Genomic DNA, 57,671 nt, shown 5'->3' on the forward strand with positions numbered 1-57,671 from the left:
GATCGGCGCGACGCCGCACCCCGATCATCGTGGCCATTGCGGCGTTGGTCGTCGTGGCACTGGGCATCGGCGCGTTCATGATGCTCCGAGGTCAGTCCTCCGGGCCGACCGACCAGTTGGTCAGCGTGCCGATCATTCAGGCCGAGCAGGCCGATGACGCCGTCGCCCAGCTGGAGAAGGCCGGCTTCACCGTGAAGGTCAAGCAGGAGCACAATGCGCTCGACAAGGGCCGGTACGTCGGCCTGTACCGCGTGGAATCGGGCGAGCGGCTGGCCAAGGGCTCCACGGTGACCATCATCGAATCGCTCGGACCAGTGATCGCGGAATCCTCGTCTCCTTCGGCGTCGTCCTCCGCTTCCGCCTCGGCTTCGGCTTCGGCGAATTCCGGCGCGACCGACGAACAGTCGTCAAGCGGCACCAATACCGACAACGGCATGTCCGCGGGCGAGAGTGCCGGCGGCACGAACAGCGGCAGCTCGAACGGCAGCAGCGGCAGCTCGTCGTGGAACGCGGCCAACGATTCCTCCGTGCCGCCGTCGTCCACCTACACCACGTTCACCGATACGGCCAACGGCCTCAGCATCGCACTGCCCAGTAATTTCAGGCAGATCGCCTCCTCGGATGACTCCGCCCAAGCCCACCAGACCCAGTACATCGGATCCGGCATCGAGGTGACCGTCTGGGGCAAGTCGAACGCGCAGGGACTGTCGGCTCGTGAGGAGCTGGGCGTGCGCAAGGCAGCGGCCGGCGTGCCGATCGCCTACGAGCTGGTGGCGTCGCCGTCGCTGTACGTGAGCTACGAGAAGGGCGGCTACATCTATTACGAGCGCGAGGTGCTGAACAACGGCAGGATCGTCGGCGTGCAGCTCAGGTATCCGACGAGCAACCGCGGCACCGGCGACCCCCTGACCTCCACCATTCCGCCGACCCTGAAGAATCTGGTTGACGACGCCCCGGCCATGCAGTGACCATGGCGGAGTCGTGTCCGCGGCTGAGTCGTGTCCGCGGCTGAGCCTGTGCTGAACCACGGCAGGGCTCGGCCACGGGAACGGGCGGATGGGTGCCGGGGATGGGCGGATGGGTGATGATCGACACACTCAAGGCCATTCGGCCACGGAGCCAGCAAGCTGGCTCCTATCTTACGGTCGCTCACCACCCATCCGCCCATCCCGCTTTGCATACCGCCAAGGGAGATTCAACAGGCTTCCCCCAAAGAGCGAAGCCAAAAAACGACTCACCTGAGTCCACGCATACAATCCCACAGTGAGACAACCACGTTCCCGTCCCACGCCTCCCGGCCGATTTCAGCTCATAGACCTCTCAAAACGCACCTATCTCCATTCTGCGGGCACTTTTGAGGGATATGCAGACACCTAACTGCGTTCTGCGGGCACTTGGCGAAGTAGAGAAGATGCGGGATCGTTGAAATTCCAATGGCGTTGGCGCGGATTATCCAGCGGCGGCGGGTCTGAGGGGCCCTCAGAATGGAGATAGGTGTCTGCAAGGTCCTCAAATCGACCCGCAGAATGGAGATAGGTCCCAAATCATCGTTATTCGGGATCGCCACGACGGCCGCCTTCCCCTCCGAGGGGAAGGCGCAAGGTCTACCTACCATCCGTGGTTGCCACCTGGGCCCACGGCTGCGATCGCCACCGGGGCCTGCCGGCTACGGCGAAAACCTACTATTGGCCCCTACCGGCGACCGTGGGCGATCTGCGAGGCGACGAACAGCACGATCAGCCAGATCACGCCGGCGACCACGGCCACGCGGTAGCTCGGCGAGAAGCACATGAGCACCACCACGAGTGCCAAAAACGCCAGCACCACCCACGGGGTCACCTTGGCAAACGGTAGCTTGAAGTGGATCGCGTCGAGCGCCTGCTGCCCGGAAAGCCCGGCCAGCGAGGAATCGGCCGGGGATTCGCCGGCGAAGGCCACGCGACGGAACTTCATCTCGGTGATCATGATCATGGTCCAGTTGATGATGCCGGCGATGGTGGCGATCGACATCAGGTAGTTGAACGCGAACTCGGGCCACACGAACACCACCACCACGGCGATCGCGGTGATCACGGCGGAGGTGAGCACGCCGGCCACCGGCACGCCGCGGCTGTCGAGCTTGCCGAGGTACGCGGGCGCGTTGCCCTGCTTGGCCAGCGAGTACAGCATGCGGGAGTTGGCGTACAGGCCGGAGTTGTACACGCTCATCACGGCGGTGAGGCACACGAAGTTGAGGATGCCGGCGGCCGCGTGCACGCCGACGGAGTCGAAGATCTGCACGAACGGGCTGGTCTTGCCGTCGATGGTGTTCCACGGCACGACGGCCATGATCACGCCGAGCGCTCCGATGTAGAACACGAGGATTCGCCAGATGATGTCGTTGGTGGCCCGCGGAATCGTGCGCTGCGGGTCTTCGGTCTCGCCGGCGGTGATGCCGATGAGTTCGGTGCCGCCGAAGCTGAACATCACGACGACGAGCGCCATGAGCAGGCCGGTCCACGAGCCGTCGCCGGCGTGGCTCATCAGACCGTTGGGCAGGAATCCGCCGCCGACCGTGAACCAGTTGGCGAAGCTCGCCCGCACGCCGGACGCGGTGGGCAGGTTGAGCACCAGCACCGCGAGACCGCCGAGGATCATGGCGATCACGGCCACGATCTTGATGATTGCGAACCAGAATTCAAATTCGCCGAACTTGCTCACGCCCAGCAGGTTGCCAGCGCAGATCACGACGAGGAACACCGCGGCCGAGACCCAGGTGGGGATGTTCGGGAACCAGTAGTTGACGAAGCTGCCCACCACGGCGAGCTCCACCATGGAGACGAGGATGTAGTTGAACCAGTAGTTCCAGCCGCTGATGAAGCCGGCACGCTTCGACCAGTAGCGGGTGGCGTAGTAGCTGAACGCGCCGGCCTTCGGGTCCTCCACCGACATTTCGCTCAGCGCGCGCACGATCATGAAGATCGCCAGACCGCCCACCAGATAGGCGAGCAGAATGGACGGACCGGCCAGTGCGATCGATTCGCTGGAGCCGTAGAACAGGCCGGTGCCGATTGCGCCGCCGAGGGCGATCAGCTGGATGTGACGGTTCTTCAGTTGCTTGCGCAGCGTCGCGGGCACCGGCACATCGTCGGTCTCGCGCGGCTTCGCGGACGTTTTCTCAGCCATAGGGATCCCTTCTCTCTCAGTTGGCAACCGTGTACGAGCGTAGCCGTATGGCTTGTCAGGCTGCGTCTCCGGTCCCCGAACCCCGTCCCCGCCGCACCACGTTCACCAGTCTCCGCCACACCCCAACCCGATATTTGACACTATAAAATATTGGTGGTAGAAAATATACCGAGATCGATGAACACATCGGATTCTCGGAAGGAACCCAAGGGACTTTCCGGGGATTCCCGCAGATTCTCGGAAAGGGGCCGTCATGGGATATGCCGAGGACGCGGTCGACGAGATGTTCGAGCTGGCCGTACGCAGTCGCGGCAAGAGCATCGACTCGGTGAACCGCGGCGCAAAGGGCGAACTGCCGGCATTGCACATGCTGGCCGTGTCCAGCACCCCGCTGACCCCGGGCCGTATGTCCGATACGCTCGGCGTGAGTCCGGGACGCGTGTCCGCGATTCTGGACCGTCTGGAGAAAAAGGGCATGGTCGTCCGCGAAACCGATCCGTCCAACCGCCGCAACGTGCTGGTGAGCATCACTGACAAGGGGCGGGAGGTCGACCACCAGTCGTTCACCGAGATCCACAACCGATTCGTCCGCGTCTTCGAGCGCATGGGCGAGGAGCACACCCGTCAGTTCCTCGACCGATGCCGGGAATTCGCCGGCTACATGCGCGACGAAGGTCTCCCCGAGCCGCCGGAAGGACCGCCCTGCGCGATCTGACGGCCTGACGCCACAGCCCCGGTATGGCCGGGGTTTATTGATGACCAATCTTGAACACCGTAAACAATAATTACTAGAAAACAAACACAAGGAACACAAGGAAACACAGGGGGATATACCGTGATCACCATCTGTAAATACCTCTCCAAAGCCGAATGGGGGCAGCTGTTCGTCGGCCTGCTGCTCACCGTGGCGCAGATCTGGTTCAATCTGGAACTGCCCGACTACATGGCCGACATCACCCGCCTCGTCGAAACCCCCGGCAGCGAAATGCACGACGTGTGGGTGGCCGGCGGCAAGATGCTCGCCGTCTCCCTCGGCGCCGTGGCCTGCATGGCGCTCACCGGCCTGATCACCGCCCGCGTCGGCGCCTCGTTCAGCCAGCGTCTGCGCTCCCTGGAGTTCGCCCGCGTCGAATCGTTCGGCCCGGCCGAAATGAACCGCTTCTCCACGGCCAGCCTGATCACCCGATCCACGAACGACATCACCCAGATCCAGATGTTCGTGACGATGGGTCTGATGCTGCTCGTCCAGTCGCCGATCATGGCCGTGTGGGCCGTGGCCAAAATCGCCGGCAAGGGCTTCGAATGGACGATGGCCACCGGCGTGGCCGTGGTGATCCTGCTGGCCGCCATCGCCATCCTCATGGCGCTGGTCATGCCGAAGTTCAAGGCCATGCAGACCCTCACCGACAACATCAACCGCGTGGCCCGCGAGAACCTGACCGGCCTGCGCGTGGTGCGCGCCTACAACGCCGAGGACTATCAGGAGGCGAAGTTCGATCGCGCCAACGACGATCTCACCAGTACGCAGCTGTTCACCAACCGTGCGATGAGCGTGATGATGCCGCTGATGAACACCGTGATGAACGGTCTGATGCTCGCCGTGTACTGGATCGGCGCCTACCTGATCGACGCGGCCGGAATGGCCGACAAGCTCACGCTGTTCTCGAACATGGTGGTGTTTTCCAGCTACTCCGTGCAGGTGATCATGAGCTTCCTGATGATGAGCATGGTGTTCGTGCTGTGGCCGCGCGCCGACGTCTCCGCCAAACGCGTGCTCGAGGTGCTGAACACCGAGCCGACCGTGACCGACGGCGAACGCACTTCCGGCGAGCGCGACGCCGAGGGTCGCGAGCTGCGTGGCGAGGTGGAGTTCCGCGACGTGAGCTTTACCTACCCGGATTCGCGTGAACCGATGCTGGAGCATGTGAGCTTCAAGGCGGAGCCGGGTCAGACGGTGGCGTTCATCGGTTCGACGGGCTCCGGCAAGTCGACGCTGGTGAATCTGGTCCCGCGCTTCTACGACGTGACCGAGGGTCAGGTGCTCGTGGACGGCGTGGACGTGCGCGACTACACGCTGACCGCGCTGAGGGATCGGATCGGGTATGTGCCGCAGAAGTCCGTGATGTTCAAGGGCACGGTGGCGAGCAACGTGGCGTACGGCGACAGTAGCGGTAGCGGCGACAGTGCGGCCATTACCTCCTCTTCCGGTAACAACGTAACCGAATCCGGTAAGGAAATTGCGCGATCGACGGGCAATGGCGTTACCGCGGATAGTGTGGAGACCGCCATCGACGTGGCGCAGGCCAGCGAATTCGTCGACAAGATGCCGCGCGGCATTGACTCGGACATCGCGCAGGGCGGATCGAACGTCTCCGGCGGTCAGAAGCAGCGACTGTCGATCGCCCGCGCGGTATGGCGTCACCCGGAGATCATGGTGTTCGACGACTCGTTCTCTGCGCTCGACTTCCGCACCGACCGGGAGGTGCGGGACGCGCTGGCCCGCGAATGCGCCGATTCGACGAAGCTGATCGTGGCGCAGAGGATCGGCACGATCATGCACGCCGACCAGATCATCGTGCTCGACGACGGGCATGTGGTCGGTCAGGGCACGCACCGCGAGCTGCTGGAGACCTGCGAGGTCTACCGTCAGATCGCCGAAAGCCAGCTCAGCGAATCCGAGCTCGCCGCATAAGAAACTCGATGCCGTGCGGGGGCTGGGCCGGCGTGCGGCCCGCGATACACTCAAGGCCGTTCGGCCCCGGAGCTGGGCAAGCCGGCTCCTAGCCTACGATCGCGAACCACACGCCGGCCCATCCCAGCCAGTCGTCGGCCACGAGAATCAGAGACCACGACGACCGACTGAAGAACGCTTCGCTCATCACCTCATCCGACCGTCTACGACGGCCACCTTCCCCTCAAGGGGAAGGCACAAGGAAAGGATTTTTACCATGCCAGGACCTATGGGACCACGCCGGGCCGCGGAGAAGCCGCAGGACTTCGGCAAGATCATGGGCAAACTCGTCCGCTTCTGCAAGCGGTATCTCCCCGCGATGATCATCGCGCTGATTCTCGGCGCGGCCGGCACGGTCTGCCAGATCATCGGACCGGACAAACTCAAGGACGTCACCAACGAGATCACCAAGGGGCTGCCCGCCATGGTACAGGGCCGTCCGATCGCCGGATCGATCGACCTCGACGCCGTCACCCATATCTGCGTGACGCTGGTGGCGTTGTACGTGGGCTACGCGCTGCTCACCTACGTGCAGAGCTGGATCATGGCCACGGTCACCCAGCGCACGGCCCAGCGTCTGCGCGACGAGATCTCGAAGAAGATCAACCGTCTGCCGCTCAAGTACTTCGACAAGACCAGCTACGGCGACGTGCTCAGCCGCATCACCAACGACGTGGACGCGATCGGCCAGACGCTGGGCCAGTCCCTCGGCTCGCTGATCACCTCGATCACCCTGTTCGTCGGTTCGCTGATCATGATGTTTACCAACAATGTGGTAATGACGTTTACCGCGATCGGTGTCAGCGTTATCGGATTGATCATCATGATGGTGATCATGAAGGCCTCGCAGAAGTACTTCACGCTCCAGCAGCTCGCACTCGGCGAGGTCAACGGCCATGTGGAGGAGATGTACTCCGGCCATACGATCGTCAAGGCGTACTCCGGCGAGGCCGACTCCATCCGCCAGTTCGAGAAGCACAATGATCGCCTCTACGTCTCCGGCTGGAAGTCGCAGTTCCTTTCCGGCCTGATGATGCCGATCATGCAGTTCATCGGCAATCTCGGCTACGTGGCCGTGTGCGTGGTCGGCGCCGCGCTGGCCATGAACGGCACCATCGAATTCGGCGTGATCGTGGCGTTCATGATGTACATCCGCCTGTACACGCAGCCGCTCTCCCAGTTCGCGCAGGCGTTCCAGAACCTGCAGCGCTGCGCCGCCGCCTCCGAGCGCGTGTTCGGCTTCCTCGAGGAGCCGGAGATGAGCGACGAGACCGCGCTGGAAGGCCGCCATATCACCACCGAGGCGGGTGACGGCAACGGTCTGCGCGGCGACGTGGAATTCGACCACGTACGCTTCGGCTACGAACCGGGCAAGCCGGTGATCCACGATTTCAGCGCCACGGTGGAGGCCGGTCAGAAGGTGGCGATCGTCGGCCCGACCGGCGCCGGCAAGACCACGATGGTGAACCTGCTCATGCGGTTCTACGATCTCGACGGCGGCGACATCCGCATCGACGGCGTCTCCACGAAGTCGGTGCCGCGCAGCGAGGTGCACAACCAGTTCGCCATGGTGCTGCAGGATACGTGGACCTTCGAGGGCACGATCCGCGAGAACATCGTCTACGACAAGCAGGGCGTGACCGATGAGCAGGTGCGCGAGGCCTGCCGCGCCGTGGGCCTCGACCGGTTCATCCGCTCGCTGCCCGACGGCTATGACACGGTGCTCAACGACAACACGAGTCTTTCGGCCGGCCAGAAGCAGCTGCTCACCATCGCCCGCGCGATGATCCAGGACGCGCCGATCCTGATTCTCGACGAGGCCACATCGTCGGTCGACACCCGCACCGAGGAGCTGATCCAGAAGGCGATGGACCAGCTGACCGTGGGCCGTACCAGCTTCGTGATCGCCCACCGTCTCTCCACGATCAAGAACGCCGACATGATCCTGGTGATGAAGGACGGCGACATCATCGAACGCGGCACGCATGACGAGCTGCTGGCCGACGGCGGCTTCTACGCCGACCTGTACAACAGCCAGTTCGCCACCTTGGCCGCCTGATCGCGTCTCATCCGTTCGTGCCCCGCGGGCGGCGGCCGTCTGCCGCGGGCAGACCGGGGAAGGTCAGGGACGGGCGCTCGACCACCCCCAGTCTCGCGTCCGCTCGCCAGCCCCCGCCAGCGGGGGCACGGCCCATCAGACCATAGTCGGCGTTGTCGGTCTCCTGCGGCATCCCCGCGGCGGGGGCATGATGCGGGCCATGCGGACGGTCTCGTCTCTCGCCACTTCGCTTAGGACCGCATTGGGCTTCCCCCTTGGGGGAAGCTGGCTGCCGCAGGCAGACTGATGAGGGGCCTTGGACGATGCAAGGCTGATAGATTACGCGGTTATGCGGTCGCGTCGCCTATGACAGACCGGAGTCCGACGCGGACTCCCGCATATCGCCTATGCTGGAGCATGATCGAGCCGGCAACGCAAGACACCGGCAACACAAGTCGGCAGCAAGACGCCGAGCAACACGGCAACGATGCGAGAGGGGACGGATATGGCGCGACTGGCGGGATTCGACATGCCAAGGCTGGGCATGGGCACGATGGCACTGGCCATCGAAGGGCGGCCTGCGGACCGTGCCGAGGCGATCGACACGATCCACGCCGGTCTCGACGCCGGCGTTCGGTATCTCGACACCGCGTGGTCATACTATCTACCCTCCCGCGCCCCGTTCGGCTCGTCCGCCGACTTCGGCTACGGCGAACAGCTGGTCGCAGAGGCCCTGCGGACGTGGGACGGTCCGCGCGACGAAGTCCTGATCGCCACCAAAACCGGGTTCTGGCGGTCCTGCGACATCGCCGACACCGCGGTCCTCCCCCGATATCGGGTCGTCCCCTCCCCCTTCCGCAACTCACAGTCCAATACGTCACGGCCCGGCACCACACAGTCCAGCCCGTCACAGTCCGGCAAATCCAAATCCCACCCCCACTTCCGCCCGCTGTCCAACGACGACGATGTCCGTCCGGTCTTCCAGGCCGAGGGCAGCCGGTACGGCTGGGTGCCCGACGGCCGCCCGTCCACCATCGCCCGCCAGGCCCGCGAATCGGCCCGCCGTCTCGGCGTGGACACGCTCGACCTGATCTATTCGCACGGCCCGGATCCGCAGATCCCCTACGAGGATCAGATGGCCGCGTTCCGGAAGCTGGTCGACGAGGGCGTCACCCGATACGTCGGCGTCTCCCGGGTCAATACCGAGCAGATCGACATCGCCCGCGACGTACTGGGCGATTCGCTGGTGGCCGTGCAGAACCAGTTCTCCCCCTCCTACCCCGATCCCGAAAACACGATGGCGCACTGCCGGGATCTGGGACTGGCGTTCGTCTGCTGGAGTCCGCTGGGTGGGTTTCTCGATCCGGTCAATCAGCGGGCGTACGACCGGTTCCGCGACGTGGCCGCCGAACGCGACTGCTCGTACCAGCGGGTCACGCTCGCCTGGGAACTGACCCGATACGAGGGTCTGTTCACCATCCCGAGCGCCCGGAATCCGCATGAGATCGAGGATTCATTCGCCGCGACCTCCTTGCGGCTGACCGACGGCGAACTGCGGTATCTGAACATGGAGTCGAACACGATTCGGTAAGATTCAGCCAGTTTCCAACCCGTGTTAGGACTGGGGCATACAGTTAGAACCATGAGTGACATGATGCATGCATGGCGGGTACAAGGGCAGCCCGGTCCTATCGAGAACGAGCCGTTGGAGTGGGTCGAAACGCCGATCCCCCGGCCCAAACCGGGCGAGGCGCTGATCCGCGTGCTGGCGTGCGGCGTGTGTCGTACCGATCTGCATGTCTCCGAGGGTGATCTGCCGGTGCATCTGCGGCATGTGACGCCGGGTCACGAGATCGTCGGCGAGATCGTGGCATTGGGCGGCGAGGGTTCCGGCTCCACCTCCGAGTCTTACGGTTCCGCCGGCTATGGCTCGGGCGCGTCCGGCAGCCGATTCCCCGGATCCGGTCACCATTCCTCCGGCAGCTCCTACAACGCCTTCGGCGAGCCCGACTCGGCCGACCGGTTCCGCATCGGCGAGCGCGTGGGCGTGGCCTGGCTGCGGCACACCTGCGGATACTGCGAGTTCTGCCGCGCGGGCAAGGAGAACCTGTGCCCGAATTCGCGGTACACCGGCTGGGACGAGAACGGCGGCTACGCCGAGTACGCGGTGGCGCCCGTCGATTACCTGTATTCGCTGGAGGGTCTGCTGCCGCCGTCGCAGTCACGGCCGTCGCGTCGTCATTCGAATGCCGCGTCGTCGATCGGTCCGCGCTACACGGTCGAGACGGTGGCGCCGCTGCTGTGCGCGGGCATCATCGGATATCGCGCGCTGCGTCGCACCGGTCTGCTTGACGGGGTGAGCGCCCATGAGATCACGGCCCGGTCGACCACGCTGAGCGTGCCGTCACTGCCGAAGTCGATCGACGTGCCGCAGCTGAGGCGCGGCGGGGCCGGTAATGGGTCTGCCGGGGCGGGATCCGGGTCGGATCTTGGGGCGGGTTCCGGTGCGAACGCCCGTCACGGACGTCATGGCGGTTCCGGCGGTTTCGGTGGTCTCGGCGGCGGCACCGACCATCTTGGCTACTCCGGCTACCCTTCCGATATTTCCACGCCGACGCATATCAGCACGTCCCCGGCCGCGCAGCATATCGCCTCGAATCTGGGGCATACGCCGGTTCTGGGCCTGTACGGTTTCGGCGGTTCGGCGCATATCACCGCGCAGGTGGCGTTGGCGCTGGGCATGCGCGTGCATGTGCTCACCCGCGGCGAGGAGGCTCGCAATCTGGCGATCGAACTGGGTTGCGCGTCGGCGGCCGGCGCGTACGACATGCCTCCGGAGCCGTTGGATGCGGCGATCATCTTCGCTCCCGTGGGTGAGATCATTCCGCCGGCGCTGGAGGCGCTGCGTCCGGGCGGCGTGCTGTCGCTGGCCGGCATCCACATGAGCGACGTGCCCGCGTTGAACTACGAGCGTCATCTGTTCCACGAGAAGGAGATCCGCTCGGTGGAGTCGAACACCCGTGAGGATGGCCGTGAGTTCCTAGCGTTCGCCGCCGCGCATTTCATCGCGATCGACGCCCACCCGTATCCGCTCGCCGAGGCCCAGCGCGCCCTGCAGGATCTCAAGGCCGGCCGCTTCGCCGGCGCCGCCGTTCTGGTGAACAAGTAGTCGGGATCTGGTCCGGGGTCGGGATCTGGTCCGAGGTCGGGATTTGGTTCGGGGTCGGGATTCCCGGACCCCGTTAGTCTCCGGTTCTTGGCAAAAGCAAGCTTGAAGAAGCCATTTTCGGGCTCTTCAAGCTTGCTTTTGCCAAAGATGGTACGGAGAGGCCCCTACTTCACCTTCTTGATGAAGCTCACCAGCACGATGCCCAGCACTGCCAGTCCGGCAGCCAGCGGGAACACCGCATGGTAACCGACCGCGTTGATCACGATCGAAGCGAAGATCGGGCCGAACACCTGACCGCCGTTATTGGCGATGTTGAGCAGGCCGAGATCCTTGGCCGCGGTCTTCGGGTCAGGCAGCACCTCGATGTTCAGCGCCTGATCGACCGAGTTGAACATACCCATACCGATGCCGACCACCACCGCGTAGACCAGCATGATGAACGCCTGCGAGGTGAACATCGGCACCAGAGAGCCAATGGTGATCAGAATACCGGCGATGATCACCGGCAGCTTGCGTCGGCCGATCTTGTCAGAGACCGGGCCTGCGAAGAAGCACATCACGATGGCGGTGGCCATCATGATCATCGAGATCATCGTCACATAGCCCTGCAGCTTGCCGCCGCTGAGCTTGATGTAATCGGTGAGAATGTACAGCTGGTATCCGGAGATGGCGAACGACGAGGTGATGATGCACATCTTGCCGATCATGGCGAGGTAGAAGTCGCGGGCGCCCTTGGTCGGGAAGGCGAAGTTGTCGGAGAAGGTCTGCATGGTGATCTTCTCGACCGGCATGTCCTTGGTGGACTTCTCACGCAGGAACAGGGCGGCCACCGGACCGGAGAACAGCACCATCACGGCCATGACGATGAAGCCGGTGTCGGGTACGGGCAGGAACAGCGAGGCGAAGGCCTGACCGCCGTACTGGCCGATGCAGGTGCCGAGTGCGTAGACGCCGGACATCGTGCCACGGTATTTCGGTGCGGTACGGTCGGCGATCACCGCAATCAGCGGAGCGACGATCATGTTCAGGAAGATCATGTACACGGAGTCGGCCAGCACCACATGCCAGACCTCGGTGCAGTGGGCCCATGCCAGAATGCACAGGCACGAGCCGATCGATCCGGCGATGATCCAGGGAGTACGACGGCCCCAACGGGAACGGGTACGGTCGGAGAGTGCGCCTTCGACGATGTTCGCGATGGTGGAGACGATCATGGCCACCGTGCTCATCAGAGCAATGGCACTGGTTTTCTGGTCAGGGGCGATCTCGGCGACCTGCTGCGGCACCAGCACGCCCACCAGTCCCAGATACGATCCCAGCCACAGCAACACACCGATCGCCAGTGCGATGGCGGTGGGAATCGGGATCTTCTTCTGCTGTTCATCGGTCGGCGTGGTCCACGCCATGGCCTTATCGACGATCTCACTCATGGTATCGATACCTCTTTGTCTCGATGTCTTATCATTCGCACGATATGACCGCCCGACCGTTCCATACGGCCGGGCGAATCAGTCGGATCAGTGCAGTTCCTTTAGCAGAGTCACGCCCCAAGGGCCAAGTTCCGCCTCATCCACCGGGCCATCGGCATCGGCGAGTACCGGCACGCAAGATACCGGCAGCTTGATGCGGACGGGATCCCAGTTCCAGTTGAACAGGAAGTGGATGCGCTCACCCTTGCCGTTCACGGCGGAGGAATGAGACACCGTGGGATGCCCGGAGACCCATCCGGCTTCGGGACCAAGCACATAGTCATAGACCGATGCGGCGAGCGCGGCATTCGGCACGGTACCGACGATGGTGACACGTCCCTTGCCGGATGGCGCTGTGGTGACCAGCGGGAACTTGCCATAATGCGGATGATCGGCGGTTACGAGAGTCTCCGCCCCGGCAGGAATCAGGCAATCGATCCAGTCGGTCGCGGTGGCACCGTCCCGCAGCGGCATGGCTTCGGTGGCCACGGCCGGTACGTCATGACGCAGGTTGCAGAACTCCTGATACGAGGCTTCGGCATCGTCGGCCAGACGTGAAGGCTTGACATCGAGACGCGGACGGGCCAGCAGATCGGCGTAGGCGGAACGCGGGCCGAGGATCAGATGACCGCCGGCGGCAACATAGTCGCGCAGCCAGGCCAGCATCTCATCGGAGGTCACGTAGGCTCCGACGACCAGCAATACTGGGTTGTCCGCGACGAATTCGGCAGCCGGCTGCAGCACCTCGCGGGTGTCAGGGTCGATGATCTGCTCGTCCTGGACCAAACGCATCTGACGGCCGGAGACGTAGGCCCCTTTATAGAAGGCAGTCAGCGTATCGTCGTACGCCTGCGGGTTGCGGTCCTTGTGGGGATCGGTGTCGCCGCCCGGAGAGATATGCGGTTCGTAGGCCAGCGCCCACCGTGATTCCACCGAGTACAGGACAGTGATGTCGGCATCCGGGGTGAGGCCCACCACGGTGTCGCCCGCCTTTTCCAGATCACGACCCAGATCGGCGACCTGTTCGAAGACACGGCCGGGCTTGCGATCATGCGGCAGAATGCCGCCCCAATAGGTTTCGGTGCCGTAGTGCAGCTGCTGCCAGTGCCAGTATTCGATCATCTCGGCACCGCGGGAGATGAACTGCCACGCCGACTGCTTCCACTGGCCGTCATATCCGGGACGGTTGTCCGCGGAACCGCCGATCGGTCCGCCGTTGTTTTCCAGCACGAAGTACGGCTGCTGCTTGAGGGAGTAGGTGCGATCGCCCATCAACGCCAGCGACCAGGGACCGGCCGGATGCCAGGAATGTTCGGGCATATCGGGATCAGGCAGTCGCAGACCGTCCTGCATTTCGAAGTAGGGGTCACTGCCCGCGATATCGAGCGCACGGGATGCCGTCACCTCGTTGGTGGCGTCACGGCCGAGGGCATGATTGACGGTAATGAACTGGCTCTTGGGGCACAGACTGGTGATGAGTTCGCGCTGCCAGCCGAGCAATTCATCGGTGAGTTCGGCCTGATACCGCCGCCATTCGATGTCGTACTGCGGCTGGGCGTTGCCCTCCGGCTTCCACAAATCATCCCAAGTGCTCAGCTCATGCGACCAATACACCAGTCCCCACGCCTTGTTGAGCTTCTCCACGGTGCCGTAGCGATGGCGCAGCCAATCCTTGAACCCTTCGAAGGCGTCATGCGAATAGTTGAGCCAGAGTCCCGGTTCGTTGTGCAGCTGCCAGCCGATGACGGCGGGATGGTCGGCGTAGCGTTCCACCATCTTGCGGATCACTCGTTCCGCATAGAAGCGGAAGACCGGATGACTCAAGCTATGCTCCTCACGTCCACCGAAGAACCGCTTGTTGCCGTTTGCGTCCGTGAGGGCCACTTCCGGATACTTGCGCACCAGCCACTGAGGAATGGCGAAGGTGGGCACACCGATGATGACGCTGATGCCGGTTTCCTGAGCCTTATCGAGCACGGGCTGGAGCCAGTCAAGCTCGAAATGCCCATCCTCCGGCTCCCAGTGCGACCAGCTGCCTTCACCCACGCGAATCACGTTCATGTGGGCTTCCTTCAGCAAACGGAAGTCTTCTTCGAGATTGTCGGTCGGCTGGTATTCCTCGTAGAACGCCGGACCAAACAGAATGGACTTCGGTTTGAATGATCGATCGGCCATGGTGTATTCCTTCCCCGATATTGCACTCCACAATCCAAAATGTGTACGTTCACATTTTGATTTGTCAATACCGAGAGAAAAACGCCGTCACAAGGACGAAAAAACGGTGCAAACACAACGATGTGAGCGCGACACACCGATCTTTCCGATCTAATGTGAACGTACACAATTTGATGGCAGCGAAGGGTATGACTGCCGCAGCCAAGACTGGAAAACCATGGGCGGCGAGCCCGCCGCATACTCACGCCAACACCATCGTCGACGGGCGCGGCCGCCTCACACCTCACGATGATCACGCTGCAATCACGGCATCATCAAATCGCGCCAGCATCACTCGCCAGCATCAACCGCACGCCGCGTCGACGACTCGCGAATCACCAGCCTCGGATGAGTCAGAACGGAATGAGAGCCCTCGCCATTCAGCACGGCAACCGCCTGTCGCACGGCGATCCTTCCCAATTCCTCGAAATCCTGATCCACCGTGGTGAGTGAGGGAATCGTATACTCCCCCACCGCGATATTGTCGTATCCAGCCACCCTCACATCCTCAGGAACGCGAATCCCATGCTCATGCAGCGCCCGGATCAACCCCAATGCCATCTGATCATTACCGGCGAAAACCGCGGAAGGCAGATCCTGCGCAATCAGGTTCCCGGCCCGATACCCCGACTCCTCGCTCCAGTCGCCGCGATACAGATGTCCGGCGATCAGAGCGAAATCAGCCTGAGCCTCACGCCACCCCGTCAATCTGGCATCCGCCGAATACCATCCTTCCGGCCCGGCGATATGGTCAATACGCGTTGCGCCCTCGTCGCGCAAGTGTCGCATCATCGCACGGACCCCTTCAGGCTGATCGATATCCACCGTGCTGACTCCGGGAATGCTCGATTCCGTACACCCGATATCGATGATCGGCAGATCCACGCTGACCCGTACGGCCGGCTCCACCCACGATTCCGCCGCGCAGATGAAGATCAGCGCCACATCATTAGCCAGCAACCGATCGATCGCCTCATTGACGGCCGATTCGCTACGTCCCGAGAGCAACGACAGCTTGGTCGAATATCCGGCATCGGCGGCCGCGCGCTCGATCGACCACAGAATCTCGGTGGGACCATACTGCGAGGCGGAGGGTACAAGAATACCCAACGTACTCGGCACGCCACTCTTCAGTACACGCGCGTTCTCGTTACGGCGATACCCGGTCTTGGCGATGGCGTCCTCCACCGCCCGACGGGTCTTCTCCCGCACTTTCTCAGGATTGTTGAGCACACGGGAAACGGTCTGATGAGATACTCCCGCCATCCGCGCCACGTCAATCATCGACACCGATCGACGACGTGCAGAATGACTTATGGGGTTTCCGGCAGACACAGACTTCCTCCTTGCCTTACCCGTCCCAGTGTACCCGGGCAGACTCTTCCGCAGAACCGTTTTGCAAGGACAATCCTTGGCCAACCCGTTTACTATTCCTTGGCCAACCCGATCACCAAAATCATAAGTTGGCCAACCCGATCACGAACCCCGTTCCTTGGCCCAACCGTTCACGAGGACCCCGAAAACACCCTCCAGATGAACGGTTTGGCCAAGTATGGGGAAAAGGATCCTACTTACTCAGACCCTACCTACTCAGGGCCTGCTTAAGGTCTCGGTCCTCGAGCTTCTGCCGCCACTGGCAGAAGCCGCCGAACACGACCAGCCACACGAGGCCGGCGATGGCGGGGCCGCGGGTGTCGGTGGAGATGAACAGCGTGCAGTACACGAACACGAAGAACGCAATGGCCAGCGTGTTGGTGATCCTCCACGCGGGCATCACGTAGCCGTCGGCGATGAAGTCGGCCGAGACGCGGTAGCGGCGGTGCGCGATCATGGTCAGCGTGTAGATGAAGATGATCACGGCCGACGAGGCGGACGAGAACAGCACGAAGGCGCTGGAGACCTGCGGGAACGCGTTGATGATCGGCGAGAGCACGATCATGCAGGCGGAGACGATGATCGCCTTGGCCGGCACATGGTTCTTCGAGACCACGCCGAGACGCTGCATGGCGGGCGACGGCGACTCCTTGGCCAGCTGGTACAGGTGGCGGCCGGCCGAGTAGAGCAGCGAGTTCAGGGCCGACGAGGCGGCGGTGATCACCACGAAGAACACGAGCGCGGCGGCCCAGTCGAGGCCGGCGTACTTGAACACCATGATGAACGGCGAGGCGAACGAGCCGTCGGCGTTCGGCTGGAAGTTGCGCCACGGCACGATCACCATGATCGCGACCAGCGCGCCCACGTAGAAGATCAGCACGCGCAGGATGATCTCGTTGATGGCCTTGGGCAGCACCTTGCGCGGATTCTCGGTTTCGGAGACGGTCACGCCGATGAACTCGATCATCTGGTAGGCGTAGAACACCATCTGGAAGCTCATCAGCAGCGCGAGCCAGCCGTTCGGCGCAAGCGAGAACCCGTCGGTGATGTTCGTCAGGCTCACGGAACCGGCGGGACTGATGTGGTCGGCGCCGGTGATCTGCACGGCCGGGTAGTGGTAGCCGATCACCAGCATGACCACGGCGGTGGCGATCATGCCGCAGATCAGCGTGATCTTGATCATCGAGAACCAGAATTCGGCCTCACCGAACACCTTGACGGCGATCAGGTTGATCCCGGACAGCGCGACGAGGAAGCACAGTTCGATCAGCCATTTCCAATGACTGAGATCGATGCCGAACGTATCGAAGAACGTGACGAAGTAGGTGGACACGGCCGTGATCTCGCTCATGCCGATCAGGATCAGCACGATCCAGTACGTCCAGCCGGCGAAATGCCCCCAGCCGCGACCCAGATAACGGGTGATGAAGTTGATGAACGTGTGCTGGCTCGGGTCGCGGTACATCATTTCGCCGATGCCGCGCATCAGCAGGAACATGATGATGCCCACGATGATGTACACGAAGACGATGCTCGGGCCGGTGAGCGAGATCGATTTGCCGGAACCCAGGAACAGACCGGTTCCGATCGTGCCGCCGATGGCGATGAACTGTACGTGACGGTTCTTCAGTCCACGGTTCATCTGGTTGTCGGCATCAAGCTCTTCGACTTTTTGCATACACGTCCTCACTCCCGCCGCGTCCGATCGCTGATATGATTCGGCGATCAGACGCGACTGTGCACGACGGAGCGCCACAACTTATGCGGCAATTGCACTAGCCTACAAAACCTACAGGAATTTCGTGTAACGACCGCCGATGCCGTCTCACATCGCAGTCATTGCAGGGCCGATCAGGCGAGATCTTCGCCCGGCCACCCTCAGTCGGCGCCGCCGACAGCTCCCGCCAGCGGGAGCACAGGACCCTTGCCTTCCCCTCGGAGGGGAAGGTGGCCGACGCAGTCGGACGGATGAGGTGACACGAACGAAGCCACGGCCACGCCCGGTACTCCTCCGGCCCACTCCCCTCCGAGCACTCCGAGTACTACTCCTGCGGGATGGCGCGGTCGGCGATCAAGCGGCGGTACCAGTGGTAGCTGTCCTTCGGGATGCGCTCGAGCGTCTCGTAGTCGGTGTAGACGATGCCGAAGCGCTTGGTGTAGCCGAACGCCCACTCGAAATTGTCGAGCATGGACCACACGAAGTAGACGCGCAGGTCCACGCCGTCGTCGATGGCCCGCAGCGCGGCCTCGAAGTGCCGACGCAGGTAGTCGATGCGCTTGGGGTCGTGCACGGCCTTGGTGCCGTCGGGGTTCACGGTCACATGGTCGCCGCCGGCCGCCGCGGTGCCGTTTTCGGTGACCATCAGCGGGATCTCCGGGTAGTCGTTGTGGACGTGCATGAGCAGGTCGTACAGACCCTTCGGGTCGATGTTCCAGCCCATGTCGGTGTGGTCGCCGGGCGTGGGCAGCCAGTCGACGTCGCTGGCGCCGGGTGCGGTGGAGGCGGCCGTGGACTGCGGGAACTGCGGACGGTCGCTCATGGCCAGCAGCGAGGTGCAGTAGTAGTTGATGCCGAGCACGTCGAGCGGCTGGCGGATCTGCTCCAGATCGCCGTCCTTCACGAACGACCAGTCGCAGATGCCGCGGGTGATGGCGAACAGCTCGTTCGGGTAGTAGCCGCGCAGCATCGGGTCGAGCCACACGCGGTTGCCGATCAGGTCGAGACGGTGGACGGCGTCGGCGTCGCCGCGGTTGAACTGCAGGTTCAGCGTGACGGACAGCTGCGAAGCGTCCCCGACTTCGGCCCGCACGGCCTGCGCCATGAGACCATGCGCCAGATTGAGGTGGTGGACGGCCGGGAACGCGCCGGGTCCGAGGCCCAGTCCAGGGGCGTGTTCGGTGCCGGCGTAGCCCAGGTACGCGGAGCACCACGGCTCGTTGAGGGTGGTGTAGGTTTCCACGCGGTCGCCGAGACGCTTCGCCACCGCGCCCGCGTAGTCGGCGAGACGGTAGGCGGTTTCGCGGTTGAGCCAGCCGCCCTTGTCTTCCAGATACTGCGGCAGATCCCAGTGGTACAGCGTGACGGTGGGGGTGATGCCCTTGGCGAGCAGCGCGTCGACCACGCGCTCGTAGTAGTCGAGTCCCTCCTCGTTGACCGGACCGCCGTCGGTCGGCATGACGCGCGGCATGGCCACGGAGAGACGGTAGGAGTCCACGCCGAGATCGGCGAGCAGATCGACGTCCTCCTGCCAGCGATGGTAGGAGTCGCAGGCCACGTCGCCGGTGTCACCGTTCACGGTCTTGCCGGGCGTGTGGCTGAACGTATCCCAGATCGAGGGGGTGCGACCGCCTTCGGTAGCCCCGCCTTCGATCTGGTATGAGGCGGTGGCGGTGCCGAAGCGGAATCCTTCGGGGAACGTGGTGGATGCCATGATCGTGATGCTCCTTTACCGGTGACGGAGGGCTGGGTGTCGTATGGCGGCCCTCGGGGGACGGAGCCATAGGTGTGAGAGGCGCGCAGCTCCGTCGACACACGCCCCTCGGCTTTTTCAACCTATCATCGTTCCGGCCTGATCATCCGCTCTCCCACCAATGATTTCGACGATTATCGACAATCGCCGGTCTGATCAACCGGCCAAATCAACCGGTCTGATCAACCGGCTACCGGACCGACCGGATCAATCAACCAGACCGACCAGACCGACCGACCAGACCGACCGACCAGACCGACCGACGGCTCAGGACCGCTTCCCGGCCTTCACCGCCTTGCCGTGGGTACGCAGCGGAAGCAGTCCGGCGATCACCACGATCACCAGACCGATGCCGAGCGTGATCAGCAGCGGGCCGGTGGCGGTGTTCCACCATCCGTCGCCGTTGTACAGCACGGCGCGAATCCCCTCGCCGATATAGCGCTGCGGCACCCAGCCGTACACCCAGTCACGCCAGAAACCGGGCAGCAGTTCGAAGGGGAACAGACCGGCGGTCATGCCCAGTCCGAATGTCAGCACGCCGGTCAGCACGCCGAGCGGCACGGAGATGTTGAGCAGACCGAACAGCACGGCCATGATGGCGAAGCTGGCCAGCCACAGGAACATGACGGCCGACCAATCCAGCCAGCCCGCGCCGGTCACCGCACGCACGCAGTCGGCGCCAAGCGCGACCAGCAGCGAATAAACCAGCGCCGAGCCCATCTGCATGGCAAGTGTCTTCCACCGCTGGGCCTTATCGTCGTAGGACTTCGGACCAAGTACGGCCACGGCGATGATCGAGACGACCATCGACATCATGAAGGTGGGCATGATCAGCACGTTCAGTCCCATCATCGTGGCGGTGGGCAGGGCATTGGACTTCACATGCGAGGTGTCACCCTCGTTGATCACCTTGGTCTCCACGGTCGCGCCGGTTTTGCCCAGAACGGTGGGCAGACTGGATTTGAGCAGATTGGCCACCAGCGGGCTCTTGCCGTTGTCGATGGTCACGGTGATGGTCGGGGCGTCGGCCGCGTCGGCCGAATCGGATTCGGAGGACTGACCCGACTGGGCGGACTGACCCGACTGCATGGACTGGGCGGCGGCCTTCTGCACCGCCGACTGCACGGCCTGCTGCACGTATTGCTTGGCGTACTGCTGCGCGAACTGCTGGGCCGCGGCACCGGTCAGTCCCTTGGCCTGCACCTGAGCCATCGCCGCCTGCTGGGCCTGCGCCTGAGCCTCGGTCTGCGCCTTAACCATCACCTGGGCCAAGGCGGTCGATTCGGCGATCTTCTCCTTCATGGCCGTCTGCTGCTTGGCCACCTGCTTGGCGGTGAAGTCCTCGGGAATGACGATCGCGGCATAGTAGTCGTGATCGGCGAGCCCTCGGTCGAGCTCGCTCTGCGATTTCACCTCGTGCCAGACCATCGGCGAATCGGCGTCGGCATCGGCGTCATCGCCCGAATCGTCGGCAGTGTCGGTACCGTCAGAGGGTGCCTCCCCCGACGTGAGCTTCTCCACCATCGTGTCGCCGACGTTCATCGCCTTGCCCTGCACGGTCGCGCCTTCGTCCAGCGAGAGCACCGCCACGGGCAGTTCCCGCACGCTGGCGTTCATCATCGGGTAGAACATCAAGGCCATCAGGCATGAAACACCGACGATGACGGCCAACGGCATACACAGCGTCCTGATGATTGCAGTCTTCGATCGCATGATCGCTCTCCTTCGTTCCGTTCCGAAGAACCTCTTCGGATCTCATGCAATCGACACTTTATGCAACATGACGTTTAATAAAAATCCCCTTTATTGGATATAGTGTTGAATAAACAACCACCTAGCCAGCCGCCATCTGCCACAGGAAAGGACACCATGCCGCGCCCGAAACTCAATGACCGGTCCGCACCGGAGAAAATGCAGCAGGCCTTCTGGACCCTGCTGGAGACCAAGCAGTACGACCGCATCACCGTCAACGACATCGCCCGGACCAGCGGCATCAACCGCGGATCGTTCTACTACCATTACGGCAACATCGCCGAACTGGCCGAGGACGCCATCGCCGCGATCTACGAATCACCCGAAGTGCTGGACTTCATCACCTGGATCATCCACCGGTCAGAGGATGACATCGCCTCGCTGCGGCTCACCCGACTGCTCGACATGCCACAATTCCGCTCCTCGATCCAGCGCATTGCGCTCGTTCTCGGCCCGCACGGTTCGCCGGCGCTGACCCGCCAGTTCAAGGACTACGTCATCGGCATGTGGATGACCGTGTTCGGCATCGACGCCGACGTGCTGGACGTCTCCCAGCAGCTGACCGTGGAGTTCATCGCCAGCGGCATCACCGGCATCTTCGGCCGGATCAGCGAAGTCGCCTTCGAGGGAGACCTCGACGCCCTCAACCGACTGCCGATCCCGGGCATCGTCGTGCAACTGCTGGCCTCGCTACGCGAAACGGCTCCGGCCGATCCCCCGAAACCGCAGTCGGGAGACGCCGAAGCCGCATAACCGCCAAGCGCAGCCGAGCCAGCCGTTCGGCACGCCCCTACGCCGCCGCCTACTCGGCCAGCGCCTTCCTCAAAAAGTCCCGCTGGAACAGCAGCAGGTTCTCGGCCACGGTCTCGTCGTTGGTCATATGCGTAATGCCGGTGAGCGGCAACACGGTGTGCTCACGGCCGGCGGCCAACAACGCGGAACTCAGCCGCAGCGTGTTCGCCACGGTCACGTTGTCGTCGGCGAATCCGTGGATCAGCAGCAGCGGCCGGCGTAGGTTCGCCGCGTCGTCGATCAGACTGTTCCGCCGGTAGACCACCGGATTGAGCCCCAGATACCGTTCGGTGTAATGCGTGTCGTACAGCGTCCAGTCGGTGGGCGGCGCGCCCGCGCAGGCCGCCTGGAACGTTTCGGAGGCACGCAGTACGGCCAGCGCGGACAGGAATCCGCCATACGACCAGCCGATCATGGCCACATGGTCGAGATCGGGCTGCGGCACCGTCCGGTTCGCCGCGTCGATGACGTCGGCGTCCACGTCCGCGCCGCCCGCCACGTCCGCGAATCCCTCGTCGTCGGCTGCCAGCGCGTCGCGGAAGTCGGCGACCACGAGATCGCGCATCACGCCCGGCAGCGCCTCCACGGCGTCGACCTGATCCTGCAGCGACACCTCGGCGAACCGTTCGAAGATCTCATGATCCCACCGCAGTCCCCGGGCGCCGGTGCCGCGACCGTCCGCGGCCACCACGATGAAGCCCTGATCGGCCCACCACTGCGCGTCCCAGTACATCGACCGGCTGAACATCACCTCGCGATGCATCGGTCCGCCATACGGCTTCATCAGCACCGGCAGGGTCCGCGCATTCGCATACGGACTGTCCGCGCTCGGCAGGGTGATGGCCGCGTGCAGACCGCGCTCCCCCAGCCGCACGAACTTCACGTTCGGCACGAATCCCGGCACCTGAGCACGATTGTCGATCGTCGCGCGGAATCGGCGGGCATCGCAGGTGCCATCGGGGCCATTCGCGACCGTGTGGATCATCACGCTGCGATCCGAGGTCATCGTGCGGCCGAACAGCACCAGACCGTCACCGCCGCGCGAAGCCGACCAGACGCCCGGCTCCGGGTTCAGCACGGTCGGCCGGCCATCGTCCGCACCCTCGTTGACGTCATTGCCGTCGGCGCTATCGGCGGCGAAGCTGTTGCCGAATCCGCCGGAAATCCTCGCCCCGCCATGGCCTTCCGCGTTCACCTCCTGCCAGTACGACCCCAGCAGCTCCTGCTCGTCGGCCGGCAGCGGGAAGCTCACCACGTCCACGCCGCGGGCGTCACGGGTCGCGCGGGCCAGCACGTCACGGTCGGTCACGTCAAGGACCTCGAGCACCTGCCATCCGGCCGGGGTGAAGGCATGGCCGTTCACCGCCAGACGCATGGTGTCGGTCTCCTCGTCGGGCATGGCGGTGATCAGCTGGCCGTTCGGGGTCCATGCCGGGCATCCGTGGATCAGATCAAGCCAGAACCGGCTGCCCGTCACCGTCAGCGTGGTGGTCGGCAGCCAACGGTGACGATGCTCCTCGGAGGCCAGTGCGCCGCCATCCGCCTCCAGCGCGAACCCGTCGAGAATACTCTGCTGCGAGGCGTATCCGACGTTCGGATTGCTGCCCTCCTCATCGATGCGCAGCACCTGATCGGCGGTCTGCCGACGGTTCTGCACCAGCAGGATCGGGTCGCCGCCGTGGCTCCAATGCACTTCGGCCAGGTATTCATAGCCGCGGCGATCCCACCACACCTCGGGCAGATCAAGCACGCTCGAATAGGCCATGCTGCCGGCGCGATGCGAGGCCGAACCGATGTCGAACCGGAACAGACGCACGTCGGCGTTGTGGGTGAGCGCCTGCGGATAGTGGCGGGACTGCGCCGGCTTGGTCGGATCGGACGGATCGGAGATATGCCACAGCGGCTCCGGGGATTCGTCGGCGCATTCGATCAGCAGGCTGCGCGAATCCGGGGACCACCAGAAACCCTCGTAGCGGTCCATCTCCTCGCCGGCGGCGAACTCGGCCAGACCGACCGTCATATTCGGCTTGTCGGCGATGCCGCACACCGACCGCTCGTCGTCGGGCCGACCGTTTTCGCCGATCACCACGAGGTTGATCATGCGGCCGGTGGTGTAGGCCACCAGCTTGCCGTCGGGGGAAATACGGGGGTTGAGCACCGGGCGGAACAGTCGTCCGGGATGGCCGCTGAACGTCATGGCGGACACGTATCAGGTGTCGCCGAGCTCGCGGGTGACGGCGTGCAGTTCGCCGTCGCGCACGGGGACGGAGACGGGTGCGGTAGGCGTGGCGGTCCGGGCGGAAGTGTTTTCGGGACCTGCTTCGGCACCGTCGACGGTGTTGTCAGCATCAATGACCGGGTCGTCATCATCGCCGATCTGGGTGAGCCACAGACGACCGCCCACCGTGAACACCACGCGACTGCCGGACTCGTCAACACTATACGACACAATGCCTTCCGCCGATTCGCGGGCACGCTCACGACGGGCCTTCTCCTCGTCGGGCACGCCGGCGCCCGCGGAGTCCACCGACTTCGTTCCGGAGACGGACAGCAGATCACGCGGATCAGCCAGCAGGGTCTCATGATGGTCGCCGGTCGCACCGAACCAGCTCAGCCACAGGCAGGTGACCGCATCCTCCGGGCCGCGGGAGCGCAGGAACAGCGTGCGTGAGCCGTCGCCGATCACCTTCGGGGTGCGGGGGGCACCGAGCGAGAACCGCCGGGTACGTGCCTTTAAACGGGGGTATTGCGCGATCGCCGGATTCGTTGCGTCCGCGGGGTTTGCTGCGTTCGACGAGGCCGTCAGGGTCGTTGCCTTCGCCCGAGACGCTCCGGTCATGCCGGATGATTCATACCGGTCGGACGATTCATACCGGTCGGAAAAGTCCGACGAATCGCACGGTCCAAAGGAGTCAGAGGAGTCATCAGAACCGTATGAGTCGGAATCGGAAGGATCCTCCCGCTCATCGGGACGATCGAAATCTCCGGGTCCGCCGAAACTGACGGTTGGGTCATATCCGGTTTCCTCGTATCCGCGGTATCCGGAATCCGCATATTCGGAGTCCGTATATTCGGAGTCCTGATATCCGCCGTCTCCGTATCCGGTGTTTTCGTATTCGTTGGCTGCGACATTGTTCATCGTGTTTTCGTCCATCTCACGCGCTCCGCAATAGTCGGTTTCATCCCATGCCAAACATACACAATCCAGCATGGAAAACGCGAACGGTCGGCGTGATTTCCCGGACTGGCGAAGCGATCGCCTTGGTGGCCGAACCCGTCACCATGCGTCTCCCCCTGGTGACCGAGCCCGGCCCGCGTGAGCGTGACGGAACATGACCGGTCAGATCATCGGCTCTTGCAATCGCGCAGGGCCAGCAGACGACCGACGTTCTCCGCGGTGCGAGCGAGGTTGGCGGGCCCTTCGGCGAGCGCCTCGGCCAGCGTCATCGCGCTGGGTACGATGCCGAACACCGCGTCGATGCCGAGATCGTACAGCTGATCGATCCCCTCGCCTACGTATCCGGCGAGCGCGATCACCCCGATCCCCGGGTTTCCCGACCTCACGGCCCGCGTCACTCCCATAGGGGTCTTGCCGTACTGGGTCTGGAAATCAATACCCCCTTCGCCGGTGAAGCAGTAGTCGGCGCCGACGGCACGATCGGCCAGCCGGACGGTTTGCGAGACGATCTCGACGCCGGATCGCATGGTCGACTTCGTGAAGGCAAGCAGCCCCGCGCCGAGACCGCCCGCGCCGCCGGCACCCGGCGTATGCGCGACGTCGATGCCCAGATCGCGGCTGATGATCGCCGCGTAATGAGCGAGATTCGCGTCGAGCCGCTCGACCATGTCCGGGGTGGCGCCCTTCTGCGGCCCGAACACCGCGGAGGCACCGGTCGGTCCGACCAGCGGATTGGTCACGTCGGAGGCGATGAGGATCCGGGTTTCGGCGATACGCGGGTCGATGCCGGAGACGTCGATGCGGGCGAGCCGGTCGAGGAATCCGCCGCCGCGCGGGATCGGGTTGCCGGCCGAGTCGAGGAATCGCACGCCCAGTGCCTCGGCCATGCCGGCGCCGCCGTCGTTCGTGGCGGATCCGCCCACGCCAAGAATGATCGTGCGGGCGCCGTCGTCGAGTGCGGCGCGGATCAGCTGACCGGTGCCGTAGGTGGTGGTGACGAGCGGGTTCTTGGTCTCATCGTTCACGAACTGGATGCCGCTGGCCGCGGCCATTTCGATGACCGCGACGGGGGCGGCGGGAGTGGTGTCGGCTTCGGCGGCGTCTCCCGTTACCTTGCCCGAGACCCTGGTCCCACTGGCCGCATCATTCCCCAGCAGACCATATTCCGCAACGGTTTCCCGCTGCAACGGGTCAAGCACGGTCGCCTGACGCAGGGTACCTCCGGTGGCGTCGACCAGCGACTGCACGGTACCTTCGCCACCATCGGCCATCGGCACCATCACATACTCGGCGTCGGGGAACACGCGGCGCAGTCCCTCGCGCATGGCATCGGCGGTCTGCTTGGCAGTCATGCATCCCTTGAACGAATCCGGCGCGATAACGAATTTCATGACAATCTCCTTTGATTTTTCAACGATACGGTTTTCACGGTTTCACGGTTTTCGATGCGGAAATTTCGATGCGGAAATTTCGGAACGGTCAGAATACGGTATAGACCAGCGTGGCCACGATCGTCATCGTCAGACCGACGATCGACTCAAACGGCACGCTTTTCATACGCTCGCCGACCGTCATCTTCATCGCCTGACCGGAAACGTGGAAGTAGTTGCCGTGCGGCAGGTGGTCGATCACCGTGGCGCCGGCCTGCATGGTCACGGCCGCGGCAACCGGCGTCACGCCGAAGTCGAGGATCGACGAACCGAACGAGCTGCTGCCAAGGATCACGCCCGTGGAGGTGGACGCAGTGGCGGCCGCCATGAGGATGCCGGCAAGCGGGGCAAGCAGGGAGCCGGAGACGCCCCACGCCTTGATGAGGTTCACGATCTGCGTGGAAAGATCGGAGTTGGTGATCAATCCGCCGATCGCACCGGCGCCGATCAGGATCAGGACCACGTCGGTCATGCGGGCGAGGCCGGCCTTGGTGTAGTCGAGCAGATGGCGGCCCTGACCCATGACGAACAGGCCGACCACGGCGGCGAACGGCAGGATATACATGGCATCCACCTGGAATTTGGTCAGCAGACCGATGCCCAGCACACTGCCGATCGGATTGACGAGCAGCAGCACGATGGCGATGACCGGGGCGACCAAGGCGCGACCGATCGACGGCAGTTCCCGGGAGGATTCGGCGGGGTCTGCGGTACCGGCGGTATCGGTATCGCCGCCGTTACCAGCCTCGGCGAGAGTCGGCGCCGCACCATGATTGCGCAGCAGCGTGGCCAGCAGCACCGCCATGGCCAGACCGCAGACGGCCGGGATGAAGCTGCCGACCATGACCGCGGACGGCTGGATGCCGAAACCGGAGGCGGCGGCGATGGTATTCGGATTCGGGGAGATGATGTTGCCGGCCTTGCCACCGCCCGACAACGCGACCAGCAATGCCAGCTTGGAGATCCCCAGACGGTTGCCCACCTCGAGGGCGATCGGGGCGACGATCAGCACCGCCACGGGAATGAACACGCCGACCGCGCAGATGATCATCGTGGCGAACGCCAGCGAGAAGATCGCCAGGCTCTCGCCGAATTTTGCGACGATGGTTTTGGCGATACGGTCCGCCGCACCGGATTCCATCATCACACCGGCCAGCACGCCGGCGGCAAGAACGCGCACGATCGTACCGACCACGCTCTGCCCGCCAGCAACCACGACGTTCACGGTCTGCGCGAGCGAGGCGCCGCCGATCAGGCATCCGATCACCGCACCCAGCAGTAGCGCGTACGTGGCATTGAGCTTTTTCAGAATCAGCACGATCGCAACGGCGAGGCCCGCCAATGCGGCCCACCAAGCGATCGAAACACCCTCCACCATGGAACATCTCCTTTGATCTCGTGGTATACGGACCAGTACCATTTGCAGCAACCTTAATCAGACTGGAATCATTGCTGTGGTATCTGATCTAGATAACTCTTATTTTCCGCGGAAAGGTCACTGCTTTCCATATCCCCGGGAACGAAAAAGATCGTTGAGAAGATCATGCAAAATAGTACCGGTAACATTCCAGCCCGGGAAAATCACCTATGCTGGTTTCATGAACATCGATCCTCGCATCGCACAGACCATCGTGGAAAACCTCAAGAACGTCATTCGCCACGACATCAACTTCTTCTCCCCCGATGGTGTCATGATCGCCAGCACCGATCCGACCCGCATCGGTTCCCAGCATGATGCGGCACGACTTGCGGCATGGGAGGAACGAACCATTGCCGTGGATACCGACGACCAGTTCCAAGGAGCCCGGCATGGCATCAACGCCCCCGTGATGCTGGGCGATGACGTGGTGGCGGTGATCGGCATCACCGGGGAGCGGAGCGAGGTGGAGCCGTTCGGCGAAGTGATCCGCAAGATGACCGAAATCCTGATCCGGGAGAACACGGATCAGATCAATCGTTTCGACCGTCGTATGATGGCCGCGAATCTGATCGGCCTACTGAGCGCCAAGGACCATGACCGCGGTCTGGTCGAATATCTGGCGGACACGCTGCACATCGATCTGCAAGCTCCTCATCGCATGGCGATCGGTCGGTGCACGCAGCAGGATGCGGCACATTCCGGACGCGACGATATCTACGATATCCTTATGCGGCATCTGGGAGATCACACGGACACCGTATTCGCGGTGTCCGCACAGGGTTTTCAGCTGTTGATCGGCGAGCGACCCGGCAAGCGGACCGGTCAATCCGGCGATGGTAAGAGCGGCGCGGTCACGACAACCGCGATCACGACGGCCACGTCCGAACGGCGACTCCTCGAAACGCTCGAGGCCGTGCGGCTGGATATCGAGCAGACTCTCGGTCGGCCGATCAGTATCGGCATCGGCGAACAGGCACTGACCACGGACCGATATTGGCACAGTTACGATCAGGCACGCACGACCGTCGATTGGCTGCGATTCACCGACCAATCCTGCGTGGCGGACTATGGTTCGATCGGCATCGGCATCGCCGTATCGGCCATCGATCGCGATGCGGCGCAGGTGTTCGTCAGTCAAGTGTTCGCCGGTCTTACCGACCGCGACATCGAACGCTTCCATACCATATTCGAGACGTATACCCGACACAACGGCAGCATCAATCGGGCGGCCGGCGAACTGTTCATACACAAGAACACGTTGCAGAACCATCTCAATGCCCTCGCCAAACGCACGGGCTACAATCCGCGCGAACTCGCCGATCGCGACACCCTGTCTCTCGCTTTCCTCCTGCGCAGACATCTTGCCTTCTCCGGCCCTGCCCTCTCTGGTCCCACCTTCTCCGCCCCCGCCTCAGGAGCCTCAACACCCCTCACGCGGGCCGCCCGGTCCAAGTGAGTCAAACCATCACACCGTTGCAATTTCAAGGGTTTTACCCTGTCGCTCACACGGGACGGGCGGCCCACGTGAGTGACATCACTCGAAACCCCATACTCCCAAGCAATAATTCCGACGACTACGGTGGATAACCACAAAACCGTCCACAAACACCCCCATGACCAGCGGCAATATCCCCAGTTATCCACATCGTTTCGAAGTAGACAGCGCCCCAAGCCCAATCGCTATACGCTCACGGATATGAGCACCTACCAATATCCCCTGCCACCGACGTCAGCGGACGGCACCATGGTCCGCGACTATCTCGCGAGATCCCTCACCGCTCTGCAATCCGAGGAGCTCCGACGCTGCCAATCGCATCTCCAGCGCAGCATCACCAATCGCCCTCCGATCTATACGGGACTGACCGCGCTAAAACTCTGCTGTATCGAGCTACCGTGGCATCCCGGATTCAGCAACGACGCATTGCAGGTCCTGTATTCCGACCGCAATCAACGCCCGACGCGAAACCATACGCGATACCTGCCTTGGCACATCCCCGATGACGGGCAGACGAAATTCGCCAACATCCACTACACGCAGGACGATACGTCGATCATTTGCACGCATCCAGTGGTCACATGGGCCGTCCTAGCACGAATGCTGAGCCAATCCGAAGTGATCGTACTGGCGGATTCACTCCTACGCGGCACCGCCTGCCCCATATCGATCACCCTTGCCGACCTGCGAACCTTTCTGAAGCAGACGCCCGACTTCGCGGGGAAACGACGGTGTCTCGCCGCCCTGCCCTTTGTCCGGACGATCACCGATTCCCCGATGGAGGCGAGAACCGTACTGGTACTGCTACGGTACGGTCTGCCGAAGCCGCAGTTGCAATGGAAAGTGTACATTCCCGAACTGCACCGGACCGTCACCGTCGACATGGCTTACCCGGAAGCCTGCGTAATCATCGAATATGACGGCGATGCGCACCGAATAGATCGACATCAACACCGTTGGGACGAACGAAAACGTCAGGCACTTCGAGCGATGGGATTCACCGTGATCGTGGTGTTTGCCGACGACGTGACCACCGTCGAGGGGAAAATCGCTTTGGTGCAGAGGGTTGCCCGGGCCTTGGGAATCGTCGAGACGGGAATGCCCCTACCGGAGTACCGTGTGCTGCTCGACGACGAACGGCGCATGGCGCATCGTCTCGAACAACGCCGGTATCGTTTGAGACAACGGGCCAAGGGACGGGCCGTATAGCAAATGGCGCGGGGTGCCGATCGAGATCGATCTCACACACGGGACGGGCGGCCCATGTGATCACCACACGCGGATCCTTGAAATTACGCCATTTTCCATATGGACCTCACATGGGACGGGCGGCCCACGTGAGGAGGTCATTGGCAACGTAAAACCGCCGCTCCGGATGAATCGGGGCGGCGGTTTTGGTTTTTTGTGTGGGTGGTTTCGCTTGAGCCTCGCTTGACCACCCTCAGTCAGTCTGCGACTGACAGCTCCCGCCAGCGGGAGCATGGGCGCTGCAGTTCAGCGAGTAGTGCTCACTGAACTGCTTTTCTGATCAGTGAGCAGAGCTCACTGAACCTGGGCGCGGGCGATCTTGCCGGTGAAGGAGTTGGCCTCGTCGGCGTCCTTCACGCCATCCTTGTTCCAGGAGAACATGGCGCGCAGCTTCGGACCAACGGTCTCGATGCGCTCGTTGGAGTACTTCTCCTGCAGCTCCTTGAAGTGCGGAGCGCCGGCATCCTGATCGTCGATGAACTCCTTGGCGAAGGAGCCGTCCTGGATGCGGCCCAGGTGGTACTCCATGCGCTTGCGGCAGTCCTCGTTGATGACGGTGTTGGTGTAGTCGCCGTACTGAGCGGTGTCGGAGCAGGACCAACGAGCCTTGTTCAGACCACCCTCGTTCATGAGGTCGACGAGCATCTTGAGTTCGTGGCAGACCTCGAAGTAGGCGATCTCCGGCTGGTAGCCGGCGTCGGTGAGGACCTCGAAGCCCATCTCGACGAGCTTGTTCACGCCGCCCATGAGCACGTTCTGCTCACCGAAGAGATCGGTCTCGGTCTCTTCCTTGAACGTGGTCTTGATGGCGCCGGCACGCAGGGCACCGAGGGCCTTGGCGTAGGCGAGGGTCAGCGCCCAGCCGTCGCCACGCGGATCCTGCTCCACGGCCACCACGACCGGGACGCCACGGCCGGCGGCGTACTCACGACGCACGATGTGGCCCGGGCCCTTCGGGGCGACCATGAACACCGGGTGATCCTCGGTGGGCTTGATGTAGCCGTAGTGGATGTTGAAGCCATGAGCGAAGGCGACGGCAGCGCCCGGCTTGATGTTGGGCTCGATGTCGTTGGCCCAGATCGTACGCTGGTACTGATCGGGGGCGAGGATCATGATCACGTCGGCTTCGGCGGAAGCCTCGGCCACGGACTTGACCTCGAGGCCCTGCTCCTTGGCGAACTGGACGGACTTGGAGGTCGGACGAAGGCCGACGACCACGTCGACGCCGGAATCACGCAGGTTCAGCGCGTGGGCGTGACCCTGGGAACCATAGCCAATGATGGCAACCTTCTTGCCGGAGAGGACGGAGAGATCACCGTCGTTTTCGTACCAGATCTGTGCAGCCATGTAAGCACTCCTTTGACTGACGCACCGACGTCGATCACGAGAATCGACACCAGCGCATGGTGTTGTGTGGTTGCGCATTATGCCGTTGTCCGCATGTTGCGCGTTCGGGGTCGCTCGGGCACCTGCCCGGGCGGTCTCAAGCGTGGCGGGATTGTGTCCCGCAAACTGCCCACCATCCTACCGATAATGTCGCCCACATCACATTCCCGTCCACAACGTGGGCGCCCCCTTGAGCCATTCATGCTCAACCTGCATCGTTTGACGCCAGCACACCGCGCACCAAACCCACCAGCACACCTCACGCCGCATACGAAAAGACCGCCGCCCCGAAATGAATCGGGACGGCGGTCTTTCACGCTATCGCAACGTCAGTCCGCGACCGACAGCTCCCGCCAGCGGGAGCCGCAATCACTGGACTGCCTTCCGGTCAGCAAGCGGCAATCACTGAACCTGGGTACGAGCGATCTTGCCGTTGAAGGACTCAGCCTCATCGGCGTCCTTGGCCGGGCCGTTGTTCCAGGAGAACATGGCGCGCAGCTTCGGGCCGACGGTCTCCAGGTGCGGGTGAGAGTACTCTTCCTGCAGCTTCTTGAACTTCGGAGCGCCAGCGGCCTGATCGTCCATGAACTCCTTGGCGAAGGAGCCATCCTGGATGCGCTTGAGCTGGTACTGCATGCGCTTCTTGGTCTCCTCGGTGATGACCGTGGAGGTGTAGTCGCCGTACTGAGCGGTGTCGGAGCAGGACCAACGAGCCTTGTTCAGACCACCCTCGTTGGCGAGGTCCACCAGCATCTTCAGCTCGTGGAACACCTCGAAGTAGGCGATCTCCGGCTGGTAGCCAGCCTCGGTCAGCACGTCGAAGCCCATGTCGCACAGGTGGTTGATGCCGCCCATGAGGACGTCCTGCTCGCCGAACAGATCGGTCTCGGTCTCCTCGGTGAAGGTCGTCTTGATGGCGCCGGCGCGCAGAGCGCCCAGAGCCTTGGCGTAGGCCAGGGTGATGGCCCAGCCGTCACCGCGAGGATCCTGCTCGACGGCCACGACCACCGGGACGCCACGGCCGGCGGCGTACTCACGACGCACGATGTGGCCCGGGCCCTTCGGGGCGACCATGAACACCGGGTGATCCTCGGTGGGCTTGATGTAGCCGTAGTGGATGTTGAAGCCATGAGCGAAGGCCAGAGCGGCACCCGGCTTCAGGTTCGGCTCAACGTCCTTCTTGTACACAGCGGCCTGGTACTGGTCAGGCAGCAGGATCATGACGATGTCGGCCTCGGCGACGGCCTCCGGCACGGACTTGACCTCGAGGCCCTGCTCCTTGGCGAACTGGACGGACTTGGAGGTCGGACGAAGGCCGACGACCACGTCGACGCCGGAGTCGCGCAGGTTCAGCGCGTGGGCGTGACCCTGGGAACCGTAGCCGAGGATGGCCACCTTCTTGCCTTCGAGCACGGACAGATCGGCGTCCTTCTCGTACCAGATAGTTGCTGCCATGATTGGCACTCCTTTAATTAGTTTGGTGATTACCGAGCGATTGGACGTCCGGCAATCGGTTGAGATTGCTGACGGCCTTCGGCGAGAAGGATTGTGTCCTAGACGTTGAAAGTCATCGATCACTGGGAACTAGTTCTAGTCCTCCAGCACCCGGCGCGGAAATCCGCGTCCAAATATTGAATATTCAATTCTTGCATTGCGGACTGGCAACTTTTGGGCCGCCAGCCGCGTCCCGTTCATTCGACCACCGCCGGATGAACGGGAGCTGAATTCCACCAAAGAACTCAGTGAAAATCCACGAAGATCAGTTGCGGTCGGTTGTCTCACACGGATCGGGTTTCCTCACACGGGACGCCCGGCCCACGTGAGACAACTTCACGGTTGTTGAAATATCAACGTTATTCAGGATCACCTCACGCGGACCGCCCGGCCCACGTGAGGACGAGCCTCAGACCCCGAAGTCACTTGGTGAAATCAACGTCCTTAGCTGAGGCTTCTCAAGGGGAACAGTCCAGTGGACTGTTCCCGAAGCCGATGCGAGCGCACTCTACAGTGCGCGAGGATGAGACTTAGGACTTGATTTCACTTGGTGAAATCAACGTCCTTAGTCTCATGGCAGCTCAGCACCGCAACGAGGCAGCACAGCGCCATGACGCCGAGGTACAGGCCCACCGAGTGCACGCCGAAGTGGCTGGACAGCCAGGTGGCGATGGTCGGCACAAAGGCCGCACCGACGATGGCGGCGAGGTTGTAGCCAATGCCGGAGCCGGAGTAGCGCACGTTGGCGTCGAACAGCTCGGGCAGGAAGGCGCCGATCGGACCGAAGGCGGTGCCCATCAGGGCGAAGCCGATGCACAGGAAGGCCATGTTGGCCACGAAGTTGCGGGTGCCGACGATGTTGCCGTTCAGCAGGAACGGGAACAGCACGGCGAACACGACGAGCAGCACGGAGGAGGTGATGATCACGCGCTTGCGGCCGAACTTATCGGCGTTCACGCAGGAGATCACGATGAAGGCGGCGAACACGCAGATGGCGATCATCAGCATGAGCAGGTACTCCTGGTTGGTGAAGCCGAGGCCGCCGCCGCCCTCGCCCTGGGCCTTGGTACCCCAGGCGAGCGACCAAGTGGCCAGCGTGTAGAACAGCGTGTAGGTGACGGCGACGAGGAACGTGGCCTGCAGGACCTGCTTCCAGGACTTGCGGAACACCTCGACGATCGGGGCCTTGACGACCTGCTTCTTCTCCTGAGCCATGCGGAAGATCGGGGTCTCCTCCATGTGGACTCGCACGACGAGGCCGATGATCACGAGGATGGCGCTGAGCAGGAACGGCACACGCCAGCCCCAGGCCAGCATGGCGGCGGAGTCGTTGAAGGACTCAAGCACGAAGTAGGTGCCGTTGGAGAGGAAGAAGCCGATCGGGGCGCCGAGCTCCGGGAAGGAGCCGTACAGGGCGCGCTTGTCTTCGGGGGCGTTTTCGGTGGCGACCAGTGCGGCGCCGGACCATTCACCACCCAGACCGATGCCCTGCACGAAACGCAGCAGGCACAGCAGGGCGACGGCGACGATGCCCCAGGTGTTGTAGGTAGGCAGGCAGCCGATCAGGAAGGTGCCGATGCCCATGGTCATCAGGGAGACGACCAGCGTGGTCTTGCGGCCCATGCGATCGCCGAAGTGGCCGAACACCAGCGAGCCGAGCGGGCGGGCGATGAAGGCGATGGCGAAGGTCAGCAGGCTCATCAGCAGGGCGACCGTCGGGTTCGCCTTGTCGGAGAAGAAGATGTGCGGGAAGTAGTTCGCAGCGGCGGTGCCGTATGCGTAGAAGTCATAGAACTCGATGGCCGTGCCGACCATGGAGGCTGCGATGACGGTCTTGACGGAGTCACGCGCCATCGTCTTCAGGTCTTTTTCAGTCGTTGCCTCGACTGCTGTCATTTCTCTAATCTCCTGTGTAGTCCGTGAATCTTCTGTTCGGGGGCCAACGGTTTCTCTCTGCAAGCGGCCGTCCGTCCGATTCCCGGGTCTCTCAGTTTCTTGAGTTGTGTTTCGCCGTTCGTTTTCTCATTGCGCGAATCGGTTTGCGATTGGCAACATGAAAAAAGCCCCGCTTTTGGCAGGGCTTAAAACCAGATTTTGTCTGTTCCGAACCCCGCCATGTTGACGGGATCGAACAGTGAAAATGTCGAATCAGTCCGCCAACGAAGACGGAATAATAATTCGGCCGGACACAGCAGCGCTCATTCCAGCGGTAAGTGCAGCGGTCATTCCGTTCATCTTGGCGAACCTCCTTTCGGCGTCATACATCTTTGCGGGCCGTTCGACCCGAACCACTGTGAAAGATAGGCGTGGCCCCCGGCGTATGCCACTCGGGGGTCACTATGTGGACAGTACCGGGATCAGATAATGATCGCGTCGTAGATCGGCCGCAACGGCAGCTCGACCACCCCCAGTCTCACTTCCGTTCGACAGCCCCCGCCGGCGGGGGCAGGGTAATGTGTATCCGCTGTTCACCCCAGTCTGCCTACCGGCAGGCAGACTGGGGGTGGTCAAGCCCTACAGCTCGTAGGCGAAGGCCTCCCACGGGGCGAGCTTGCCGAAGAGCAGGTCGGCGGCCACCTGCTCGGACGGGTAATTAGCGATCAGCACGCGGTCCGCGCTCGCCCCGCCGATGATCGCGCCCGACATGTCGAGACCAAGCACGTCCTTGGTTTCGGGCGGCAGCGCGGCCGATTCGCTCGACATGTTGACCACCACCACAAGGCGCTTCTCGCCGGATCCGTCGATGCCGCCGCCGACGCCCTCCTCGTGCAGCGTGCGCACGAACGCGTACACCTGCGGGTCGGCCTCGTCGAGCATGTCCCACGCGCCGGCCGCTACCACCGGATTGGTGTGGCGCAGCTCGATCAGCTTCCGGTAGAAGGCGAGCACCGAATCCTCGTCGCGCAGCTGCTTCTTGACGTTGATCACGTCCTTGTTCGGGTTGGTGCCGATCCACGGCTCGCTCGGCGCATACGACGCGGTGAAGCCGGCGTACTTGGTGGCGTCCCACTGCATCGGCGTGCGGGCGTTGTCGCGGCTGATCGCCTTGAGCGCCTCCATCATCGCCTCCTCGGTCAGCACGCCCGCCTCGGTGAGCTGGTGGTACATGTTGATCGACTCGAGGTCGCGGTACTGGTCGAGCGAGTCGAAGTACACGTTGGTCATGCCCAGTTCCTCGCCCTGATACACGTACGGCGTGCCGCGGTGCATGTGCAGCAGCAGCGCGATCGCCTTGGCGGAGAGCACGCGCATCTCCTCGGTGGAGTCGTCTCCCCAGCGGGAGACCACGCGCGGCTGATCGTGGTTGTTGAAGAACAGGCTGGTCCAGCCGCGATCCTTCACCGCCTGCTGCTGACCGGCGAGGCAGCGCTTGAGCTGGCTGAGCTCCCACGGTTCGGCCGTCCACTTGGACTGTCCGCCGCCCGGCTCCACGTGGTCGAACAGGAACAGCATGTCGAGCTCGCGGTTGTCCGGATCGGTGATGTGCTCGTTGCGCTCGGGCGTGATGCCGGGCGCCTCGCCCACGGTGAGGTAGCCGTCACGTCCGTCGAACACCTCGCGGTGCATTTCGGCGAGGAACTCGTCCTGCCGCGGTCCGTCGGCGCAGAACGGGTTCGGGCTGGAGTAGCCGTCCGGCCCGATCGGCCCGGCGTCGACCGTGGACTCCCCCACGCCCGGCAGTTCGCCGTTGGCGTCCACATGCTTGGAGATCAGCGTGATCACGTCCATGCGGAAGCCGTCGACGCCGCGGTCGAGCCACCAGTTCATCATCCGGTACACGGCCGCGCGCACCTCGGGGTTCTCCCAGTTGAGGTCGGGCTGCTTCTTCGAGAACTGGTGCAGGTAGTATTCGCCGCGCTTCGGATCGTATTCCCATGCCGATCCGCCGAAGTACGAGCCCCACGCGTTCGGCTCGGCGCCCGGCGTGCCCGGTTCGTGGCCCGCCTTGGCCGGCCGCCACCAGTACCAGTCGGCGTGCGGATCGTTCTTGTCACGCGAGGCCTGGAACCATGCGTGCTCGTCGGAGGTGTGGTTCACCACGAGGTCCATGACGACCTTCAGTCCGCGGGCGTGCGCCTCCTCCAGCAGCTCGTCCATGTCGTCGAGCGTGCCGAACATCGGGTCGATGTCCTGATAGTCGCTGATGTCGTAGCCGTTGTCGTCCTGCGGCGACCTGTACACCGGCGACAGCCAGATCACGTCGACGCCGAGATCGGCGAGGTAGTCGAGCCGGCTGGTGATGCCGGGCAGATCGCCGAAGCCGTCGCCGTTGGTGTCCTGGAAGCTGCGCGGGTAGATCTGGTAGACCACCGCGTTGGACCACCACGGATTCGGCGTGGCCCCGTTGGTGTGGATGGCGTCGGGAAGCGTCATGCGCTGCTCTGCGGTCATTGCGATCCTTTCTGTGACAGAGTGATTGACTAAGGTGATTGAGAGTGATTGGTTATCGGTGACTATCGGTAATGGTCAGTACTGATCGGCAATGATCGGATCAGCCCGGACCTCGGTCAATCCGGACCGGATCGGCCCAGACCCCGACCGTTCCGTTCAAACCTCGATGGCCCAGAACAGCACGGCGTTGGCCGGATTCAGGCTGGGCATCCGCAGACCGGTGGACTCCAACACCGCTCCGGGCAGCCGGATGCCGTCGGCGTTCCACCATCCAAGCGGGGTCTGTCCGTTGGCCGCGGACTCCAGTTCGCCGCCGCCGGCCGCGCTGTTCCATCCGCCGCCGAGATCGACGTTCACCGGCACCGGCTGGATCAGATACGTCGATTCCGGCTTCAGACCCGGCAGGTGCACGGGTGCGGCCGGGTAGGTGGCCGACGTGGTCAGCTGCGTAAACCGGTAGATCGCCGCGGAACGGTCGGGCTTGACCACGCCGTCGAGGCGGACCGCCGGATCGCCGGTGTCGGCGTGGACCAGCGTGTCGATGGCGAACCATTCGCGGTGCTTCTTGAACTCGGCGATCCACTCGGCCAGTTCGTCGACGGCCTCCTGCGGCTCCTTGAGCAGATTCCACTCCACGCCGAGGTGGCCGAAGAACGCGGTGGCCATGCGCATGCGCTGGCTGGTCGGCCGATGCGTCGAATGCGCGGGACTGGCGCCCACATGCTCGCCGATCATCTCCGGCGGCACGAGCAGCGAGGTGTAGCGCTGGATGTCCACGCGCTCCACCGGATCCACGCAGTCGGACGCCCAGATGCGGTCCGCGTATTCGAGGATGCCGAGATCCACGCGACCGCCGCCCGACGAGCAGCTTTCCAGCTCCAGTCCGGGATGATTGTCCTTCAGCTCCCGCCACATCTCATACACGGCATCGGTCTGCGCGTGCACCGCCGGCCGGCCGGAATACGGCGAGACGGCCTCGGTGACCAGACGGTTGTGATCCCATTTGATGTAATCGATGCCCAGTTCGTCGATCAGTCCGTCGATCGAGTCGAACACGTACCGCCAGGCCGCCGGATTGGTCAGGTCGAGCGTCTGCTGGCTGCGGCCCTGCATCGGCAGACGTCGGGCGGGCAGTCCGGCACCGCCCGGCTGAGCCGCCTCCCCGGCGCCGCCCCCCGGCACCGCGGCAAGGATCCAGTCGGGGTGGGAGCGGGCCACGTCGGAGTCGGGATTGACCATCTCCGGCTCGAACCACAGGCCGAATTCCATGCCCTTGCCGTGCACGTAATCGGCGAGCGCCTTGAGGCTCTTCGGTCCGTCCGGCCATACGTCGGGCGAGATCCGCCAGTCACCGAGGCCGCTGGTGTCGTCGCGGCGGGAACCGAACCAGCCGTCGTCCACGACGAACCGTTCCACGCCTACCTCGGCGGCCTTGTCGGCGAGCGCGGCGAGCGTGTCGAAGTCGTGGTTGAAGTACACGGCCTCCCAGGTGTTGAGGATCACCGGCCGCGGCTTGGCGGACAGTTCGGGGTGCCGACTGCGCAGGTAGGCGTGGAAGCGCGCGGCGACCGCGTTGAGGCCGTCGCCGAAGGAGCCGTATACCCACGGCGTGCAGTAGACGTCGTCCCGCCGCAGCGTGACCTCGCCGCCGAACAGCGTTTCGCCGCCGCCGATCAGACCGCTCGTGTATGGCGTGCGCTCGGCGGAGAGGACGGAGTTGCCGCTCCACGCGGTATGTACGGCGTAGGTTTCGCCGTGTTCGAATCCGAATCCGGGGACGCCGGCCGCGAGCAGCAGCGAGGCATCGAAGTCAGGCCGGCCGACCATGCTGACCTTCGCGAAGCGTCCGATGGTGAGCGGCTGGCGCTGCGGGGATCGTTCGCGCAGATGGTGGCCGGTGGTGGTGAGGATCTCCGTGGCCACGGCCGGTACGGGGAAGCCGAGCTCCACGATGTTCACGGCCAGCGCGTCGGTGCTTGCGGCGGCCGGGCCGTCGGTGCCGGACGGGTTGACAGTACCGGACGGGCTGACTGTGCCGGCCGGGTCACTCACGGGGGCCGGGCTGCTCACGCCTGCCGGATCACCCAGATTGCGCACTTCGGCCCGCTGACGGACCAGTCCGCTCGGCAGCAGTTCGCAGACCCATCGCAGGCCCACTCCCTGATCGGCGTCCTCGGCGCTTACCGTCACGACGGCGGTGTCGGAGGCCTCGACCTCGGCCTTGATCATGGTCACCGTGAACCGGCAGAACAGTTCCACGCCGTTCCGGCTCACCGAAAATCGCGGGGCACCCGTCCATGATTCGGACTGGGTGGGCAGAATGCTCGGCCATGAGGTCTCGTCCAACGCACCGGAGACCCGCTGCGGCTTCGTCGCATCGTACAGGTTCGGCAGCCATTCGCCGCGTCCGGCCGCGGGCAGCGTACGGCCCCAGTGCACGATCCGGGGCAGACGGTCGTCGGGGAAGATCAGCGCGACCGCGGCGTTCGCGGCTGACTGTTCGAGATACACGGCGTGCAGGGCGGTGCCGTCGGCGGCGACTCCCTGCGCTTCCTGAACGACCGGCTTGGCGGGGGCGGGACTGAACTTCGGCATCGTTACCTCGTTTCGCGCAAACATCCGGTGGCCGTGACGACGCCGGATGATCACTGGATCTCTTGGTCTGACTCCCATCCTAGAGACCGAGGCTTACCGATCCGCGGATTGCCGACGCGGGCCGTGTCACTTGCGGTTCGGCAGCTTCTCCTTCAGACCGGGAGTGATCTTGATGGCGGTCCACAGGCTGCGGATCAGCAGCACGCCGAGGTAGATCGCAAACAGATTGGCTCCCATACGCGGGCTGATCGCGCCGGCGATCATCGTGCCGAAGGGGGCCACGATCGCGGCGGTGATGCCGATGGCCAGACCGTTCTTCAGGTGGACGAGCTTGCGACGCCAGTTCGCGGCCGTGCCGGCGATCGAGCTGGGGAACATGGCCAGCAGCGAGGTGCCGCGGGCGATCAGATCGGAGGCGCCGAACAGCACGGACAGTGCCGGGACCATCACCGCGCCGCCGCCGATGCCGAGCAGGCCGGCGAGCGTGCCGATCACCACGCCGAGCAGAGCCAGCAGCACGCCGGTGACCACGGTCATGTGGATGGTCTGGTCGCGGGAGGGGGTGAACACGATCTGCGAGGTGATCACGAAGCACAGGAACACCACGAACACCCAGCGCAGCGCCACTTCGGGCAGTCGGGACAGCAGCCAGCTGCCGATCTGCGAGCCGATGAGCATGCCACAGACGAGGAGCAGCGCGGCGATCCAGTCCACATTGCCGCCGGTGGCGTAGGAGATCACGCCGGTGACCGACGTGGGGACGATCGCGGCCAATGACGTGGCCGCCGCATGACGCTGGGACAGGCCGAGGAACACCAGCGCGGGGACGATCACCGTGCCGCCGCCGATGCCGAACAGGCCGGAAAGCACGCCGGAGACCAGTCCGACGCCGATCAGCATCATCCATACGTGGCTCGCCGGGCGGCCCTCCCCCAGCGTGGCCGAGCCTTCGTCGGATTTTGCGGTGGTGGGCTGTGCGGTGGTGGTGGACTGTGCGGTGGTGGCGTTCGAGGCAGTGGCGTTCGCGCCGGCGGCGGGCTTTGCGGCGCTGACGTCCACGGGGTGCAGCTTCACCCGCGTGTTGTCCGCCGCCGCCGATGCGGAATCTTGGTTCTTCATATCGTCATTCACGATGGTCACTGTACTCTTCACCAATTACTCTCATTGGCGTATGCCCATCGTCCTGCGTCCATGGCCCATCGCCGTCTCAGCCGGCGGCGTTTGATGGATTGCACTGCATTTCACTGATTTTGCAATCCGATCCATCGAAATCATGCGGGATTTCATGGATTACGCTGCATATCGCCGAAAATCACGCGCAATCCATCGGCCGGCGACCACCCAGCCGACAGAAACCGCATGATTCCAACGATCTGGATATCACGCGGCGGACGACTCGATGGATTGCACTGCATTTTGCCGATTTTGCAGCCCAATCCATCGAAATCGTGCCAAAAACGATGGACCGCGCCGCATATTCGTCAATATGCAATGCGATCCATCGGCCCATCGACACCGCACCCCGTCAGCCCCACAGCACCGCACCCCACAACACCACAGCCCCGCCAACACCGCGATCCGTATGATGGAATCAACGTGGGGAGGCCATATGGGCAATATCACCGATACCGCTCGATCGGAGACGCGGGATTTCGCCGCGCATCCGTTCGACGACGTGGATGCGCTGGTGCTGTCGCAGCTGATGTACGAGCGCATGCCCTCCTGCGTGCCCACCCTGGCCGACGCCGAACGCCAATACGGCAGTTTTGTGGCCAGACTGCGGTCATGCTCGCCCCGCCACCCGCTGCGATCCTTGAAAACACTGTGGCGCAGGCCATTCCCCTCGGTCCCGATCCGGACGATCGACCACAATCTAGGCCCCTCGGACTTCCGGCTCGACACCAACTACGCCGGTCTGGGCGATCCGGAGTGCACGGCGGAGTTCTTCCGCGTCCTCGCCGTCAATCCGCGATACGCCCCGCTGGGGTTCGGCGCCTACGAGGAGCTGCACGACGAGGCCAGGCAGATGCAGTTCGCGGCGATGACCGTCGATCTGGGACGCATTCCCCGCGTGACCGCGACCGAACCCCCGTCGACGACCAAACAGCAGCCGGCCGCCACCAACCGGACCGCCGACCAAGACTCCGCCAAACAGACCACTACCAATCAGCCCACCACCGCCAAGCAACCCGACACCGGCCCATCCAACACCCCGCCCGCTCCCACGCTGGCCGTGGTGTTCCGCGGCACCGACACCTCACTGGTCGGATGGAAGGAAGACCTCAACATGGCCTGCCAGTATCCGATCCCCGCTCAGGAGGCGGCGGCGCGGTATCTCGCCCGCGTGGCCGATCTGTGGCCGGGCCGGCTGCTGGTCATGGGTCATTCCAAGGGCGGTAATCTGGCGGTATATGCGGCGATGGCCGTGCCCGAAACCGTGCGCGAGCGCATCGACGTCGTGTATTCGCTGGACGGGCCGGGATTCCTGCCCGGCATGATGGGCAGTCACGCGCCCGAATATCACGCCGTCAAGGCCAAGGTACGCAAGATCGTGCCGGAGTCGTCCAGCGTGGGCATGATCTTCGAGCAGCTCGACGACGATTCATTGGCCGAATACGCGGCGTTCGTACCGGTCCGATCCGATGGGACGGGCGTGATGCAGCATTTTGCGTTCACCTGGCAGATCGGGCGGCAGATCGGGCGGCCCAGCGATTCAAAGACCGCCGCCACGGAGACCACCACCCCGGAGATCTCGGAGACCACGGAGACTGTCGACGGAGGGTTCTCCCCCGCGCCCGACGGACTGTCGCCGATCGCCCGGCGGTTCAACAAGTCGCTGAACGACTGGGTGCTGAGCATGCCGGTCGAGCAGCGGCGGCGCGTGATCGACAGCGTGTACGACGTGCTGCGGGCCAGCGGCGTGACCTCGATCGTGGATCTGCCGAAGTCGCTGCCCGGGTCGATCCCCGCGATGCTCGGCGCAGTGAGGAGCCTTTCCGCGGACGATCTCGCGCAGGCGGGGTCGGCGCTGCGACTGCTCGCCGCGGCCACGCTGAACAATCTCGGCCGGTAGCGAGGTAGCGTCCGGTCACGACCACCCGGCCGGTAGCAGGGCATCGTCCGGACAGACCGACGGATAGCCCGCCCGGCAGACAGACCGACAGCCCCCGTTCGGCAAGTCGTAACGTCGAATTCCCCGATCGGCGGGACAATGGCAGTGGATACGATCACATCGAGATCGAGGAGGCCAACGATGGCATACGCAACTGTTAATCCATATACCGGGGAGACGCTGAAGACATTCCCCTTCGCGACGGTCGAGGAGACGGACGCGGCGCTGCAGGCCGCGCACGAGGCGTTCGAGGGCTGGAAGAACGAGCCGATCGAGGAGCGCACCGAGGTGCTACGCAAGGCGGCGGCGTTGCTGGAGACCGAGCGCAACGAGTACGCGGAGATGCTCACCACCGAGATGGGCAAGATCATGTCGGAGGCGCAGGCCGAGGTGAGTGTGTGCGTGGCGATTCTGCGGTATTACGTGGAGCATACGAAGGATCTGCTGAAGCCGCGCATGCTGCTCACGCAGGGGTTCGGCGAGACCGACGTGCATCTGGTCAATGATCCGACCGGCATCGTCTTCGCCGTGGAGCCGTGGAATTTCCCGTACTATCAGGTGATTCGCGTGGCGGCGCCGCAGCTGGCGGCAGGCAACGTGGTGGTGTTGAAGCACGCGTCGAACGTGCCGCAGTGCGCGCAGCTGATGGAGCGGCTGTTCATGGAGGCGGGGGCGCCCAAGGGCGTGTTCACGAACCTGTTCCTGCCGCATGATCTGACGGAGCATGTGATCGCCAGCCCGTATGTGCGCGGCGTGGCGCTGACCGGTTCGGAGAAGGCAGGCTCGATCATCGCCTCGCTGGCCGGCAAGCATCTGAAGAAGAGCACGCTGGAGCTGGGCGGCATGGATGCGTTCATCGTGCTCGAGGACGCCGATATCCAGTCGGCCGCCGAATGGGCGGTGCGCGGACGCAACCGCAACGCCGGTCAGGTGTGCGTCTCGTCCAAGCGGTTCATCGTGGTCGACGCCGTGTACGACGAGTTCGTGGAACGCTATCGCGCGGAGGCGGCCAAGCTGGTGCCCGGCGATCCCGCCGATCCGAAGACCACGCTTGCCCCGCTCTCCAGCGCCACGGCCAAGAAGCAGGTGGAGCAGCAGGTCGCCGACATCGTCGCGCAGGGTGCCTCCGTGGAGTATCTGGTCGACGTGCCGAAGGAAGGCAATTTCTACCCGTCGGCGCTGCTGACGAACATTCCCGAGGGCTCCGAGGCCACGCGCACCGAGATCTTCGGACCGGTGGCGCAGCTGTATCGGGCGAAGGACGAGACCGACGCGATTCGCATCGCCAACGACTGCCCGTACGGTCTGGGCGGCTCGGTGTTCACGTCGGACATCCATCATGCGCAGGAGATCGCCCGACAGCTCGACACCGGCATGGTGACGATCAACCGCGCGAGCGCCTCCGGGCCGGACATCCCGTTCGGCGGCGTGAAGAACTCCGGCTACGGCCATGAGCTCATCGATCTGGGGCTTAAGGAGTTCCTGAATCAGAAGGTCGTGATTAATGGCTAGGTGCTGAGTTCACTAGTTCACTCTTTTTGGCCTTCGTCAACGAGTGAACTCAATGTTGTTCCCCTTCACAGAACAACGAACAGGCCGCCCCGGGAAGATCAATGATCTGCCGGGGCGGCCTGTTCGATAATGTGCGGTTCCAATTCACTCTTTTTTCATGCCATGCAAAGAGTGAACCGGATGTCGGCTCACAGGCTCAAAAAGAGCTCATGAATCCTCGTGTCATCGGTCAGCTCGGGGTGGAACGCCGTGGCGAGGATATTGCCCTGACGCAGACCCACCACATTGCCGTTCACCTCGGTCTCCACGGTGGCCTCGGGGCCGACGGAGACGACGAACGGCCCGCGGATGAACACCAGCGGGAAGTCCTTGATGTCGCCGAAATCGGCGGTCGCGGCGAAGGATCCGAGCTGACGCCCGTAGGCGTTGCGGCGTACCACGGCGTCGAGCGCGCCGAAGTACACGTTGTCGTCGTTGTCGAGCTTCTTCGCCAGCAGGATCATGCCGGCGCAGGTGCCGAACACCGGCTTGCCCGCGGCGATGTGCGCGGCGATCTTGTCGAACAGTCCGGTGGAGTGCAGCAGCTTGCCCTGCGTGGTGGATTCTCCGCCCGGCAGGATCACGCGGTCGATGGACTCGTCGAAGTCCTCGGCGGCGCGCAGCAGCTTCCACTGGGCGCCGAGACGGTCAAGCATGGCCGCGTGTTCGGCGAACGCCCCCTGCACGGCGAGGATACCGGTCACGCCATGCTTGGCGCTTTCGGCCTCGTCGGACTCTTCCTTGGAAATGTATTCAACGGCTACTACCAATGTCGCCTCACTCGCCGCGGGCGGCCATGATGGTTTCGATCTCGTCCTCGTTGATGCCGACCATGGCCTCGCCGAGGTTCTCGGAGAGCTTGGCGAGCAGATCGGCGTCCTGCCAGTTGGCGGTGGCCTGGACGATGGCGGCGGCGCGCTTGGCCGGGTCGCCGGACTTGAAGATGCCGGAGCCGACGAACACGCCTTCGGCACCGAGCTCCATCATCAGGGCGGCATCGGCCGGGGTGGCCACGCCGCCGGCGGCGAAGTTCACGACGGGCAGGCGGCCGTTGTCGTGCACGTACTTGGCCAGATCGTAAGGCACGGCCAGCTGCTTGGCGGCCTCGAAGATCTCGTCGTCACGCAGGCCGACGAGCTCGCGGATCTGCTTGTTCATGGTGCGCATGTGGCGCACGGCCTGGATCACATCGCCGGTGCCGGGCTCGCCCTTGGTGCGGATCATCGCGGCACCCTCGGCGATGCGGCGCAGGGCCTCGCCCAGGTTCTTGGCGCCGCACACGAACGGCACATCGAACTGGGTCTTGTCGATGTGGTAGACGTCGTCGGCCGGGCTCAGCACTTCGGACTCGTCGATGTAGTCGATCTCGATGGCCTGCAGGATGCGGGCCTCGGCGATGTGGCCGATGCGGACCTTGGCCATCACGGGGATGGACACGGCTTCCTGAATGCCCTTGATCATCGCGGGGTCGGACATGCGGGAGACGCCGCCGGCGGCACGGATGTCGGCCGGAATGCGCTCCAGCGCCATGACGGCGCAAGCGCCCGCATCCTCGGCGATTCGCGCCTGCTCGGGCGTGGTCACGTCCATGATCACGCCGCCCTTGAGCATCTGGGCAAGATTCTTGTTCAGCTCGGACCTGTTCTCGGCCATGCTTTCTCCTCTTGTTATCGATACCGTGATATCACGGATACCACGCGGATATCGTTCGATTGGCGTCCCCCGTCGCCCCGCACGTCGGTACCTCTTCGGCATGGCCCGGACGGCCATGGAGTCGCGACTCGGCGCATGGTTCGGCGAAAGCGCAAACACACAATCATCCATGCTATGGATCCTGCGTTACATCCATGCGCATTGCCCAAATATCGACGCAAAACCCGCGGTTATGAGATAACAAAAACCGATAACGCGCTCAAATCCCCTCACTTGGGCCGCCCGTCCCGCGTGAGGTGCTACCGCTGCAGACGACACCGCTACCGCTGCAGACGACACAGCGCGTTCATGGCGTCCCGCACGAACGGCGCCTCCTCGCCGCTGAACAGCACGATCAGGTAGTCGCCGGCCCGCACCTCGGTATCCCCGCGCGGCACGATCTCGCTTTCCCCTCGCCGCAGTCCCACGATCAGGCATCCCGAGGGCCATGCCACGTCACGCACCCGGTGCATGTCCGCGGGCGCCCCCATCTCCACGGGGAACTCCATCACGCCCCGCCCCACCTTGCTCGGCACCCGCGCCTCATCGGTGCCGGCCGCGACCTCGTTCGGATGCTGCTTCATGTACCGCTCCAGCAGCGCCCCGTAGATCGGCTTGACGTGCAGCACGTCGGACACCAGCAGCCCGATGAACGCACTCAGCGCCACCGGCAGCATATGCGTCACGGTGCCGCTCATCTCCACGGTGAGCAAAATCGACGTGATCGGCGTCTTCACCGAGGCCGACAGCGTCCCCGCCATCCCGCACACGGCGAACAGCGGAATGCTCTCGGCCGGCAATCCGGCAAACTGGTTCGCCGCCAGTCCGCAGATCCCGCCGCCCAGCGCGCCGACCGACAGAATCGGCATGAAGATGCCGCCCGGCGTACCCGCGCCGAAGCTGGTGGAGGTGAACAGGATCTTGGCCACGAACAGCAGGATCATCATGCCGAGCCCCACCTCGGCCACATCCCAGATCGACCCGAACCCGGCCGCGGCGGCCTGCAATCCGGCAGCACCCCCGTCATCAGCCGCCATCAACGCTCCCCCGTCATCCATGCCACCGCCCACATGCTCGGCGAGCGCGATCAGGTTCGCGCCGCCGCCCAGCACCTGCGGCAGCAGCAGTCCCACCGGCAGCGCCAGTCCCAGCGCCACCACGGGCCGAGCCATCGCCGGCAGCTTCCCGAACAACGTCTGGAATCCCAGCAGCGACCGGTTCATCAGCACGCCGATCAGTCCGGCGATCAGCCCCACAGGCAGCACCCATACGTACTGCCCGATCGGCAGCTGCGGCAGCGATCCGAAATCCAGTACGGGAGTCAGACCGAAACAGTATTTCGATACGAAATCGGCGGTGAGCGAGGCCGCCGTGGCCCCCATCAGAATCGCCGGCGAGAAACTGCGATGCACCCCTTCCAGCGCGAACATCATGCCGGAGAGCGGTGCGCTGAACGCCGCGGAAAGACCGGCGGCCGCACCCGCGGTCACCAGATAATGCTCCTGCATGTCCTCACGACGCCCCCGTCGCAGACGATGCGCCACGAACTGGGCCCCGCACGCGCCGATCTGGATCGACGGACCCTCGCGTCCCATGGAAAGACCGAACGCCCCGGCCAGCAACCCCCCGATGAACCGTACGGGCAGGATCGTCTGCCACCGCATCTTCAGCCCGAACAGCACCACCCCTTCGGTCTGCGGGATACCACTGCCGGAGGCCATCGGCTCACGACGGATCATCCACGCGATCAGCAGGCCGGCCGCAAGCGCCGCCACCGCCCAGGGAGCCATAAGCCACGGCGTCTGCCGGATCTGCGCGTACATCCACCGCGCGAATTCCACACCGTATTCGATGCCAAGACGGTATAGCACCACGAGCACGCCGGACACCACGCCGATCAGCACACCGGCGGCGGCCATCTTCCACTTGAGCCGGTTGAACGAGGACAGCAGCCGATTCACCGTCGATCGCGTATTCACGCCACCTCCCTCACTCGCCACAATCCGGTCCGGAACCGGTAAATTACCGGGTCCGGTCACCATCCCGACCGGATCGCTCTCCATTCCACAGTGAGTCTACGCCGTGCCGTTCTCGACATCGCGTCGGTTCACATCCAGTAATGGCAAAAAGCCGAGCGCCCCGCAGTACCTTTATTTGACGCCAAATGACATATTGGTCACCCAAGATCATGGAATCATTGAAATTCCAACAATTTTTTATTTGACACCAAATGACGCGGCGGTGCTAAACGTCTATCGTTCGCACCGCCGCGTCAACAAGGGCCACCATTCTACCGGCCATAGTCGGTTCCGAAATAACGTTGCGTACCCGTTCAGCGGAGCCGCCTCGGCTTCCGACTACACCTCACCGTTTTCGACATTGCGGCGGGCCACGCCTTCCATGATCTCGGCGTACTTCTTGTCGATGTCATAGAAGCATAGGATCACAATACCTACCACGAACAGCGCAATCGGAATCCATACGTAGATCTGGTAGATCGAATTGATGGCACTGGCCGACTGCTCGGCCTTGGTGCCGTCGTATCCTCCCCATCCGAGTACCCAGCCGGTGAGCGCGGTACCGACGCCTACACCGATCTTCTGCCCCAGCGAACCGCCGGAGTACAGTAGGCCTTCGTTACGTACACCGGTCTTGGCGTATCCGTATTCGATGGTATCGGGGAACAGCGCCCACACCGCACCGAGCATCGGGCCATAACCAATGCCCTTCACGATCTGCGTGAACATGATGAATCCGAAACTACTCGGCATAAGCATCGGCAGCGCATAGCCGATAATGCTCACCACTGAAGCGGCCAGTAGCACGCGGGTCTTGCCATACTTCTCGTACAGCTTCGCGCACACCACCAGCATCACCATGCATGGAGCGAGATAGCCGATCGACAGCACGCCCACGTAACCGGCATCATTGAGGATGTACTTGGCGTAGTACACCAGCGAACCTTGCGTCAACGCGTACATCACGCTCCATACCACGAAGAAGCCGAATGCCAGGAACCAGTACTTGTTCTGTGCCAACGCCTTGAGACTGATCGACAGCGGAATCTTCTCCTTGTGAGGCTGCTGGACGCGTTCGCGTTGGGTCTTGAACACGATGAGCAGCAGCACTACGCCGATCGCGGCGAGAATCGCATACGTCCAGACCCAGGAAACCTGCTTGTTACCGAATGCGTTGACGAGCGGCAGAGTGAGATTGGTGACGATCAGCACGCCGATCTGCGCGAGGAACATGCGGGCAAGATTGAACTTTTCACGCTGTCCCTGATCCTGCGTGACCAACGAGTTCAGCGTGCCATACGGGATCGCGATCGACGAGAACGCCACCATCAGCACGTTGTACGAAACAAAGATGTAGATGACCTTCACCGTGTCGGACACATTCGCCGGTACCGCGAACAGCAGCGCGGTCAGAACGGCCAGCGGCACACAACCGAAGAGCAGCCACGGTCTGGTCTTGCCCCAACGGGAACTGGTTTTGTCCACCAGAGAGCCGACACATACGTCGATCACGCCATCGAAGGCGCGGGAGAACAGCATTAATGTGCCGATGATCGTGGCGGAAACGCCGACTACGTCAGTGTAGAAATACACCACATACATACCCAGCGAGGCAAAGGTGAAATTGATGGCCATGTCGCCGATGCCATAGCCGACATAGTCCTTAAGACCTAGATTCTGTTTCATGGACGGGATTGCCCCCGCGGTTTGTGATGTGTGGACGGCGGTCATTGCGGTCTCTTTTCTCTGATTGTCATGATTGCCTCGCCATTGGCAATCACTTTGTATTGATGGGCGAGATGGGAATGAGCACACCACTGATAGGAGCGTGCGTATCATTCGGCATCGAAAGGATGATCCTCGCACGGTTTCGTTTCGCGACCCCGTGAGACGGATCGGCAAAGATTCTGCGAAATCCTCATACCGCGCACTGCGATGTACGACGATATGAGGTCGCGGACCAAAAATAGGGAGAGATCGTCTGTCGCCTGACGTTCAGCCGACTGACATTCAGCCGACAGACGGTCACCATATCGGAATATCGAATTCCGATTCTTACTGCGTTGCGGGGCGGCCCCCGCTCTACCCGATCAGATCATCAGATCTCGTAGATCAGGACGTTCCAGGAGGCGGCGGGCAGCTCCACGGCACCCGCACCGACCGAACCCGCACCGTCAGCACCCGCCACCGGCAGTTCCGCGGGCACCACGGTGTCCGGGTGCTCGAAGGTGTTGCGCGCCTTGAGATCCGGACCCGTCAGCACCTCGTGCTTCACCAGCTTCGGCGCGGCACCGTCGAATCCGCGGAATTCCGGCGCAAACGATGCCGGCGCCGACAAATCGGAGTTCAGCGCGAACACGCGGATCTGCCCGGCCTGCTCATCCGAGACGGCGGCGGCCACCACGGTCGGCAGCTCACCCATGCGGGTGTTCTGCGTGCCGCCGGAGAACACGCCCTTGAGCACGGTGCCGCGACCGTACCGGGTCAGATCGGCGAACGGGTAGAAGATCGTCTGCTTGAGCAGGTTGCCGTCCTCGTCGGTGGTGATCGGCGCGATCACGTTGATCAGCTGCGCGAGGCATGCGATCGAGACGATGTCGACGTTGTTGAGGATCGACAGGCCCAGTCCGCCGACGGTCAGCGCGTCGAGCAGCGAGTACTTCTCCTGCAGGATCGGCGGATGCTCCTCCCACTTGCCGGCGCTGGTGAGCTCGAACGTGGTCTTGCCGTTGAGGTCCTCCATCGAATCCATCTTGATGTCCTGGAAGTTCCACACGTTCCATTCGTCGAGGCAGATCTTCACGTCCTTGGTCTCGTGCAGCTTGTCCTTGGACAGCTGGATCGCGTGACGGGTGTTGTTGATGTGGTTGTCGAGCTCCTTCCACGAGGCGAGGAAGTCCACGTCGCTGATGTCCTTCGACTGCATGGTGTAGTAGTGCGTGGACACGTAGTCGACGTAGCGGTACAGCTCGCGCAGCACGCTGATGTCCCAGTCGAGGTATTCGGGCAGCATCTCGTAGCTGGTGCCGCACACCACGAGCTTGATGTCCTGATCGACCCACTTCATCATCTTCGCGGCCTCACGCGCCTTCTTGGCGTAGTCCTCGGCCGAAAGGTGGCCGGCCTGCCACGAGCCCTCCATCTCGTTGCCGAGGCACCAGTACTTGACGTGGTACGGTTCGCGGTGGCCGTTCTTGATGCGCAGGTCGCTCCAGTAGGTGCCGGAGTCGTGGTTGCAGTATTCCACGAGCTCGGCGGCGGAACGGATCGTGCCGGTGCCGAGGTTCACGGCGATCATCGGCTCCACGCCGACCTCCTCGCACCACTGGCAGAAGTCGTCGATGCCGAACTGGTTGGTCTCGATGCTCGACCACGCGAATTCCATGGTCTTCCTGCGCTCCGACTTCGGACCGATGCCGTCCTTCCAGTCGTAGTTGGAGACGAAGTTGCCGCCCGGGTAGCGGATCACGCCGAGGTTGAGGTCCTTGACCACCTGCTTGACGTCGTTGCGGAAGCCCTTCTCGTCGGAGTACGGCTTGCCCGGGTCGTAGATGCCCTCGTAGATCGAGCGGCCCAGATGCTCGGTGAAGGAGCTCCACACCTTGTCGTCGATGGCGCCGACGGTGAAGTCCTTGTCGAAGATGTACTTGGCAGTGTTGGCTGCGGCCGACGCGGCTGCGGTCTGCTTGGTTTCGGTTGGCGTAGCGGTCATCATTAACCCCTTAGCTTGTGTTGATTCAGCTTTGCTGATCTAGCGTTTGCTGATCGACTGCCGTTCGGACGGTTCGCGGCGCATGCATGACGCCGCATCACGTCACGTTTCCGGTATGGCACCGGCAACGATCCCGGCAGTCCGGCGATATCGCCGTTACGAAATATTATATCCGTTCTTGTTTATATATCAAATAATCGTAAGGAAATATTTCGTCCAGAATTTCGCGCGCAGACGCCGGCGCCACGATCTGAGCGCCATGCCGTCAGGCTATAATCCTTGTATCCGTAGGACGAGTGGGATGGACATCGTGGAGCAGATCGCAGCAGCATCACAGACCGCAAAGACCAAACTGACCGTGGCCGACATCGCCGCGATCGCCAAGGTCTCCGCCCCCACCGTCTCCAAGGTGATCAACGGCCGGCCCGGAGTCTCCGACGCCACCCGCGAACGGATCCTGACCATCCTGCGCGAACACCACTACATCTCCCCCGTCGCACCAAGCTCGCACAAGACCGGCATCATCGAACTGCTGATCTCCCACCCGCACACCGCCTGGGCGGACGAGATCCTCGTCGGTACGCTGGAAGGGCTCGAAGGCTCCGGATACACCCCCGCGGTCTCCAGCTGCCCGCCGGTGGAATGGAGCTTCGACCCGTGGATCGACGAAGCCGTGCGCCACGGCGCCTCCGGGGCCATGATCTGCCTGACCAACATCCCCGCGGCCGGCATCGAGCGGCTCCGCCGCGCGGGCATCAAGGTGATCCTCGTCGACCCGACCGGCGTCGTGCCGCAGGACGTGTCGATGATCGGATCGTCAGACTATCAGGGCGCGAACGACGCCACCCGGCATCTGGTGCAGCTCGGCCACCGTCGCATCGCCTTCCTCAAGGGGCCGGACGACTGGCGCACCTGCCGCGCCCGGTTCAACGGATACCGGTCGATGATGGAGGAGGCCGGGCTGCCGATCGACCCGGATCTGGTGCTCGGCGAGGTCTACTACTACGACGACGGATACGAGTGCGGCCGGCGGCTGTTCGCCATGGACGACCCGCCCACCGCGGTATTCGCCTCCAGCGACATGCAGGCCGCGGGACTGTATCAGGCCGCGCAGGAGGCCGGGCTGGCCATCCCCGACGACGTGTCGATCGTCGGGTTCGATGACCTGCCGTACGTGCGGTTCCTCAGCCCGCAACTGACCACCGTGCATCACGCGATTCAGGACATGGCCCGGCTGGGCGCGCGGTCGCTGGTCGACATGATCAACGGCGAGGAGGCGCTCACCCGGATCGACCTGCTCACTCATCTGGAGGTCCGCGGCAGCACCACGCCGCCGAAACGGCGGTGACGGACGGGTGACGGCAGCTCTACAGCGCGCCCATGAACTGCCAGCCGAGGGCCGCGCAGATCACCGGGACCGCGATGCAGGCGATCAGATAGTAGCCGGCCATCGACCGGCGACCGCCACGAGCAAGCGTCACGACCTCGTTGATCGCGGTGGAGAACGTGGAGAGTCCTCCGAGGAATCCGGTGACGGCCATCAGATGCCACGGCTCGGGAAACCCGCCGCCCGCGGCCGCGAAGCCCGCCATGCCGGCGAGGAACGACGCGATGATGTTGATGATCAGCGTGGAGAGCGGGAAAGCGTTCTTCCACGCCAGTTTGACAGCCGTATCGAGCACGAAGCGCGACACGGCGCCGAGGCCGCCACACACACAGACGGCCAGAAACGTGATCACGGCAAGAACGAAGCTCATCGGGCGGCCTCCTTTCGGCGGGACGCCAGCCACAGTGCCAGCCGCACGCCGGCGTAGGCGAACAGCAGGCCGACGCCGAAGCTGAGCAGTACATACACCAGCACGCCGAACACGTTGCCACGGGCCAGATCGCCGAACTGTTCGAACGCCAGCGTACTCATGGTGGACAGCCCGCCGCACATGCCCATGCCGAAGCCGCGCGAGACGAGATCGCGACTACGCTGGCGAATCCAGAGGGCCTGCGAGAGGTAGGCGGAAAGAGCCGCGTAGATGAAGCAGGCCACGATGTTCGCGGTGAATGTGCCGAGATGGATGGCCGAGAGAACGCCGGCAGCGCCTGCGCCCGAACCGGATCCGGCTCCGCCGGTCGCTGCGGTGGCGGCGTTGGCCAGTGAAAGCCCGTATCGCATGCCGGTGCCGAAGCATCCGCCGAGGAACACCACGAGGTAGATCATCGGATCGGCGAGCGGCGGGCGATTCTTGATGGCCGGCGCCTTAGCAGCCGACGCCTTAGCGCCAGAGCCAGCGCCAGCGCCGTCCGCCGACGAGCCGGCTCCACTTGTGGGGGTGGAATCAACGGGAGTCTTTGTCATGCCTTCTTTCCCTTTCCTCATCATCGCGACAGGGGAACAGGCATCATCACGAGAAAGCGCATCCGCCCGATCCGACCATCCACGATGCCTGCAGGCCACGCATCACGCGTGTCACACACATCATCAGTCCGCACGATTGCACACGGATGCGCCCGTCGCACGAATGTTCTGCACACGACGCCGAGTGATTTCGGACATCGTCTGTCGAATCGTAGGAACCATCAGCGGAAATGCGGTTCAGACGTCCGGCCTCAAGCCCTACGACCGCGGCGCGTCAGGCGCTTCGGTCGATGCCGAACATCTTGGTGAGTTCCATCACCGCGCAACAATATACGCCGATCACCCTTGCGGGGCAATCGGCGTTTCACCATACGCCAAAACCCGAGTTGTGAGGCTTTGTTTGGGCAAAGCGCCGATTTGCCGGCACACCGCCGTTGCTATTGCAACGTTTTGCGGATGCTCTTCCGCCGCTTTCGCGGACCGAAGCCTCACAACTCGGGTTTTCCGATGTATTGGGCCGGATATTGAGCCGAATCAGTCGATCAGCGAGTGGATCGAGATGATGTGATCGCGCTGCGGACCGGTGCCGATCGCGGAGATGCGGCAGTTGGAGATCTCCTCCAGACGCTTCACGTACGCCTGGCAGGTGGCGGGCAGATCGTTGAAATCATGCACCTGCGAGATGTCCTCGGTCCAGCCGGGCAGCTCCTCGTAGATCGGCTTGGCCTTGGCGAACGCAGCCTGATCCACCGGCATCTCGTCGTAGCGGGTGTGGGTGCCGTCGGCGTTCTCCACGTCGTAGGCCACGCACACCGGGATCTTCTCCAGACCGGTGAGCACGTCGAGCTTGGTGAGCACGAGATCGGTCAGGCCGTTGACCTGCGAAGCGTAGCGGGTCACCACGGCGTCGAACCAGCCACAGCGGCGCGGACGGCCAGTGGTCACGCCGTACTCGTGGCCCTGGGCGCGCAGCCAGTCGCCCTGTTCGTCGAACAGCTCGGTGGGGAACGGGCCCTCGCCCACGCGGGTGGTGTAGGCCTTGGCCACGGCGATCACGCGGTCGATCTTGGTGGGGCCGACGCCCGTGCCGGTGCAGGCGCCGCCGGCGGTCGGGTTGGAGGAGGTGACGAACGGGTAGGTGCCATGGTCCACGTCGAGCATGGTGGCCTGGCCGCCTTCGAACAGCACGGTCTTGCCTTCGTCGAGCGCCTTGTTGAGCACCAGCGAGGTGTTGGCGACGAACGGCTTGAGCTTCTCGCCCAGCGCGAGCAGCTCGTCGGTGGTTTCGTTCACGTCGATCGGACGGCGGTTGTACAGCTTCACCAGCATCTGGTTCTTCTGATGCAGGCTGGCCTCCACCTTGTCGCGCAGGTGGTCGGCGTTGAACAGATCGTGCACGCGGATGCCCACGCGGTTGATCTTGTCGGCGTAGGCCGGGCCGATGCCACGGCCGGTGGTGCCGATCTTGTGCTTGCCAAGGAAGCGCTCGGTCACCTTATCAATGGTGCGGTGGTAAGGCGCGATGATGTGCGCCGACTCGCTCACCAGCAGACGGGAGCAGTCCACGCCGCGGGATTCGAGTCCTTCGATCTCCTGGAACAGCACCTCGGGATCCACGACGACGCCATTGCCGATCACCGGGGTCACGTTCGGGCTGATGATGCCGGAGGGCAGCAGGTGCAGCGCGTAGGATTCGTTGCCCACGACCACGGTGTGTCCGGCGTTGTTGCCGCCGTTGAAGCGGGCGACGTAGTCCACCTTGGTACCGATGAGGTCGGTGGCCTTGCCTTTGCCTTCGTCGCCCCACTGGGCACCGATAAGAATGATTCCGGGCATGATGCACCTCCGCATACGCAGTTTTTCCCGATTTTCCGCCGCAAACAGCGTACCCCAGCCCCTAAACCGGTACCGTATGCGGTCCATCTGCCGGGCACGACGACACCTCACGCGGGCCGCCCGGCCCATGTGAGGCCGAAACACCGTTACGTACGAACGATTGTCAGGCACAACCAACGACGCTCGTCAGGCACGACGACGAATACGCATGAAACCGATATATGCCGCATCCGCACGGCATTCGCGCGGCGTCCAAGCCCCACCCCGCCACATCCCCCGCCCGATGATCACGACACGATAACAACGATTACGGGACCATAACAATGGTCACAGAGTCGTAACTTTTCGATATATCTTCCCGTGATCGAAATCCGTTCAACACCACGATGAAAGCGATTTCCCAAAAATCGTTGCACCCGTTGCAATCACAAGAAAAATCCGACTTCACGCACATGTCACTGCACCGAAAACACCGCGCCCCCGACGCGGCGATCAGCACAAGAATTGTTATTTTTCGCTGTTGACTTCACGACGCAGAGTCCTATCATCGTGAACTGCGTTAGCGCTAACAAGGGCGTTATACCGGAC

Annotated in this window: 36 protein-coding genes, 1 pseudogene and 1 riboswitch (1 of these 38 cut by a window edge); of the genes and pseudogenes, 12 read left to right on the forward strand and 25 right to left on the reverse strand. The window is 63.3% G+C overall.

All coding sequences use genetic code 11. The features are described from left to right. On the forward strand, positions 1 to 968 hold the 3' end of the coding sequence (locus tag CSQ87_RS03045; protein ID WP_100512388.1) for a zinc ribbon domain-containing protein. Its footprint begins 1,279 nt before the window's first position; only the last 968 of its 2,247 coding nucleotides appear in the window; its start codon lies off the left edge, out of view; its stop codon occupies positions 966 to 968. 724 nt (positions 969 to 1,692) lie between these two features. On the opposite strand, the gene CSQ87_RS03050 is transcribed toward CSQ87_RS03045, so the two are convergent. Further along, positions 1,693 to 3,165 (reverse strand): amino acid permease, encoded by a 1,473-nt coding sequence (locus CSQ87_RS03050; RefSeq protein ID WP_100512389.1) that lies wholly within the window; start codon positions 3,163 to 3,165, stop codon positions 1,693 to 1,695. A gap of 253 nt (positions 3,166 to 3,418) precedes the next feature. Between CSQ87_RS03050 and CSQ87_RS03055 the strand changes: the two genes are divergently transcribed. The 5 genes from CSQ87_RS03055 (at position 3,419) to CSQ87_RS11000 (ending at position 11,103) form a co-directional block, all read left to right on the forward strand. Beyond that, positions 3,419 to 3,880 (forward strand): MarR family winged helix-turn-helix transcriptional regulator, encoded by a 462-nt coding sequence (locus CSQ87_RS03055; RefSeq protein WP_100512390.1) that lies wholly within the window; start codon positions 3,419 to 3,421, stop codon positions 3,878 to 3,880. 228 nt (positions 3,881 to 4,108) lie between these two features. Then, positions 4,109 to 5,857, forward strand: a complete 1,749-nt coding sequence (locus CSQ87_RS03060) for an ABC transporter ATP-binding protein (protein ID WP_423734768.1) — start codon at positions 4,109 to 4,111, stop codon at positions 5,855 to 5,857. A gap of 268 nt (positions 5,858 to 6,125) precedes the next feature. Then, the gene (locus CSQ87_RS03065; protein ID WP_423734769.1) at positions 6,126 to 7,955 is read left to right on the forward strand and encodes an ABC transporter ATP-binding protein; all 1,830 of its coding nucleotides are present in this window, start codon (positions 6,126 to 6,128) and stop codon (positions 7,953 to 7,955) included. A gap of 484 nt (positions 7,956 to 8,439) precedes the next feature. After that, entirely contained in the window at positions 8,440 to 9,525 is a 1,086-nt protein-coding gene (locus CSQ87_RS03070; protein WP_243388810.1) for an aldo/keto reductase, read from the forward strand. 60 nt (positions 9,526 to 9,585) lie between these two features. Beyond that, a complete protein-coding gene (locus tag CSQ87_RS11000; RefSeq protein WP_207761082.1) occupies positions 9,586 to 11,103 on the forward strand; it encodes an alcohol dehydrogenase catalytic domain-containing protein in 1,518 nt (505 codons plus the stop codon). 164 nt (positions 11,104 to 11,267) lie between these two features. Here CSQ87_RS11000 and CSQ87_RS03085 read toward each other — a convergent pair whose 3' ends face one another. From CSQ87_RS03085 to CSQ87_RS03110, 6 genes are all read right to left on the reverse strand, one after another. Then, positions 11,268 to 12,533, reverse strand: a complete 1,266-nt coding sequence (locus tag CSQ87_RS03085) for an MFS transporter (RefSeq protein WP_243388811.1) — start codon at positions 12,531 to 12,533, stop codon at positions 11,268 to 11,270. Between the two features lie 87 nt (positions 12,534 to 12,620). Beyond that, positions 12,621 to 14,747 carry a beta-galactosidase gene (locus tag CSQ87_RS03090; RefSeq protein WP_100512394.1) on the reverse strand — a complete coding sequence of 709 codons (2,127 nt, stop codon included), beginning with the start codon at positions 14,745 to 14,747 and terminating at the stop codon, positions 12,621 to 12,623. Between the two features lie 330 nt (positions 14,748 to 15,077). Beyond that, the gene (locus tag CSQ87_RS03095; RefSeq protein WP_133122331.1) at positions 15,078 to 16,121 is read right to left on the reverse strand and encodes a LacI family DNA-binding transcriptional regulator; all 1,044 of its coding nucleotides are present in this window, start codon (positions 16,119 to 16,121) and stop codon (positions 15,078 to 15,080) included. A 247-nt stretch (positions 16,122 to 16,368) separates the two neighbouring features. Continuing rightward, entirely contained in the window at positions 16,369 to 17,838 is a 1,470-nt protein-coding gene (locus tag CSQ87_RS03100) for an amino acid permease (protein WP_100512396.1), read from the reverse strand. Positions 17,839 to 18,202: 364 nt separating this feature from the next. Further along, complete coding sequence (locus CSQ87_RS03105; protein WP_100512397.1) at positions 18,203 to 19,591, reverse strand: GH1 family beta-glucosidase; 1,389 nt, start codon at positions 19,589 to 19,591, stop codon at positions 18,203 to 18,205. 306 nt (positions 19,592 to 19,897) lie between these two features. Continuing rightward, positions 19,898 to 21,343 (reverse strand): ABC transporter permease, encoded by a 1,446-nt coding sequence (locus CSQ87_RS03110; protein WP_100512398.1) that lies wholly within the window; start codon positions 21,341 to 21,343, stop codon positions 19,898 to 19,900. A 156-nt stretch (positions 21,344 to 21,499) separates the two neighbouring features. On the opposite strand from CSQ87_RS03110, the gene CSQ87_RS03115 reads away from it, so the two are divergent. Further along, positions 21,500 to 22,135 carry a TetR/AcrR family transcriptional regulator gene (locus CSQ87_RS03115; protein WP_100512399.1) on the forward strand — a complete coding sequence of 212 codons (636 nt, stop codon included), beginning with the start codon at positions 21,500 to 21,502 and terminating at the stop codon, positions 22,133 to 22,135. A 49-nt stretch (positions 22,136 to 22,184) separates the two neighbouring features. Here the strand turns inward: CSQ87_RS03115 and CSQ87_RS03120 are convergent, their stop codons facing one another. From CSQ87_RS03120 to CSQ87_RS03130, 4 genes and pseudogenes are all read right to left on the reverse strand, one after another. Beyond that, positions 22,185 to 24,371: a S9 family peptidase gene (locus CSQ87_RS03120; protein WP_423734765.1), complete on the reverse strand. Its 2,187-nt coding sequence runs from the start codon at positions 24,369 to 24,371 to the stop codon at positions 22,185 to 22,187. A 162-nt stretch (positions 24,372 to 24,533) separates the two neighbouring features. Beyond that, positions 24,534 to 24,980, reverse strand: a pseudogene (locus tag CSQ87_RS11350) (peptidase); the annotation flags it as partial. A gap of 539 nt (positions 24,981 to 25,519) precedes the next feature. After that, entirely contained in the window at positions 25,520 to 26,743 is a 1,224-nt protein-coding gene (locus CSQ87_RS03125) for a glycerate kinase (protein WP_100512400.1), read from the reverse strand. 88 nt (positions 26,744 to 26,831) lie between these two features. Further along, positions 26,832 to 28,160, reverse strand: a complete 1,329-nt coding sequence (locus CSQ87_RS03130) for a GntP family permease (RefSeq protein WP_100512401.1) — start codon at positions 28,158 to 28,160, stop codon at positions 26,832 to 26,834. A gap of 76 nt (positions 28,161 to 28,236) precedes the next feature. Between CSQ87_RS03130 and CSQ87_RS03135 the strand changes: the two genes are divergently transcribed. Together CSQ87_RS03135 and CSQ87_RS03140 are read left to right on the forward strand one after the other, a co-directional pair. Continuing rightward, on the forward strand, positions 28,237 to 29,658 hold the full coding sequence (locus CSQ87_RS03135; protein ID WP_133122332.1) for a CdaR family transcriptional regulator: 1,422 nt from the start codon (positions 28,237 to 28,239) through the stop codon (positions 29,656 to 29,658). Positions 29,659 to 29,898: 240 nt separating this feature from the next. Beyond that, entirely contained in the window at positions 29,899 to 30,906 is a 1,008-nt protein-coding gene (locus CSQ87_RS03140; RefSeq protein WP_100512403.1) for a DUF559 domain-containing protein, read from the forward strand. 333 nt (positions 30,907 to 31,239) lie between these two features. On the opposite strand, the gene ilvC (CSQ87_RS03145) is transcribed toward CSQ87_RS03140, so the two are convergent. From ilvC (CSQ87_RS03145) to CSQ87_RS03175, 6 genes are all read right to left on the reverse strand, one after another. Continuing rightward, on the reverse strand, positions 31,240 to 32,370 hold the full coding sequence (ilvC, locus tag CSQ87_RS03145; protein ID WP_276310765.1) for a ketol-acid reductoisomerase: 1,131 nt from the start codon (positions 32,368 to 32,370) through the stop codon (positions 31,240 to 31,242). A gap of 363 nt (positions 32,371 to 32,733) precedes the next feature. Further along, positions 32,734 to 33,786, reverse strand: a complete 1,053-nt coding sequence (ilvC, locus tag CSQ87_RS03150; RefSeq protein WP_100512405.1) for a ketol-acid reductoisomerase — start codon at positions 33,784 to 33,786, stop codon at positions 32,734 to 32,736. A 582-nt stretch (positions 33,787 to 34,368) separates the two neighbouring features. Next, positions 34,369 to 35,721, reverse strand: a complete 1,353-nt coding sequence (locus tag CSQ87_RS03155) for an MFS transporter (protein ID WP_420868081.1) — start codon at positions 35,719 to 35,721, stop codon at positions 34,369 to 34,371. 618 nt (positions 35,722 to 36,339) lie between these two features. Further along, a complete protein-coding gene (locus CSQ87_RS03165; RefSeq protein ID WP_100512408.1) occupies positions 36,340 to 38,217 on the reverse strand; it encodes an alpha-glucosidase in 1,878 nt (625 codons plus the stop codon). A 156-nt stretch (positions 38,218 to 38,373) separates the two neighbouring features. Next, the gene (locus CSQ87_RS03170; RefSeq protein ID WP_100512409.1) at positions 38,374 to 40,812 is read right to left on the reverse strand and encodes an alpha-galactosidase; all 2,439 of its coding nucleotides are present in this window, start codon (positions 40,810 to 40,812) and stop codon (positions 38,374 to 38,376) included. Between the two features lie 126 nt (positions 40,813 to 40,938). After that, positions 40,939 to 41,715: a sulfite exporter TauE/SafE family protein gene (locus CSQ87_RS03175; RefSeq protein WP_100512497.1), complete on the reverse strand. Its 777-nt coding sequence runs from the start codon at positions 41,713 to 41,715 to the stop codon at positions 40,939 to 40,941. A 706-nt stretch (positions 41,716 to 42,421) separates the two neighbouring features. Here CSQ87_RS03175 and CSQ87_RS11005 point away from each other — a divergent pair. After that, positions 42,422 to 43,885, forward strand: a complete 1,464-nt coding sequence (locus tag CSQ87_RS11005; protein WP_243388812.1) for an Mbeg1-like protein — start codon at positions 42,422 to 42,424, stop codon at positions 43,883 to 43,885. Positions 43,886 to 44,065: 180 nt separating this feature from the next. Next, positions 44,066 to 45,436, forward strand: a complete 1,371-nt coding sequence (locus tag CSQ87_RS03185) for an NAD-dependent succinate-semialdehyde dehydrogenase (RefSeq protein ID WP_100512410.1) — start codon at positions 44,066 to 44,068, stop codon at positions 45,434 to 45,436. Positions 45,437 to 45,624: 188 nt separating this feature from the next. On the opposite strand, the gene pdxT is transcribed toward CSQ87_RS03185, so the two are convergent. From pdxT to CSQ87_RS03210, 5 genes are all read right to left on the reverse strand, one after another. After that, positions 45,625 to 46,245 (reverse strand): pyridoxal 5'-phosphate synthase glutaminase subunit PdxT, encoded by a 621-nt coding sequence (pdxT, locus tag CSQ87_RS03190; RefSeq protein WP_100512411.1) that lies wholly within the window; start codon positions 46,243 to 46,245, stop codon positions 45,625 to 45,627. A 7-nt stretch (positions 46,246 to 46,252) separates the two neighbouring features. Further along, positions 46,253 to 47,128: a pyridoxal 5'-phosphate synthase lyase subunit PdxS gene (gene pdxS, locus CSQ87_RS03195; protein ID WP_093960904.1), complete on the reverse strand. Its 876-nt coding sequence runs from the start codon at positions 47,126 to 47,128 to the stop codon at positions 46,253 to 46,255. Positions 47,129 to 47,448: 320 nt separating this feature from the next. Continuing rightward, positions 47,449 to 49,086, reverse strand: coding sequence for a ClC family H(+)/Cl(-) exchange transporter (locus CSQ87_RS03200; RefSeq protein ID WP_100512499.1), 1,638 nt, complete (start codon positions 49,084 to 49,086; stop codon positions 47,449 to 47,451). Between the two features lie 438 nt (positions 49,087 to 49,524). Continuing rightward, positions 49,525 to 50,871 (reverse strand): MFS transporter, encoded by a 1,347-nt coding sequence (locus CSQ87_RS03205; protein WP_100512412.1) that lies wholly within the window; start codon positions 50,869 to 50,871, stop codon positions 49,525 to 49,527. Positions 50,872 to 51,283: 412 nt separating this feature from the next. After that, positions 51,284 to 52,897 (reverse strand): alpha-N-arabinofuranosidase, encoded by a 1,614-nt coding sequence (locus CSQ87_RS03210; RefSeq protein ID WP_100512413.1) that lies wholly within the window; start codon positions 52,895 to 52,897, stop codon positions 51,284 to 51,286. A 310-nt stretch (positions 52,898 to 53,207) separates the two neighbouring features. Between CSQ87_RS03210 and CSQ87_RS03215 the strand changes: the two genes are divergently transcribed. After that, positions 53,208 to 54,245, forward strand: a complete 1,038-nt coding sequence (locus CSQ87_RS03215; protein ID WP_165776718.1) for a LacI family DNA-binding transcriptional regulator — start codon at positions 53,208 to 53,210, stop codon at positions 54,243 to 54,245. 19 nt (positions 54,246 to 54,264) lie between these two features. On the opposite strand, the gene CSQ87_RS03220 is transcribed toward CSQ87_RS03215, so the two are convergent. The 3 genes from CSQ87_RS03220 to CSQ87_RS03230 form a co-directional block, all read right to left on the reverse strand. Then, complete coding sequence (locus CSQ87_RS03220) at positions 54,265 to 54,654, reverse strand: fluoride efflux transporter FluC (RefSeq protein WP_100512415.1); 390 nt, start codon at positions 54,652 to 54,654, stop codon at positions 54,265 to 54,267. Then, positions 54,651 to 55,247 (reverse strand): fluoride efflux transporter FluC, encoded by a 597-nt coding sequence (locus CSQ87_RS03225; RefSeq protein WP_243388813.1) that lies wholly within the window; start codon positions 55,245 to 55,247, stop codon positions 54,651 to 54,653. Before CSQ87_RS03225 ends, CSQ87_RS03220 begins: the two co-directional genes overlap by 4 nt. Before the next feature lie 205 nt (positions 55,248 to 55,452). Then, a riboswitch (Fluoride riboswitch) is annotated at positions 55,453 to 55,576 on the reverse strand. A 205-nt stretch (positions 55,577 to 55,781) separates the two neighbouring features. Beyond that, positions 55,782 to 57,083, reverse strand: a complete 1,302-nt coding sequence (locus tag CSQ87_RS03230) for an adenylosuccinate synthase (protein ID WP_100512417.1) — start codon at positions 57,081 to 57,083, stop codon at positions 55,782 to 55,784. Between the last annotated feature and the right edge of the window lie 588 nt (positions 57,084 to 57,671).

This window comes from Bifidobacterium simiarum (assembly GCF_002802905.1).
In the GTDB taxonomy this organism is placed as follows: Bacteria; Actinomycetota; Actinomycetes; order Actinomycetales; family Bifidobacteriaceae; genus Galliscardovia; species Galliscardovia simiarum.

Bases quoted from the DNA above. Each gene is read 5' to 3' on its own strand.
- CSQ87_RS03120 (WP_423734765.1), bottom strand. From the start codon at position 24,371: ATGACGTTCAGCGGCCATCCCGGACGACTGTTCCGCCCGGTGCTCAAC.
- CSQ87_RS03200 (WP_100512499.1), bottom strand. From the start codon at position 49,086: ATGGCCGCCGCCGGTGTGCTGATCGGCGTGGTGTCCGGCGTGCTCGTG.
- CSQ87_RS03055 (WP_100512390.1), top strand. From the start codon at position 3,419: ATGGGATATGCCGAGGACGCGGTCGACGAGATGTTCGAGCTGGCCGTA.
- CSQ87_RS03205 (WP_100512412.1), bottom strand. From the start codon at position 50,871: ATGAAACAGAATCTAGGTCTTAAGGACTATGTCGGCTATGGCATCGGC.
- CSQ87_RS03105 (WP_100512397.1), bottom strand. From the start codon at position 19,591: ATGGCATCCACCACGTTCCCCGAAGGATTCCGCTTCGGCACCGCCACC.
- CSQ87_RS03115 (WP_100512399.1), top strand. From the start codon at position 21,500: ATGCCGCGCCCGAAACTCAATGACCGGTCCGCACCGGAGAAAATGCAG.
- CSQ87_RS11005 (WP_243388812.1), top strand. From the start codon at position 42,422: ATGGGCAATATCACCGATACCGCTCGATCGGAGACGCGGGATTTCGCC.
- CSQ87_RS03210 (WP_100512413.1), bottom strand. From the start codon at position 52,897: ATGACCGCTACGCCAACCGAAACCAAGCAGACCGCAGCCGCGTCGGCC.
- CSQ87_RS03225 (WP_243388813.1), bottom strand. From the start codon at position 55,247: ATGACAAAGACTCCCGTTGATTCCACCCCCACAAGTGGAGCCGGCTCG.
- CSQ87_RS03070 (WP_243388810.1), top strand. From the start codon at position 8,440: ATGGCGCGACTGGCGGGATTCGACATGCCAAGGCTGGGCATGGGCACG.
- CSQ87_RS03165 (WP_100512408.1), bottom strand. From the start codon at position 38,217: ATGACCGCAGAGCAGCGCATGACGCTTCCCGACGCCATCCACACCAAC.
- CSQ87_RS03175 (WP_100512497.1), bottom strand. From the start codon at position 41,715: ATGATGCTGATCGGCGTCGGACTGGTCTCCGGCGTGCTTTCCGGCCTG.
- ilvC (WP_100512405.1), bottom strand. From the start codon at position 33,786: ATGGCAGCAACTATCTGGTACGAGAAGGACGCCGATCTGTCCGTGCTC.
- CSQ87_RS03220 (WP_100512415.1), bottom strand. From the start codon at position 54,654: ATGAGCTTCGTTCTTGCCGTGATCACGTTTCTGGCCGTCTGTGTGTGT.
- CSQ87_RS03110 (WP_100512398.1), bottom strand. From the start codon at position 21,343: ATGCGATCGAAGACTGCAATCATCAGGACGCTGTGTATGCCGTTGGCC.
- CSQ87_RS03170 (WP_100512409.1), bottom strand. From the start codon at position 40,812: ATGCCGAAGTTCAGTCCCGCCCCCGCCAAGCCGGTCGTTCAGGAAGCG.
- ilvC (WP_276310765.1), bottom strand. From the start codon at position 32,370: ATGCGCAACCACACAACACCATGCGCTGGTGTCGATTCTCGTGATCGA.
- CSQ87_RS03090 (WP_100512394.1), bottom strand. From the start codon at position 14,747: ATGGCCGATCGATCATTCAAACCGAAGTCCATTCTGTTTGGTCCGGCG.
- CSQ87_RS03155 (WP_420868081.1), bottom strand. From the start codon at position 35,721: ATGACAGCAGTCGAGGCAACGACTGAAAAAGACCTGAAGACGATGGCG.
- CSQ87_RS03085 (WP_243388811.1), bottom strand. From the start codon at position 12,533: ATGAGTGAGATCGTCGATAAGGCCATGGCGTGGACCACGCCGACCGAT.
- CSQ87_RS03230 (WP_100512417.1), bottom strand. From the start codon at position 57,083: ATGCCCGGAATCATTCTTATCGGTGCCCAGTGGGGCGACGAAGGCAAA.
- CSQ87_RS03065 (WP_423734769.1), top strand. From the start codon at position 6,126: ATGGGACCACGCCGGGCCGCGGAGAAGCCGCAGGACTTCGGCAAGATC.
- pdxS (WP_093960904.1), bottom strand. From the start codon at position 47,128: ATGGCCGAGAACAGGTCCGAGCTGAACAAGAATCTTGCCCAGATGCTC.
- CSQ87_RS03100 (WP_100512396.1), bottom strand. From the start codon at position 17,838: ATGCAAAAAGTCGAAGAGCTTGATGCCGACAACCAGATGAACCGTGGA.
- CSQ87_RS03140 (WP_100512403.1), top strand. From the start codon at position 29,899: ATGAGCACCTACCAATATCCCCTGCCACCGACGTCAGCGGACGGCACC.
- CSQ87_RS03060 (WP_423734768.1), top strand. From the start codon at position 4,109: ATGGCCGACATCACCCGCCTCGTCGAAACCCCCGGCAGCGAAATGCAC.
- CSQ87_RS03185 (WP_100512410.1), top strand. From the start codon at position 44,066: ATGGCATACGCAACTGTTAATCCATATACCGGGGAGACGCTGAAGACA.
- CSQ87_RS11000 (WP_207761082.1), top strand. From the start codon at position 9,586: ATGATGCATGCATGGCGGGTACAAGGGCAGCCCGGTCCTATCGAGAAC.
- CSQ87_RS03130 (WP_100512401.1), bottom strand. From the start codon at position 28,160: ATGGTGGAGGGTGTTTCGATCGCTTGGTGGGCCGCATTGGCGGGCCTC.
- CSQ87_RS03050 (WP_100512389.1), bottom strand. From the start codon at position 3,165: ATGGCTGAGAAAACGTCCGCGAAGCCGCGCGAGACCGACGATGTGCCG.
- CSQ87_RS03125 (WP_100512400.1), bottom strand. From the start codon at position 26,743: ATGAAATTCGTTATCGCGCCGGATTCGTTCAAGGGATGCATGACTGCC.